Source organism: Microcoleus sp. D2_18a_D3, from assembly GCF_036702455.1.
Lineage (GTDB): Bacteria > Cyanobacteriota > Cyanobacteriia > Cyanobacteriales > Microcoleaceae > Microcoleus.
Genome location: NZ_JAUBTK010000026.1, coordinates 1 through 57671, shown reverse-complemented (window position 1 = coordinate 57671; position 57671 = coordinate 1). Strand labels below are relative to the sequence as shown.

Genomic DNA, 57671 nt, shown 5'->3' with positions numbered 1-57671 from the left:
GCCGCTAAGCAGCTTGTTGGGAGTGTAGTGTGAGGTATTGTTTTCAGGTTTGAATTTTGAATTTTAAGTTTTAAGTTGGAAGAGGGAATAATTTTCCCTCTTCCTTCTTGCTTCTTCCCTCTTCCTTCTTCCCTCTTCCTTCTTCCCTCTTCCCTCTTGCTTCTTCCCTCTTCCTTCTTCCCTCTTCCCTTTTCCTTCTTCCTGACATCCGTTACATCCGTTACATCCGTTACATCCGTTACAGAATCCGTTCCCGAACTTCCCTCTTCCCTTTTCCGTCTTCCTTCTATCCTTTACATCCGTTACATCCGTTACAGAATCCGTTGCCGAACTTCCTTCTTCCTTCTAAAACACAGTGCCGTCACTTTCAATCTGAATTGGCGGCCCTCCACCAGCCCTCAATTCGCCCGCAATTTTCCGCCCCGCCGCCCAAGTTCCTCCTTGCAAAATCTTCACCAGCGGCAATTCTGTCGCACTCAAATGCAGCTTTTCTCGAATAGCTGCGGCAATTTTATCTAAAAGATTGACAGTGAGCGATCGCCATTCTACTATAACTTCCGAACCCGGCAAGTAACTCTGCTCAAAAATAGCCGAATCTTTTGCCTGCAGCAGCCCGATATCCAAACACAAACCGCCGTTGCGGTACTCCGGCAATCCCGTTAACTCATCCAATCCGGCGACTTCTAAACCAAGTTCTTGCAGCGGTTCCAACAGCGAATAAGTCAACCACTGCGATAGTTTGTGAAACGGCACGAATTCATCTCCCAGATTTTCTCCTGTTAAAGCCGGATGCCGCCAAACATCGCCTAAATTAACGCCACCAATTGCATATCTTCCCGGCCAAATTTCCCCAAAACCTGTTAAAACAGCGCTCAACACTTCAGAAGCCTTCACAGTGTTGACTCCAGAAACCCGACTGTCGAACAAGTATTTTGCCAAATTGCCGGGACGCGGGTTTTCGCTGCCCAATAATAATGGATGCTGACAAATCGCCTTTCCCAAACGCTGCAATAATTCTAATCTGCCTGTTAAACCAACTAGCGGATTCTCTCGACTTACCTGAAATCCAGCAGCTAAGGTTTCAAGTTTTAATTGAGAAAGTCCCTGAGAATCAGCTTGCCAAGGAAAATCGGGATTGCTGGAAAAAACACCTTGACAAAACATCCGCAAGCTGGCTATTGCTAACCCTTCAGAACGGCGGTAAACCTGTCCGGTTTCTGGTTCACAATACTGCCAATCTGCACCAGCACCGGCATCGAGCAAAACGCTGACAATTGCTAAATCAAATTTGATCTTAGCTTGCTCTATGAGTGCAAATTCGGCTATTGCTGCATCCAATTCGGCGATTCGCGACTGGTTGCCGGCTTCAAAATGTCGCCAGCGACTGTGAAAGGGAATGTTAAAATCAGGATATTGTTGGCGCGTTGTGTCAATTACATAATTTGCTGCTTTGTCGAGTTGGGATAAATCGACGCGGAAGTAGCGGAGTTTGTCTAGGCGGGCTAAATCAAAAAGCCGATCGCACTTTTGGCGAATAGCAGCCGGTGTTCTTAGATATTCTACCGTCTCAAGTTCACTATTGTGCAACTTCATACTACCAAACATCGGTAAACATCGTTTTCTTGAAAAAAGTCAAACTGACTGTAATCTAAAAGATTATCTAAAATCGCATTTTTATCGATTTTGATCAGCTTATATTCCCACTTCGATCCGCTGACTTCGCGTTTTATGTGATCGGAAACTATCACCGAGTTTTTTTCTTTTCCCGGAGATACTATTTTACTTAAATCTTCCAGCCTATCGGCTATGTGAATATCTTTTCCGTAAGTGCAAGACCTAAATATATATAAATTTCCCTTAGCAACTCCCACCGACAAGCCACAAGGTATTTGATTGGCGTCAATAAAAAGTTTCCAATTCTCGCACAGACTTTCCATTGCTGCTAAGGCTGAGTGAGCTTCCGGGAAAGTCAACAAATGCGAATCCCCCACAATACTCCGAATTGTGCCGCCGTATTCTTCGCAAATTGTTTTTTCAAAAGTATCAAAGTTGGTGAGCAAATATTCCACATCTTTGATAGAATTAGATTCTTGATAAGCAATAAAACCTCTCAAATCTGCTTTAATTATTGCTTGATTCTTGATGATTCGCGTTTTGTAACTTTGGTCAACTTTGTAAACTTTTTCAGGTTCGCTCATCCCTTTCAAAGAAAACTCGTTGACAAAAGATGTTTGCACTTCTGCTTTGTTGAGCGCCAGCCATGCTGCTTGGGACAAATATATTTCATCCGGCGGAGTTACTGATTCTATGCGCGCTGTTAAATTCACGGTATCGCCAAAGATATCTTTATCTTGATGCAAGACATCTCCTAATGTAATCGATACGCGAATAGCCAATCGTTCGTCGTTCGCCTTGCTAGATTGTTGCGCTCTCAATTCTTGCTGCATTTCTATGGCTGCTACAGCCGCTGCTGTGACGCTGGGAAAAATTATCCAAAATGAATCACCTTCCCCTTTAATCACGCTGCCTTCATTTCTGGTGCTAATATCTGAAACAAAAGTTTTATGCTCGTTTAACAAACTACTTAAGTCCGACTGAGATAATTTTTTGACTCTGGCGGTATATCCGCAAATATCTGTTTTTACGATCACACTAGAACGCAAATTAGCCATAACCTACCCTGACTGATCAAAAACCAGCAATAAATTTTATTTAGCAAAGACGCGATTGTTCGCGTCCCACCGGTCGCGTCTTTGCCCTCTTAATCTCCTAAATCGCGTCCGATCGCTTCTGCAAGAATTGTAGCATCTGGCACAGGGTCAGGCGTGTAGTATCCGGCGGCTTTTTTGGCGACAATTTCGACTTGTGCATCTGCGGGAATCCAATCTTCAGGAATGGGGATGCGATCGACCACATGAATGCCAGAATTGATAATCGCATTGTATTTCATATCGCTCATAGAAACTAAACTGTCAATGCGAGAGATCCCCAACCAGTGCAGCACGTCTGGCATTAGTTCTTGAAACCGCATATCTTGAACTCCCGCCACGCATTCAGTGCGCGTAAAATAGGCATCAGCGCGATCGCCGCCTTCCTGCCGTTTTCTGGCATTGTACACCAAAAACTTAGTCACTTCCCCCAAAGCTCTCCCTTCCTTGCGGAAGTAAACTATTACCCCAGAACCGCCGGATTGTGCCGTTTGGATGCAAATTTCCATCCCGTGTACCAAATAAGGGCGACAAGTGCAGATATCGGAACTGAAGACATCAGAACCGTTGCATTCATCATGTACCCGTACCGCCAACTGTTTATCCGGGTCAGAAATATTCGCGACATCGCCAATAATATAAACCGTAGTTCCGCCTATGGGTGGCAAGAAAACGTGCAAGTCCGGCCGAGTCACTAAATCCGAGAACATTCCGCCTGTTTGCTCGAATAGCACACGGCGGAGAACGCTTTCTTGAGCCCCAATCCGCCGAGCAATTCCCGGCAAATACCAAACCGGATCGATCGCAATTTTAGTTACTGCTAAATTCCCACCTGCTTTGACTATTTTGCCATCAATTTGCACCCGCCCCTTAGCAATGGCATCTTGCAATTCCGGCATATTAATGTGAGCTTTAGTGACAGCAATTGTCGGTCGAATATCGTATCCCTGCTGTAAAAATGAAGTATAAATTTCGCTGACGAGACCTCCAAAGGGATCGAGAGAAACAATCAAATCGCGATCGCCCCAACTCGGGTGCGGCCCGATGTGTGCCGCCGGAGATGTGTTGGTAAAATCGGGGCGGTGATCTGCTTGGAGTGCGCCGGAAGCCACTGCTAGCGCGCGATAAACAGAGTAGGAACCCGAATGAGTGCCGATCGCATTCCGGTGAGACGATTTAGTGAGGCTGCCAATCACAGGCCCCCGTTTCAGGGGATCGATTTCTCCCCAGTGGATGGGATGAGGTTTTGTGCCGGATCTGTCGGGATGGGATGTTAAAACTATATGCTTGGGTTTTGACACAGTTTTTTTTTGCTCTTGCTATGGATGCTGCGGTTGGTTGAAAGTGAAATTGCTATTTGAAGCAGTGATTTATGATAGCAACAGGATTCAGGATCGGGAAGTATCCGGCATAGCAAAACTCGTGAAGCTGACTTGCGCGGTTTCTTCAAAAATATAAAATTTTTATATTTTTGCTTCAGCGATCGGGGCTGCACTACCAACAACAAAGCTACATATTTAATTCAAGTTTCTTTAGCGATTCTATTTCATTTGTGCATGAGATTTTTTTGAACTAACCACAGAGGGCGCAGAGGACGCAGAGTCTCTATAAAATATAGAAAGAGGAAAAGAGAGATGTTCACAATTCCTGCAAGGGTTGCTATAGTTACAACTGGTAGTGCTGAATTATCAAGAAAATACATACTAACTCACAAAATTAATGTTGCCAAGTACATCTAATTATTTGCTCAAAAATAGTCGCGTACCCGCGTCTCTTCTAGAGATGAAATCGATCGCCCCGTCAGCTTCTACTGTGGCGACAACGGGGAGTGAGAACAATTTTTGTTTGGTGGATTTGGAAATTGCGGCAGGGGCGATCGCCCAAATTATCCCAGCAGGTACAAAACCTGTCTCCTCCTCTGGAGATATCCCAGTTATAGATTTGCAGGGCGGCTTAATCTGGCCTTGTTTTGTGGATATGCACACGCATTTAGACAAAGGCCACATCTGGGAACGATCGCCCAATCCCGATGGAACTTTTGCCAGCGCGATCGAAGCAATAGGCGCTGATGCTCAAAAAAACTGGAATGCAGAGGATGTTTACCGGCGAATGGAGTTTGGCCTCAAGTGCAGCTACGCCCACGGAACCAAGGCTATCCGCACTCACATTGACAGCGCGGGGGAACAGGGAACCGTTAGTTTAGAAGTATTTGAAGCGCTGCAAGCCGAATGGGGCGATCGGCTGATCTTGCAAGCAGTTTCCCTGGTGTCCCTCGACTATTTTCTGACACCAGCCGGCGAAAAATTAGCCGATCGCATAGCCCAAACCGGCGGCATTCTCGGCGGCGTCGCCTATATCAACCCCGACTTAGACAAACAACTCGATCGAGTTTTTGCCTTAGCCAAAGAACGAAATTTAAACATCGACTTCCACACCGACGAAAACGACGATCCAGATTCAGTAACACTGCGGGAAGTCGCAAAAACCGCCACCCGTCATGAATTTGGGGGTCAAATAATCTGCGGACACTGCTGTAGTTTAGCCGTACAACCGTCAGATTTAGTAACAGAAACTCTGGAATTAGTCAAGGAAGCAAATATTGGCATTGTCAGCTTGCCGATGTGCAACCTTTACCTGCAAGATCGAGAATCTCAGCATACACCGCGCTGGCGGGGAGTGACACTCCTGCACGAACTCAAAGCAGCCGGAATTCCCGTTGCAGTTGCTAGCGATAATTGTCGCGATCCGTTTTACGGATTTGGCGACCATGATGTTTTGGAAGTCTTTAATATGGCAGTCCGCATCGCTCATTTAGATAGGCCTTATGGAGACTGGCCCTGTGCAGTTACAAAGACTCCAGCCGATTTAATGGGATTGCCGAATTTAGGACGAATTGCAGTGGGTTTACCTGCTGATTTGATTTTGTTTAAGGCGCGGAATTTCAGCGAATTGTTATCTAGAGCGCAGGGCGATCGTACAGTTTTGCGGCAGGGCATTAAAATTGATACAACTTTGCCCGATTACCGCGAACTAGATGATTTGTTACGAATTTAAATCTGACATTTTGCACCAATATCAAGAACAGGCAAGATGCCTGTTCCACAAAAGATGAAGTTTCTTTGTACTCGTTACTAGGCTCTGCCTGGTAACGTATATCTGGAGGATCTGCCTCCAATTTTCCTGGCCGTAATGCGAGGCAGAGCCTCTAAATCTCGGTTCCCAGGCAGAGCCTAGGAACCAGTTAAACAGGCACTATAAATTATCAACCAACGTCCCTTCTCTTTTCTTCCTTCGCGTCCTAGCGCTTACGCGCGGCTTCGCCTAACGCGTCTTCGCGTTTCGTTCAAAAAAATATCTTTCACCAAGCATTTAGCATGGCTATCTTGTCAACTTGCGACTAATTTGATATAAATATAAAAGCTAATTTTATTGAGGATATTTTAAGTGAAAGCAGTTATTTTATTGTCGGGAGGGCTGGATTCCTCAACAGTTTTGTATCAAGCCAAAGCCGACGGCTGCGAGTGTTACGCTATTTCCTTTGACTACAAGCAAAGACATCGGCGGGAGTTGGAATCAGCAAGGGCGATCGCACTTGCGGCAGCGGTTAAGGCACATCAGATAGTAAACTTTGACCTGACGCTTTGGGGCGGTTCAGCATTGACGGATAATGAGATGGAATTGCCGATCGATCGCACTCTGGGAGAAATGTCTCAAAACATCCCCACTACCTACGTTCCAGCTAGAAATACAATCTTTCTCAGCTTTGCCCTCGCCTACGCAGAAACCCTAGAAGCCGATCGCATTTACATCGGTGTCAACGCTTTAGATTATTCTGGATATCCCGACTGCCGCCTCGATTACATCCAAGCCATGCAGGAAGTATTTCGGTTAGGAACAAAGCAGGGCAGAGAAGGAAATGCTATTAATATTATCACACCTTTAATCGAACTTAAAAAGACAGAAATTATTCAATTAGGCAACCAATTAGGAGTACCTTGGGAGCAAACTTGGTCTTGCTACGCAGGCGGGGAAAATGCCTGCGGCGTTTGCGATTCTTGTCGGTTGCGGCTGGCGGCTTTTGAGGAATTGGGGCTGAAAGATCCGGTGCCTTATGCTTAAACAGTATTCCGACTCGGCGGTTGAAAGCGTTCCTCCATAAACTCTCGTCCCTCTCTAAGAGACTAAAGAATAAACGGGGTGGCTAACTCAGATTTGGTATAAAAAGTTGCGCTATTTCGATCGCCCTTTTCATCAAAATCTTAACTAGAAAATTTCGCCACACCACTCAACCCGCTATTCTTTCGCCCTTTTCCCACAACTTCCTCATCCGCTGCTGCAACTGCACTCAAAGCTCGATCGCCCGCAGCCCCTTCCAACAAGTGAATTTGAAGTTGATCCAACCGCGGCCCGGAGACAGAAACAACCGTAAGTTCCACATTTTCGCCCCGCCAAACTTCCCCAGCAGCCGGCATTCTTTGCAATTGATAGCTTAGAAAACCTCCGATTGTCTGATATTCGTCAGTTACTGGCAAATCCAAATTCAATATTTGATTCACATCATCTAAATTTAACTGCGCTTGCACTAAAAAAGTGCGATCGTCCAATACTTGCAAAGCAATTTCTTTGCTGTCGGGCGACTCGTAGCTGCGGCCGATAATTTCGGCAATCAAATCCCTCAGTGTTACTAACCCGGAAATGCCACCAAATTCATCAACTACGATCGCAATTTCTTCCGACGAACTCTGCATCAAAGGCAGCAGTTCCCCCAGCAGCATCATCTCCGGCACAAACCTCACCGAACGCATCCAAGGTACAATTGGCGTGTCGGGAGAGAGCAAACCTTCAGCTAGAGGTTTCGCAAGTTGTTTGAAGCCAATAATGCCGATAATGTCGTCTAAAGAATCTCCCGTCACGGGATAGCGGGAATGGTTGGAAATCGCCATTTCGTCGAGCAAATTTTGAAAGGTTGCCGTCTTCGGAAGTGCGACAATGCTAGGCCTCGGCACCATTACTTCTTGTACCCAAACTTCGCCAAATTCAAAGACGTTGTTGAGCAATTCTCGCTTTTCTGCTTCCAAGCCGCTGGATTCGCTGGAGGTAGCTATAATTAATTGCAGTTCTTCGGGCGTAACCGGCCGATGCCTTAGATCGTATTCGATGCCCGCAAACCGCAAAAGCGATCGAGTAGATTGATTGAGAAACGACACAAAAGGCTTGAACACACGGGCAATCAATAAACTCGGAGGCCCTAAAGTTCTGGCTAGCTGTTCGGAATACAGCAACGCTACTGATTTGGGAAAGAGTTCGCCCAGTACGATTTGCAGGTAAGCTAGCAACAAAAAAGTTACTATTGATATGCTAAAAGAATGGGCGATCGCCGACTTGATGTAAATTGGCAGTGGCAAATAGCCGATCGACATTCGGACTAGCACGGCGATCGTACTTTCCCCAATCCAGCCGAGAGCTAAACTAGAAAGAGTGATTCCCAACTGCATTGTCGAGAGCAATCGCTCAATACTTTGCTGCAAAGATTGCACAGTTAAAGCTGCAACGTCGCCAGATTCAACTAACTGATTGATGCGCGATCGGCGTACCGTCACCATCGAAAACTCAGCCGCCACAAAAAAAGCATTAATCGCAATCAGCAACAGCACTGACAGCAACCGCGACAGCACCTCTGTCAAACTCATCGCGGGTAAATCAGATATCTCCTGCACTCTCGCCCCTAAAAGTGACACAATGCTCCCTAAAAAAACTTTCTCGATCGAACCTGAGAATCCGTCTGCAGGTTTGGTCTTCTTTTATTTTACTTTGCCACTGGAATGCCAGATATTTGCAACTGAAGTTTTTGACCTGGATAATCTGTCAGCGTCAGCGAAACTTCCTTAGCATTTTCCAGCAAAGCTGTGGGAATACTCACCGTACCGTAAAACACCTGCCCGTTGGGGGGGAGTTCCGAGGGCAAATCCTCGGCTGTCGCGCTTAGGGCCCGGCCACGATCGTCAGTGACGTTCAAGAAGCTGTAGAGAAACCTCACAGCTTGGGAGCCCTCATTTTTCATACTCACGTCTAGCAGCATGGAATTGTTGCGCTGACTGGCCGCGCTCACTTCCAGGGTTATTCCCCCGTCGCGACTGTTCAGGGGAAACTTGGCGCTGGCATTTTGTGCAGCCGGTTTTTTGGCCGCGGCTGGTTTAGAGCTTGCCTTGTCTGTTTTAGTATTTGCTTGAGCCGTTGTTTTTTCTGGATCGCGACCTTCTACCCGTGCTTTGACGGTTGTGAGAATGTCTTTTTCTTTCAAAATGCTCACTTGGTCTTTACTAGCCGTCGTTCCAGGCTTGCCGCTGCCAGCATTGTTGCTGGGACGAACATCGGGTTGAGTCGTTCCTTGCAAGGCTTCGCGACCTATAGTAAATCCCCAAACAGAACTCGTCACGCCTGCTCCAAACATCAGAGCCAGCAGAATTAGAGTCAGCACTACCGTCGAATTCACTGCCATTGCCTATAAGAAGTTTATGCCGAGTCCTAGAAACTGCTTTGTCCGGTCGATCGGCTTGCCTAACATTGGCTAACAGGCGATCGGGACTCAGCAGATCTAAAGATTTTGATTTTTGTTCTCTAGTTCTAGCACGGACTGAGAAATTATGTTATAATTCATTTTGAGTTAGATCGAAGAAATCGATTTAACGGCAGTTGGCCGAGCGGTTTAGGCAGCGAACTCATAATTCGCCCCAGGCAGGTTCAACTCCTGCACTGCCGATTTAAAATCAATCACGACGCTCCCCCCCGTGAACCCAAAACCGGGTTTCTTCCCTCGACGCATGGGAGGCGAGAAACCGGGTTTCTACGAATTTTTACGTTGAGTAACGATAAATATACGTAGAAACCAGGTTTCTGAGGTCGCAAATGCGATCGCTGCAAACTAGACATTCGATCGATCGACTCCTTGCTGAGATATCTTGGCTCCACGCGCGTCGATCGCACTTGCGACCTCAGAAAATTATGATTCCGATGCCAACGGAAACGATAAGTAGATCCACCTAATTAAACGAAAAATACGGATCGCGCTCAAGCTTGCTGTGTAAGTCTTCTTCCTTCTTCCTTCTTCCTTCTTCCTTCTTCCTTCTTCCTTCTTCCTTCTTCCTTCTTCCTTCTTCCTTCTTCCTTCTACTTATCAACCCTTAATTAACTCCACTCCGTCGCGCCCGTCGAGTTCTTGAACGTAAACCTTAACTTGTTCTTCCTTTGCAGTCGGCAACTTTTTACCCGTAAAATCCGGCTGAATCGGTACTTCTCGGTGGCCGCGATCGACTAATACCGCTAACCAAATTTTCTCCGGCCGCCCGTAATCATTTACCGCATTCAAAGCCGCTCGACTCGTTCTGCCTTTATATATAACGTCATCTACCAACACCACAGTTTTGCCCGTCAAATCGAAAGGAATTTCTGTTTTAGCCGGTGTCCGCATCGCAACTCGATCCAAGTCATCTCGGTAAAAGGTAATATCCAAAGCGCCCACGGGTACTTTGACTTGTTCGAGAACTTCAATTTGATCGGCCAAAATTTGAGCTAAAGGCACTCCTCTACTATGAATGCCCAACAGCACTAACTCCGAGGGGTTCCCTGATTTTTCGACAATCTGGGAAGCGACGCGGGTGAGAGTGCGCCTCACTTCATCAGGCGATAAAATTTGGATAATTTTAGTCATTGGTTGCTGCGAGCTAATTGTTGGCTGTTGGCATATCGAACAATTTGAGATTTGAGATTTGAGATTTGAGATTGACTTGACAGATGAATCTGGGGGTTTGAACAAAGGTCAAAACTTTTTTTGCTGCTGTCGGTGGCGGATCTCTGTCTTCTGCAGGACTTACCCCGAACGGATGAAAAGCAGATGCTGCGATTGCTTAGCCGAGGACGAACAATCACAGAAATACGTTATTTATGCCTGCTGGACTGTTCTAGTGAGGTCATAAGTTAGTGGCTCAAACCTAATAAGGTATAAAAAAGCAATGATAGTCCCAACCAAATCAGAAAGCAATACCGAGTTAATTGCAATGCTTGGCAAATTAGCGGCGCTGCGATCGGGTGAATCGGCTCGCCTAACAGCGGTTTGTGTTTGATAACTCCGCGATAGGAATTGGTACCTCCTAGTTGTACTCCCAAGATGGCGGCGTAAACGCACTCGCTCCAACCGGAATTGGGGCTGGCATCTTTAACAGCATCTCTCTGACAAATCTGCCAAATGTAAATCGGTTTGCCAGATATAAGGGCTAAAGTAATCACTGTTAGCCGGCAAGGAATCCACGTCAGCACGTCTTCTAGTTTGGCGCTAAACCATCCTAAATCTGTGTATGGCGCTTCTTTGTAGCCGATCGTAGAATCTAATGTGCTGGCTGCTTTGTAAGCGATCGCCAAGGGGACTATAGCACTCGCCCACATCGAGTTAGGATCGATCGGCGAACCCGTAACACTTAATAATAGATGCGGCAGAGCGAACCCAAGTAAGGCATAAAATAGCGGTGCTGTCACGCCATCGACTGCATTCTCTGTTACAGTTTCTAACACTGCTCGCAGAATTTCCGGCTCGGATAAGTTTTCGGTATCCCGGCCGACGTAAAGGCTCAACCTTTCTCGCGCCTTGACTAAATCTCCAACATTTAAAGGTGCTAGCACATCCTCTGCTGCGGCCCTTAAACTGCGACCTGCAAAACAGCTTGCCAGCAAAATGGTCTGTATGGCAATACCTAAAAGAGGATGCACCCAACTAGCAGCTTGGACGATCGACCAACTGACAGTATAACTGCCTACAATCAGCCCGATCGCTAGTATTGTGCCAGCACCTCGTAGCAGCAGTTTGTGCTGAGTGCCAGCGGGACGATCCTCTGCTTCAGGCATTTTGCCTGCGGGATTCTTCCATATATTAAAGACAAGTCGAGTATAGCGGTCGATCGCCCAACCCATCGCCTGTACGGGATGCGGCCAACCCCAAGGATCGCCGATCGAATAATCCAACACCGCAGCTAAAATCAAAACAGGAAATTCATCCGGCATCATTATATATTGTGTCAAACTTGATAGTCCGTCAATCGATTTTAGATTTTAGATTTTAGATTTTAGATTAAAGAATTGAAGAAAGCGACCCCACCGATCAATCCGCGAGCTGGCGATGGGGAGCGAGGAGCTTTTTTCTCGCTCCGTCCTGAGTCTGCGAAGGAATGAATCCGGGGGCCCGAACCATCTTCCTTGAGTGTCAGAGCAGGAGCGATCGCCCGATAGAGCAGATTTTAACTCCTGCTACCCTTGCGGACTTTGATTTTTTGAGGGGCGATTTTATAGTAGAAGGAAGAAGGAAGAAGCAATAAAGACAAGGGTTTGAGCAATTCAAAACCTCATCATCATCAGGCCTGGTTGCTATAACTGCTGAGATTACTTTAGTCGCGGAGCAAGTGTACGTTCTCCTCCCAATTAACACCGTCAAAGGGTAGAATCTCAAAGTGTTTGATGGCATCGTCGTCAAGACAGCGGACGTTGACATCGAATTGATCGGGATGCGAGCGGGGGCGATAGAACGAGTGAATGCCGCAAATTCCGCAGAAAGTATGTTGAGCAGTTCCTGTATTAAATGTATAGGTGGTCAAAACATCTTGGCCACTGAGCAAGGTAAAACGTTCCGGCGGCACAATGAGGTGCAAAAATCCCTTCTTTTTGCAGATAGAGCAGTTGCAATCAGATGCTTCGTGTTTGTCAACGGCGACACGGAAGCGGACAGCTCCGCAGTGACAGCCACCAAAGTAAGTAACAAGTGTTGCGTCCATGTGTGCTTGCTGGCGATCGAATGAATGAACTTACCATTTAAATGATAAAGCTAGTTTCTTCCCCAAGAGCCGCTTGCCAACTGCGGACATCATAGTATAAGTCTTCGAGGGAAATACTGTACAGCGCTTCGGCAAGTTTTTTGTGCAATCGGTTCCACAAACTGAATGTTACCCAGTCCTCTGCTTGCGTCGCGTCGGGAAAATGTCGAGGTAAAGGTTCAATAGTTTCACCTACAGCCTCTAAGATTTGTCCTAAAGAGATTTGAGCTGGCTGGCGGGCTAATTGATATCCTCCTTGGGAACCCCGAACAGATTGGACTAAACCGGCTCGTCGCATTTCAATCAGCAATTTTTCTAGATACGGAGCAGGTAACTCCTGTCGCTTCGCTATCGATTTCACCGATGTCGGGCCATAGCGAGGTTGCAAACTTAGATCCAGTAATGCTTTGACACTGTAGTGTCCGCGTGTGGTTAACTTCATGGGATTTTAAGAGCGGGGCAAATATTCAGCTAGCTGATAGCTGATAGCTTATGCTACCGAGTTTAGAGATTACTCGCACCGGCTGCAGCTACTCCTCAAGAAAGACTGCAGGTTGTTAAAAATATTTAGATAATAGTGGTTAACAATTGAGCCGATCGGTGTAATATGGTTTTACGACCAGCTATAAAGCTAAAGTTTCTTGGTCAAACCAAAAACCCACCGAGAAAAAATCCGTACACCAGTTGAATATTTCAGGACTCAGTAAATGGCTAAAAAGAAAAATATCGAACCCCTTGAAGGCGAAGATCTGATCAAAAAGGTCAAAGACCTAGAGAACCTTACCAAGGAAGAAAAAGCTAGAGCCTGTGGCTACTACACCGTTACCAAGAACGGCGTAGAACGGGTCAACATGATGAAATTCCTGAATGCGCTGATTGATGCAGAAGGCATTCAGCTAGACGGGAAGCAAAACGGCAATGGACGCGGCGGACGCTCTGCCAGCTATCGGATTAGCGTTCAATCTAACGGCAACTTACTGATTGGAGCCGCCTACACGAAACAGATGGAACTCCAGCCAGGAGATGAATTTGAAATCTCTCTGGGACGCAAGCACATTCACCTGCGCCAAATCGATCGAGAAGAAGAAGAATCCTAGGCTTTTACGACTTGCTTTGACTTCTTGCTTGAACAGGTTGGTTTGACTTCAAGCATTGACTGCAAGCAGAGAGTTGGCTCTGAAATCTTTCTGTGAGCCTAAAAAAGTATGGCTTCTATAGATGGCAATGGCTCGACAAAAGCCACTGCCACCACTTTATATTTTCCGAGAATACCTATTCTCGCCCCTCGCTATATCCGTTTGGACAAGCGGGGGATTTTCCGCGTACCTGTTGAAGAGAAGTTCGGCAAGGGATTGTGCACCGGATGTAACGGATGTAACGCATGGATGTTCACCAAGGGATTGTATAGCGGATTTAACGGGTGAATGTTGAGTTTCGATGGTCGAGGTTCGAGGCAAGGGGAGCATCTCATATTTGTAAAAACACTCTTCTGGCTCCTTCCTTCTTCCTTCTGACTCTTTTCTCCTGACTCCTGACTCCTAACTCCAATTTCTAGCGGAGGGCTGCTTTCATTGAGATGCTCCCCCAGGCAAGAAGCAGGTTAGGTTGAGCTACGAAACCGAACAAAGCAAGAAAATAGCGGAGGTATTCTCACGAGCTTCCTCATTTATCCCCAATTATTTAATCTAAAATCTAAAATCTAAAATCTAAAATTGTATAAGTCTCGTGCTTGCTCCTGATTGGTGTCTGTGTGGGAGGTGTTTTGAGGGCAAGGAAACACCTCGATCGCCCGTAAGTGAAATTACAGGCTCCAACAGTTAAAGTGTTAGGGAGCAATTAGTCACCAGCCTATGCCGTTGCCCCGATTCGCGAGTAAAACTTTTCAACACCAAACAAAAATCTCCCTGCGTCGCCTTCTAGTGGCCTCTTTTGTGCTGCAAATCGTCGCAGCAGTTGGGATTGTCGGGTATCTGTCCTTTCGCAACGGAGACAAAGCAGTCGAAGAGCACGCCGAGAAATTGATCGCCCAGACGGGAAAGAGAGTTGAAGAAAAGCTGATTTCTTTTGTCGAACCTACCCAGTGGGTAAATCAACTTAACGCCTCGGCGATCGAGCGCGGTGAATTAAACTTACAGTTAGAAAAGCCGCAGCCTCGGGGAGAGAAGTTCCGGGAGCATCTCAATGAAAGCAGCCCTCCGCTAGAAATTGGAGTTTTGAGGCAGGAGTTTTGAGGCAGGAGGCAGGAGGAAAGAGGCAGGAGGAAATAGGAAGAACGAAGGAGCCAGAAGAAGTGTTTTTACAAATATGAGATGCTGCCGAAGTTCCTCTGGCAGCAAATGCGATCTTTTAAAAGCATTCAATGGATATCCTTCGGTGCTGAAAAATCAGGAGAATATCTCGGCATTTGGCGCAACCACATCGACAACAGCTTGCCAATTGTCGCAGCTAACAAGTCTACCAACTCTCACAACATATACTAAGCTACAGACAGCCGAGGCACTCGCACCGCTAAATTAAAGGCAGAACCCGGAACCTACGATGCCCGTCTCCGCCCCTGGTACAAAGAAGCTGTCGCAGCTAATAAACCGATTTGGACGAGTATAAAGTTGTTGTAGGGAGCATCTCATATCAATTCCGGTAACACTCATACATGATGGGGAGTGGGGAGTGCTCCGTGGGGAGTGGGGGAATGTGGAATTATTGACCTTGACTTTATCATTCCCACCCAACCGGAAACGATATCAGCAGAGATGCTCCCCGAACCAGGGCTGTTTCATTCTCACCAAAAACGTGAATTTTGACTCTTGTAGTGCCTTTCTTTGCCTACCCCCGACCTAGACGATTCGTTCGGCAGACTAAGAGGGCCGGCACTCTTGGCACGGCCCCTAGGTCGAATCAAACAGCCCTGCTCCCCGAACAGTTATGTTAGCGGCTGCCACAATAGTCATGAGATGGCATAAAATCCTCGTTCAAAGGTCTCTACACTCTGATAATTATCATGCTTGATTTTGCTGCTAATAATTGAGTGTTGGACTTGACTTTTTTGCAGCTAGAGTTAACCCCCCCGATCGCCCTTTTGGTAAGGGGAAATCGAGGGGGTTAACTATTATTTGTCAAGTATCTGAGGCTATTAAGCAGGGTTCGCTTCCGCTCGTCTTTGTAGCAGGCGGGCAATTTCAGCTTTTTCTACAAGTCCGACTAGGACACCGTTTTCGCGAATGACGGGGAGTTCTTGTACTTTGAGTTGTTCTAGGAGGGTGACGACTTCGAGGAGGGATAATTCCGGTTTGACGGTTGTGGAAAATTCGATCGGCTTCAGGAGTTCTTTGACGAAAACTTGGGGCCAAGTTCCGGTAGGAATAGTTTTGAGGTCGTCAAGGTCGATCGCCCCTACCAATTGTCCGGCATCATCTGTTGCCAGGAACCTGCGCCAGGTTTGAGTGCTACCGATCACGTAGTTGTTGGCAAATTCTCTGAGGGACAAGTCTTGGGAGACGATCGGACTTTCGGGAGTCACAGCATCTGCGGCTGTCAGGCCTGCCAGTTGATTTTGGACTGTGGCATATTGGGCAGATTGACCGGCATTTTGCAGTAAGAACCAACCGATTACTAGATTCCAAATATTGCCGAATACGCCTGTAGCAATGGCAATCCAACCAATTATTTGACCGACGCGGCTAGCAAAAATTACACCTTTGTAAGGGTTGCCAGTAATTTTCCAGACGATCGCTTTGAGGATGTTGCCACCGTCGAGGGGCAAACCGGGAATTAAGTTAAATAAGGCTAAAGCTAAGTTGATCGAAGCTAAAAGTCCGACGATGGCGGCTGCGGGGCCTGTGAGACCAGCACCGATGCCTATTGCTGTTAACAAACCGGATAACAATAAGCTGACCAACGGGCCTGCAATGGCTACCCAAAATGCTTCGGCTGGGGTTTTAGATTCTCTTTCTAAATTAGCCAGTCCGCCAAACAGAAATAGCGAAATTGATTTCACGCCAATTCCCTGTTTAATGGCTACCCAACTGTGTCCTAATTCGTGGGCTAAGACGGAAGCAAATAACAGTAAGGCTGTGAATAATCCCAGCATCCAGGGCGCTACGGGGCCCAATGTGGGAAACAGGGCAGCTAGTGCACCGCCGTACTGCCAGGTTACTAAACCCAGAACTAAAAACCAAGATGCGTTGACAAAGAAGGGAATCCCAAACAGGTTGCCGACGCGAAATGTACCGTTCATAATGGCTACCTCTGATTTTACGAATGAGAGGTTTTTCTCTCTGTCTCCTTATCGTAACGAAACGTAACGGCGATGTTAATGCTTCAATTAGGGTGTTATCCGTCTGTCGAGGTTCGGTTTGCGGAATAATCACCGCCGACTGCGGTTTGGCCCGCCAGGGGTTAAAAATCCCTATCTCAAAACGGAAGTTCTCGCTATGAGGGCTCAGGAGTATATCTGTTTTAGTTTTCAGTTTTAGCTAAAGCGCCGAAATCCCCACACTATACCTGTAATTAGGTTAGTGTGGGATGAATAGGCGGGTCAACGTAGGTACGGAGTTGACCAATTAATTTTCTTCGTCACAGATCAATTTATCAACAAATTCTCTGAGACGTTCAGGCCAGTCGGGAACAGCCTTAAGTTTCTCTTTTTGTCCTTCGTAACCTTTGAATCCGATCGTTTCCTTGTCTAGAGGGCGTTTGAGCCGTTTCTTGGCGCCGAATGTATTATTTTTCTGGAATGGCATTGACACGCTTGTTGACAGTAAGTTAACTTACATATAGCATGATCAACAAGGTCTATGGATGAGAACCTCTTACCAGTATCGATTACGTCCAACAAAGTTACAAGCCATTGAGATGGACAGATGGCTGTCAATGATGTGTAGCCAGTATAACTATTTGTTGGCGGATAGGTTTAACTGGTATGAGCAAAACCGTTCTCCCATCAATGCCTGTCCTCTGGTTTGCTACTTACCTCAACTGCGGGACAATCCAGATTACTACAGTCAGAAAAAGACGTTACCTCAACTCAAAAAAACTCATCCTTGGTATGCCGAGATTTACTCCCAAGTCCTCCAAGATGTAGTTAAGCGAGTTAAGGTAACTTTTGATCGTTTCCTCAAAGGTGATAGCAGCGGAAAGCGTAGCGGTAGACCTCGATTTAAACCACGCAGTCGTTACCGCACGTTTACTTATCCTCAAGTTAAAGACGGGTGCTTACAAAATAACTTAATCAACTTACCGATGCTCGGAAAAGTTAAAGTTGTTTTACACCGTGACCTACCTGATGGATTCAAAATCAAAACCGTTTCTCTCACCAAAAAAGCTGATGGGTACTATCTTACGCTCTCCCTAGAAGATTCAACATTCCCTGAAATCAAGGCAGATTTTAATCCAAACAAGATTACTGGAATTGATGTTGGGCTGAAGGAATTTTTGACAACCTCAGAGGGCGAGACTGTTGCAATCCCTCAACATTACCGCAAAACCCAAAAACGCCTACGAACTATCCAGAAGCGAGTCTCACGCCGCAAAAAAGGCAGCAACCGGAGGCAGAAAGCAGTTAAGCAATTGGGGAAGTGTCACAAAAAAATAGCGGACAAGCGTAAAGACTTTCATTTCAAGACTGCTAACGCTCTCTTGAAGAAATATGATGTTGTTGCAGTTGAAGACTTGAATGTCAAGGGACTTGCCCGCACAAAATTGGCTAAATCTGTGTTGGATGCTGGGTGGTCAAACTTCCTGTCGATATTAACAAATAAAGCCGTAAATGCTGGTTTGTTGGTAGTCCCAGTAAGTGCCTATAACACTTCACAAGATTGTTCGAGTTGCGGCGAAAAAGTACCGAAAAAGCTGCATGAAAGATGGCACGATTGCTGCCATTGCGGGTGTAGTCTTGACCGCGATCGTAATGCAGCAATAAATATAAAGAATAGAGCGGTGGGTCATCCCGTTCTTAAAGCTCAGTTAATGTCCGAAGCAATAGCTGGAGTCTCTGAGAAGCCTACACCATACTGTACTCAGTTGGTGTAGGAGTATGTCACCTATAATGACTTACCCTAATAATAGTTTTGGTGCTAATAATTATGCCAGAATCTTTTTTGCTCGGCCGGCTGCTGCTGCAATTCAACAGCGAAGCCGCTGATATTATTACAGACTTATCCGCTGTTGCTTTAACTCCCGATGGCAATTTGTGGGTGGGTTCCGATGAAACGACTTCCCTCGAGCGTTTGTCGCCTGTCGGGCCTCATATTTTTGGAAAACATCAAAGATTTGCGATCGCAGATTTTATCGATCTACCTGGAAAATCCGAAATCGATATCGAAGGAATGGATTTCAGCAGCGATTATCTTTGGCTGGTCGGTTCTCACAGCACAAAACGCAACAAAACTAAAGGCAAAAACGCCGACAAAGACATTGAAAGATTAGCAGAAATCGAGACAGATGTCAACCGTTATTTGCTGGCGCGCATTCCTATGAAAGACGGGATTTTGTGCGAGTCAATTTCCCATTCAGACAATCAAAGGGAACAGAAAGTGGGATGCCTTCAGCGGACAAAAACGGGCAATTTTCTGACAGACGCGCTCAAAGATGACAGCCACCTGGGTCTATATTTATCTGTGCCGATTCCGAGTAAAGAAAATGGCTTTGATATTGAAGGGTTGGCGGTGCGCGGAAATCGAATTTTTATTGGTTTGCGGGGGCCTGTACTGCGGGGGTGGGCGATAATTTTAGAAATAGAAGTTGAAGAGGCAGAACCGGGAGTTTTAAGGCTTAAGGAAATTGGGAAACGAGGGAAATTGTACAACAAACATTTTGTTGATTTGAACGGTTTGGGCGTGCGAGAATTGTGCTGGAACGGGAAAGATTTAATTGTTTTAGCCGGGCCGACGATGACTTTATCTGGGGCGACGAGGGTTTTTCGGTTAAAGGGGATTTTAGGGCGATCGGGCGACAGTATTACTGGGCAAGATGGGGGAGATTTGGAGGTATTGTTTGACTTGCCTTTTAAAGTGGGTACGGACAATGCTGAAGGGTTGAGCCTGTTTCCGTATTTGGGGGAGCAGAATTCGCTGTTAGTTGTTTACGATTCGCCGGATGCGGGGAGAATGGTGGAGAAAAATGCTATTCTTGCTGATGTTTTTAAATTAGGTTAGTAGTAGTAGGGTGCGTCATAACGGGAGATATTTGGGATAATTAATCAGCCATAAACTGACGCACCATGCGATTAGGAAGGTGCGTCTGATGGAATTTTTCCGACAATTAATTAGACATTAACTGACGCACCCTAGAAATTAAGTTAATTGTCGATCGCATCCGTTCGCCGCTGGCTGTAGCGTTTCAATTCATCAATTAAGTGAGTATCGTTAGAAGCTGTTCTCGCGCCCGCTTCCGCCGCCCAGCGCTTCAAATCTTCAATTTGCGATCGCGCGATCGCAGCTAAAGGTACTGTATCCTCGATCGACCTCAAAATATCCTCGGTCATCAAATCCCGGCGCTGTCCGTTGACAAAAGTGCCAAAGGCTCGATACAATCCATCAATTACTACTTGCTCGATTTCTGCACCGCTAAAATTCTCAGCGCGTTTGGCCAAAACTCCCAAATCAAACTCGCGCAATCTAGTCGGCCGCAATCGCTGCAAATGCACTTTAAAAATATCTTGCCGTTCCGATTCTGAGGGCAAATTCAAAAAGAAAATTTCATCAAACCTGCCCTTTCTCAGCAACTCTGCGGGCAAAATCCTGACGTTATTTGCAGTTGCGACGATAAACACCGGACTGGTTTTTTCCTGCATCCAAGTAATCAAACTGCCGAATACCCGGCGCGAAGTTCCCGAATCGCCGTCGCTACCGCTAATAATGTTGCCGAAGGCTTTATCTATTTCATCGATCCACAATACGCAAGGTGCGATCGCCTCTGCTAATTGTATCATTTGCCTGACGCGGCTTTCGCTTTCCCCGACCACGCCGCCAAACAATCTCCCAGTATCCAACCGCAACAGCGGCAAACGCCATTCTGAGGCTATTGTTTTCGCAGATAAAGATTTGCCCGTTCCTTGAATTCCTACTAACAAAACTCCTTTAGGATTCGGTATGCCGTAGCGACGCGCTTCGTCAGTAAAAGCATCTTGCCGCATTTTTACCCACTGTTTCAAATTCTCCAAGCCGCCCACACTTTTTAGGGATTCTCTGGAGTTAAAAAACTCCAAAATTCCCGTTTGGCGAATTGCTTGCTGTTTTTCCTCCAAAACTCCGTCAATATCTGACTCGTTAATTTGCTGTTTGGCGGCCAAAGCTTTAGCCAAAACCCGCCCGATTCTAGCGCGGCTCAAACCCTGACAAGCTTTAACCAACTGTTCCCTTGCTAAACCGCTAACTTGCAACTGTTGTGGCTTTTCCACAACGTGGGAAATTAAACTGTCGATTTCTTGCACGTTGGGCAAAGGAAAATCAATTACTGTTACTTCTTCTTTCAATTCCTCCGGCAATTCCAGCGTGTGAGAAGTAAGAACTATAGTTTTTTTGCTGCGCTTCAATTCCCGCGTTAAATTCCGCAATTCTCGCACTACCGGCGCATTTTTATCGCTGTATGGATATTTCAAAACAGGGTGCAAATCCCGCAGAACAAATATGGTATATTCTTCAACAGCAGTTTTGCTGACGCGATCGAGCGCCGCCATTACCGAACCTTTCCCAGAACCGTTATCCTCCCAGCCACGCACGAGATCCCAGAACAACACCCGGCGCGGGGGAGTTACTTGCAGCGCTACTTGGGCAATTACGGCTTCGACCGGTTCCTCCTCCGCGCCGACAATGTACAGCAGCGAATAGCGGGCGCGAATCATCAAATCTAGTCGCTTTACCAGTGCCTCGAAATGGTTATTTTTACTGCCATCGACGGCATCATTTTTTCGGGCTTTAGGGTAATTTTCTGTCATTTTATTTGATATCTTAGATATATATTCAACTTTATTATTAAATATTTTGTTTGCAGTCAGGACTTTAGTCCTTAAAAAGGATTTAACCGCACTAAAGGTTGGTAGTAAGGACTTTAGTCCTTAACAAGTATTTAGCCGCACTAAAGTCCGTACTGCCAACGTTAAAATTATAACAGAATAGTACGCAATTGGCTATTTAGGCACTTTTCGAGCTTGTTTCACCATTTCAATGAGAGTGTGGTGAGCATCTTCGGCGTCTTTTAAAGTGCGATCGAAATTTACTCTAACAGGCACTGTTTCGTCGTTGACTTTAGCGGTTAAATCCATGCCATTTGCATCAATAGCGAGCATTTGAGCTTCCGTTGCCTGCGGTTGGTCGCCAAATGCTTGAGCGTACAGCACTACAGCACTAGCGTGGTCTTCGTTCATGTGAGTGCAGATGCGATCGCTAATCTCAGTAGAAAACGGTTCTGACATGGGGAGATTCCTCAGATGCAATATCGATCGATTGTACTGCGATCGGTACAAAGATTTCAACCGCTATGAATTGCATCAAGAGTTATGAGTGAGAGAAAAGGAGGAAGAAGCAAGAACCCGAAGACAATAACATCGAGTCCTTCAGTAATTCATCAATTCCTAATTAAACCTAATTAGCGAGATAATTAGTAAGATTAATTCCACCCTTGCCACGGGTTAACTTCAAGCACCCCAGAGGGTTTGAACACTACCTTAAATTGACTAAAAAGCTTTGGTTTACGATCAGCTTTACGACTGGAAGGAAGAGAAGTTTCTTGGAGAAAATCAACCGCTTCTTGGTTCAGTGGCTGATAATCTATAATTCCCCCTTCTTCATCCACGGCAACCCGATAAACTAATGAAGTGTTGAAGGTGGGAGTCGAGCGCCAACTATTGTCAATTTGGTCGTAAACTTTCCGGTTCAACTGTGCAATTTCACCGGGCGAGATAATGTCAGAAGATGTTGCCTCTACCTCTGGCGCAGGAGAGTTAACCTGAGTCGCAAGCGGGACAGGTACAGGCCAAAGCTTAATAGTTTCATCTGCGCTACCGCTGGCTAAAACAGGATTTTGAGAACTAAAAGCGACAGACCAAACAGGCTTAGAATGAGCCGCAAAATTTGTCATCAGTTCGCCTGTTTTCAATTCCCACAGCTTGATAGTTTTGTCGTAGCTGCCACTAGCTAAAGCCTGTCCATCCTGGCTAAAAGCAACTGACTGCACCGGGCCGGAATGCCCTGTTAATGTATGCAGAACTTTGCCATTTGTAAACTGCCACAGCTTAACAGTTTTATCCCCACTGCCACTCGCTAAAGTTTTGCCGTCAGGACTAAAAGCAACTGATTCCACAGACCCGGAATGCCCCGTCAGCGTGTAATTGCCGCCATCCTCAAGCCACAAAATCTTGATAGTTCCATTCTCGCTGCCGGTTGCTAAAATTTTACTGTCCGCGCTAAAAGCGACAGATTGAATCCAGTCTGTATCGGGAAGTGTGCCCAGTAGTTTCCCATCGGGAAAACTCCACACTTTTACAGTTTTGTCGGTACTTCCAGAAGCGAGTAACCTTCCATCAGGACTGATACTTATTGCCTTGACATCATCCGCATGACCTTTCAAGGTATTGATGAGTATGCCAGTGTTGAGATTCCACAATTTAATCCGGTTATCCCAACTCCCGCTAGCGAGAAGATTGCCATCAGGACTAATGGCGAGGGATTCAATTGCATCGGTATGTGCTTTTAAGGTGTAAAGTAATTCGCCGGTTTGCAAGTTCCAGATTTTGATAATGCCGCCATAACTCCCGCTGGCTAAAGTTTTGCCGTCTGGACTGAGTGCGATCGCGTAAATCCACCCTGAATTATCTTTAAAACTGCGAGAATATTGAGTGAACAGCCCCGATTTAAACTGCGATACAGTTGTTTTCAATTCCGGAAGCGACCTAGACCAGCCGATGCCCGCCGCAGTTACAACTGCTGTTAGTGTCCAGGCTGCTGAAGCTTTCCATTTAATTGCTTTTGATATCATAAATATGGCCTCCACCACTCACTTTATGTAAAATAAATTTCCAGATTTCCAGCCCAGAAATTGATAGAAGAAGATTTTTATGCTGCATTCTACCTTTGAGAAATGCTATCCAATACTCTTGTTATCACTGTTACTTTGCCTTCTGTTGGCTGAGGTTTTTGTTGTTTAGATTGGCGCTCAATCAAGACTCGACCGAGGAATAAAACTATTGTGGCGGTTATAGCTGCAATTCCAACAGGCGTTAAATATGTCCAGTGACCGGCCATTTTATCCCAGATATGCCAGGTTACTAAAAACATAGCAAGGTAAGTGAGACTCTGCAATTTTTTCCAATTTTTCTTGAGCCTTTTCACACTCCAATCATTAGACGTGATAGCCAAAAGAGTAAAAATAATGAATGTGGCTACTCCCTGGAAGTAAACAAAATAAGTTTTGATATCTTTGATATCAAAGTTTCTTTGTTTGAAAAATATGAATCCGTGAGCTACAGCTAAAAAGAAAGAGATCAGACCAATGAAACGGCGATTTTTCAGCAGCCATTGGGGAAAGCCAGTTTTTTTTGTGAGAGGGAAAACAATTCTCAAATTTGTGGGAAGCAGTGTCAGAATATAGCCTGCTAAGGCCGCGAATCCCAGGAGACTCGCCTGAGAAAAGGTATCTAAATCCATCGTTGAAAGTTGCATAACTTACTCTAATTGCTAAGGAAGTAAACTCCAAATATGCCGGACTCTTCCGTACTTAGTGTGCCAAATTATTAGTTTTCTGGTGTCCTACACCATAGCTGGCTAGGATTTCAAGGCAATCGCCCCGAGTTGAGCAAGTTGCCCGCAAGCGGATGTAAATAATCTCAAAGCGTTACCTAGCAAAGCCTTGAGGCTAAAGTGGAAATTATTTACCACACTAAGGACGAAATAGCAATATGCCGAGAGTAGCATTTTAAAATCGACCTGTCAATTAAGTTTGAAGTTTAGAAAAAGTCTTCGCCAAAATAGCTGGTTAAAAGTTGAGTTTTTAGCTATAAAAAAAGGCCAGAATTAGCTGACCTTGGGTTGAGGAGATTACCTGAACTTTTGGCTAGGTATCGCGCCCAACTACAAACTGGTTATACCCCCTTTCGATAACAGAGGACTGATGTTCTCGCTACAAACTGCACAGCCTAACTAAAAGAGCCAGGGTCAAACGGCAATTCATCAAACCGCGAATCAATATCAGCCTCAGAATTCGCCACAGGGGAATTAGCGCGAGATGCCGGCGGCTTTGCTGAATGCACGTTTGCTACTGATAACTTGGCCGCAGGTTCCGATTTCTGTAAATTAACTAACGGTAACTCCCCGCCATTTTCTCCATTTTTGCTCGTTTGATTCCACATCATCATTCCCAACAAACCATCAACCAAACCGCCACCGCTACCGTTGCCTGTTACCGCAACATCCGGCACAACTCGCACGTTGCGATCGCCTATAATTTGCATTAACTGCAAAGCCGTATAACCCGAACCTCCCAAAGCCACAACACCCGCGCGATAAGCTTCAGCTTGAGCATTTCCCTTCACCCGAATCGACTCAGCTTCGCCTTGAGCTTGTTTAACCTGAGAATTCGCTTTCAACTCAGAAATCTTCACGCCTTGTTCCGATTTCACCATCTCTTGTTGAATCTCAGCCAGCGCCGTTTCCCGCACCAATTGTTGCCGCTGAGTTTGTGCTAATTGCTGCACCTCATAAGTCTTGCACTGTTCCTCAGCAATTTTGCGATCTGTTTGAGTTTGCATCAACTCTGCCGGCGGCAAAATATCCCCGATTAAAGTATCAATTGCCTGCACGTCGTAGGTACGCAAAGCTGCTTTGATATACTCGGCGGCTTCCGCTTGCCTGCCGCTTCTTGCCGAGAGAAAATCTAATACAGAATAAGCTTGAGCCGAATTGCGGAAATAATTGCCAATTGTCGGCTGCAAAACGTGGTCTACTAAATTCTGCATCGAACCGACGCGAGAGATAACTTTCGGAGCATCCAAAGCGCCGACGTGAATAATCTGAGCTACTTCTAAATCAAAGGCAAAGCCGTCTTGAGAACGCACGGTTAAAGACGAAAGTTTAGAATCGTAACTGTGCCTTTCTGTTTTGCCAGACCAATTCAATACTATATTAGTAGTCGGCACTAACTCTACTTTCAAAATGCGAGTATTCAGCGGATGTTTCCCCGGATAAAGGGGAGTTACCCAAACGCCTTTATTGCCGACATTTACTAAATTTCCGTGGGTGAAAGCAGCGCCGCTGACATCTTCTGAGGTTTTGCCGACATAAGAAATAACCGCGCCGACATAGCCGATCGGGATTTCGGTCATCGGCACTTGTTCCACCCCGACAAACCAAGGATTTAAATTCCAAGAACCGGAAAGCAAAACCTGTTCCTGCAAACCGCGCCGCCCGCCGCCGCTGATAAATTTCTGCGCGTTTTGGAAGTTGTCGTGATTGGGAATAATCGGCCCTGCAATTTCGCCATCTTGGATCGGAACGCCGTCATAAGTTGTCACAACTCCCACTTTATCGGGAGCAATTTTGTACAGTTTCAACTGTTCCGCTGTCATCCCGTGTTTGGGAGCATTAGCTGCTGTAATTACCGTAAATAATGCCGTATTTATCCGATAGCTGCCGCCCGTCAGAATGCCGAGTTGGCGACCTTTTTCGCCACCGCTTTTAAGAAATTTGCGAGCATCTTGAAAATTGTCGCATTCTGTGATTTTGCCGAGGATGCGCTGCGGCGGAATCGACTCGCCTGCGGCGGCGATAATTAAAGCAATTTCACCTTGGGGAACTACAGTCAGAGACTCTTTGCGAACGTTGTACTGCAAAGGCCAATAACCCCAGTGCCAACCGGGGGGCAAAGTATCAGCTTGATATCCAGCTTCTCCGTTTAAGGCAATTAAATCTCCGGGCGGTAAAGATTTGCCGCCGAAGCTAAACTTTTTACTGACAATGCCAACTTCACGATCGCCAATTACCACCAATCCGCCAAAAAATAGTGGCAGCACCAGAATAATTATCATACCGCCGATCGCGATCGGGATAAATCCCCCCGGATCGAGCTGCATTGTCTGCACCGGAAGAGTGCTGCGTAACTGCCCTAGCTGCAAGCTAGAATCAGGTTTTGCGGCTAGCTGAGTCGAGGTTTGATTTGCGGGGGGGATATTGCTAGCGGCTAATACCGGCGAGGGTTTCAAACTGGTTATTGCACTGAGGGCTAAAGACGCCGAAACAGCCGCTGCAAACTGTTTTAAAATGCGGACTTTGACTTGAGACTTGGACAAAAATGAATAAAGCATTTTTTTGATGAGGGCTAATTTGTCCTAGGAATTCCAGCTTAGCCTTACTAAAAAGTTTTTACATAAAACTTAAGGTCTTATTTATCATTATTTGCCGTCATAATAGTCATATTTATCAGTAACAAAAATACCCCTCATTAAACTACAGGCTGACAATCCCCCGTTTTAATGCGGAAATCGCGGCCTGCGTGCGATCGCTAACTCCCATTTTGCTCAAAATATTGTTGATGTGAAACTTGACGGTGCTTTCGCTGATGTGCAAAACCTCACTAATCTCGCTGTTGCTTTTACCCGCGACTATGAGGCGGATGACTTCTAATTCGCGATCGCTCAATTCAGGGCCACTCAGGCGATCGGCTAACTTAACACCCACTGCCAGCGGAATGTACTTTTTACCCTCAAAAACTGCCCGAATTCCTGCTAAAAGCTCCTCTGGTTCCGCATCCTTCAGCAGATAGCCCTTAGCGCCTGCTTGCAATCCGCGATAGATGTTTTCATCGCCGTCATAAGTCGTCAGCACCACAATCCGGGCGCTGGGAAACTCCGCACAAATCGCAGCAATGGCGGCGACTCCATCCATCACCGGCATCCGCCAATCCATCAGCGTTACATCGGGCTGATGTTGGCGAAACATTGTCACAGCTTCTTCGCCGTTGCTTGCTTGCGCTACAACTTTAATATCTGATTCCTGCTCCAGCAGCGCCACTAAACCTTGCCGCACAATATAATGATCGTCGGCAATTAAAACGCGAATAATATTTGATTGGTTAATCATGTTTACCCTGTTAATTTTATCAAAAAAAACTGAAGCTCTCACTACAAACTTACTATGTATGGTGCGAAATGTGCACCTTACTTTACTGGCAATTAACTGAAACTATAACTTCTGTTCCGTTTCCGGGGCTGCTGTTTACAATTAGCTGCGCGTTAATGCGATCGGCGCGTTCTCTCATTCCCAATAAACCAAAGCCATTCCTAAAACCTATACTTTCCGTATCAAAGCCCTGTCCGTTGTCTTGCACCCGCAAAATAAACTTGGATATTTCGTAAACCAACTCAATTTTTATCGCCGTAGCTTTGGCATATTTGAAAGCATTTGTTAATGCTTCCTGCCCGATACGCAACAGATTATTTTCTACCTCTAATGGTAGGGAATATGCCGTGCCAACCACTTCCAAAATAGTGCGCGTATCAGTATCTGATGACATTTGTTTAGCAATTTGGTTGAGAGCGCTATACAAATCGCCATCTTCTAACAGTTGCGGGCGCAAAGATTCTACGGAGCGCCGCGCTTCACCAAGGCCACATCGAGCCAGTTCGCAGACTGTTTTCATGTGTACTTGTGCTTGTTCTGGATTGGCTACTATTACCCGTTCTGCAGCTCCCAAATGTATGATAATGCCTGCAAAAGTTTGCGCTAAAGTGTCGTGAATCTCCCGCGCCAGGCGGTTGCGCTCTTCGAGAATATTTTGGTCTATGAGTTGTTTAGACATCCTTCTCAGACGCAATTGATTTTCGACGCGAACTAAAACTTCTTGTTGTTGAAAAGGTTTGGTAATGTAGTCTATTCCGCCCACAGAAAATGCTTTTACTTTATCAAAAATTTCTTGCAAAGCGCTGATAAAAATTATTGGGATATTTTGAGTTTTCGGAGTAGATTTGAGCTGCTCGCAGACTTCGTAGCCATCCATGTGAGGCATCATAATATCCAGTAAAATTAAGTCTGGTAAGTTGGCATTGATAAAGTTAAGAGCTAATTTCCCACTGGGAGCCAGGTGAACTTTATACCCAGCCGCCGATAGTATCCCGCTTAAAAGTTTTAAGTTCTCAGGACAATCATCAATAACTAAAATACTTTCTTGGCAGGTAAAACTGAGGTTTTTGTTCATGTCTCATCCCTCAATGTGTGTATTAAATTTAGCAACTGTTCGTACTGAAAATTTTTAATGCAAGCTGCGCTCGCCCTAGCTAAGGGCTGATTGATTTCGCGAATTTGACTGATGACTGTTTGCATCTGTTCCAAATCGAGGTTGCTAATGGCTTGCTGGAGATTGGCTACTAACTCCGGAGGCAATTCAGAAAAAGCGGTTTTTGTCAATACATCTACTTCATTTTCTGTGAAACTGGGTGCAGCATTTAGTTCTTCAAAAACGAATTGTACCCCGATATGTTTGTGTAGAGCATCAAATATGTTTGCTTCTCTAAATGGTTTGCGAATAAAATCATCGCACCCGGTAGAAAGGATAACGGCTTTCTCTTCCTCAAAACTACTTGCTGTTATAGCAATAATTGCTGTCTGGGGTAGGCACGGGGGCACTACCCCTACAAAATCCTCGTTTTCCGTAGGGGCAATCCCCCTGTGGTTGCCCTCTTTAATTTGTTTGGTTGCTTCATACCCATCCATCACCGGCATCCGCATATCCATAAAGATTAAGTGCGGTGAATATTGCTCCCACTTTTCTATTGCTTCTCTCCCATTTTTGGCTTCGTAGACTTCAAAACCGATCGCGGAAAGCAGTTTAAGTAGCAGTTGACGGCTCTCAAAAGCGTCGTCTGCAATGAGAATTCGATAGCGGGGTTGATTCGGTGCGATCGCAATAACTCGTCGGGTTGGCTGTTCCCGTTGGCGATCGGCACTTTCAACTGCATTAACTTTAATGTCAAATTTGAAGATAGTACCGCCTCCCGCACGAGAACTGACTGTCATTTCACCTCCCATTAACTGTACAAAAGAACGTGCGATCGTTAAACCTAATCCTGTTCCTTGTTGCGATTCTTCTCCCGTTTTGGTTTGCACAAAAGCTTCAAAAAGCTTGTCTAATTCACTAACATCAATTCCCGCTCCCGTGTCTTCAACCTCAAAGCAGATTTGCTGAGCAAAATCCTGATTTTTAATTTTCACATAAATGCCGCCTTTGGAGGTAAATTTAATCGCGTTAGAAAGCAGGTTAATCAAAATTTGCCGCAATTTAATTTCATCACTTCGGACATATTGGGGAACGTCTGACATCCGCTCTACTAATAACTGCAATCCCTTATTTTCGGCCGGAAGTTGGAACATATTTTCGATGTCATCCAGCAGGCGGTGGAGGTCAAAGTTTGTCTGGTTGAGCGTCGCGCGTCCAGCTTCTATTTTGGACAAATCTAATACTTGGTTAATCAGTTCGAGCAAATGTTCTCCGCTGCGGGTGATAATACCGAGGTGTTCTTGCTGTTCCTGCAATAGGTTAGAAGAACGATTCAACAGTTGGGAAAAACCCAGAATTGCATTGAGGGGAGTCCGCAATTCGTGGCTCATATTTGCGAGGAATGTGCTTTTTGCTCGGTTGGCTTCTTGTGCGGCGTCTTCGGCTCGTTGTCGCTCGATGATTTCTCGCTGGAGTTCGAGAGTGCGATCGCTCACTTGCTGTTCTAAAGTGCGGTTGTAGTCGGCTAAAACTTTTTCGGCTTGTTTGCGATCGGTGATATCTTGAAATGTGGCGATCGCATAATTAATTTTACCCGTTTCATCCACAATTGGAGTGCTGGAAACTTCCAAGGAAACAATCTTATCAGGCAGGTGAAAATCCATATCATCTAGTTTAACAGTTTCACCCGCCAGAGAACGCACGATTGGCATTTGTGCGGTGGGATATAACTCGTTAGTTCCCGCGAGATAAAGTTGATAAGTTTCTGCTAATTTCTCAGTATTTGCTTCGGGTATTGTGGGAATGGCACTTAGTTGATGTGCTGTCTGATTTGCGTAGGTAATTTGTCCGGTGGTGTCATGCACTGTTACCCCGATCGGCATAGCGTCGATAAATTGAGTCAGTCGGTTTTCGCGTTCTTTGACTTCCGCGTAGAGTTTAGCATTGGTAAGTGCGATCGCCGCTTGTCCCGATAGCAATTGCAAAACTTCCAGGCGATCGGGAGTAAAAGCTTGTGTCGTGAGGTTATTTTCGAGATAAACAATAGCACTGAGTTGACCTTGATTCATCAAAGCCGAACACAAAATAGACTTGGGCTGACGTGCTTTGATGTAAGAATCATTCGTAAAGTTCCCTTCACGAGTGGCATCATTTAACACCACATTTTCTTTGGTTCGGGCGACATAATTGATAATTGTTTCTGAAAGTTCCTGGCAATTTTCAACTGGTTCAGATTGCAACACAGTTATGCGTTCGTCATAGATGGCGCCTTTAGCTTCAATCAGCAATTTTCTCTGGGTTTCTAAAATTAAGTACCCTTTTTGAGCGCCGACATTTTCCATCAAAATCTTCATCAATTTGGACAGTAATTTATCCTCTACAATTTCCCCAGCAATTGCCTCGGAAGCTTTCATGACTGTAGCGATATCCAAGGAAGAACTAGAACGGCTACCCGTAGTTGATGTAGTGGTTGAGATTTCTTGATTTTTCTGCTGATTTATCACAAATAACTGGGGATATCGCGTTTCTAAATCTTTAACTTTAGCCGCCGCACCCCAGAGTTGATAGCAGTAACGAGCTTCCTGCATATAAGCTTTGGCTGTTAGTTCTTTTCCCCTAAATAAATAGAACTTGGCAGCGAGTTCGTAAGCGAGGGCGGCTTCATGAATGTATTCGTGTTCTTTGGCGAGGGAAATGGCGCGATCGTAGTAATCCATTGCTTCCAGAAATTGACCTAAAACTCGCGCTTTTTCAGCTTCAACTAAATAAAATTTATGCCAATAATTCATTGGGGCGTGATGCGCCCAGTTACGCATTTTTTCTTGGTTGAGAGTCACTCGATCTAGCCAATTATTTTTATCCTCAATCGGTGTTCGATCGCTCGCTAATTTTAAATAAACTAAAGAATCATAAAAGTGAAATATCGGAACAGCAACTATTCCTGTTTCCCCGCTTATATACTGTTGTGCCAGGTCTGCATTATCGATCGCTACATAATTATTTTCAAATAAAAAACCTAAAATCAGTTTGTTGAAACAAAGCAAAAACAACCCGTGTTTGTCATTATTTAAGAGATATACATCCCGCGATTCTTCTTCATTGTAAGCATCTCCTATCAACTGAATAGTATTGTTTGACTTAGCTTGTAAATTGCGAACCACCTCTAAAACCATAGAAAGATAATTTAAGCAACTTGTTAGTCGAAATTTGCTAATAATTTCCCTGTTACTTACGATTTCCTGCTCTAGTTTTCCCAGTTCAAAGCCCATTGCATAAGAATTAAAAGGTCGCTCGAATAAAACATGGCCAATAAATTCTACATCTCCCGTTTCAACCGCCGTCTGATAAGCTTCTAATAGCATCGCTCTAGTTTCTTTTAAATGCTTTTTCCAAGGGAGAATGTGATGGGCGATAGCATCTAAAACTTTAGCCTTGACTTCCTGGGCATTAAAGCGTTCTACTAACTTTAATGCCAATTGGGAAAACTGATAACCCAACTCAATATCTACAACAATCCCACACAAGACAACGCCGTATGTCGCATAAGCAAAAGCCGACAAAATAGAATTTCCATATTCGACCGATAAATTGACATTAGTTAAAACCATTAATATCATTAAGTTGGGATTAGCTATATAGGTAGTCCCCATTAGTCTTGATAAAATCAATAAAGCTGCCAGAGGTTCAGGTTGTGTCATATCGGGCAAGTCAAGCAATTCCTCTATTTTCCGGCCAGCCAAAATAGATTTTGTTTCTTCAAATCCTTTTTCAACATCCCTCATGTCTGGGTTGTCTGGTAAATTTATACCCAATAAGTGTAGAAAATACAAACCGATTCTTATGCCTTCTTGAAAGTTGCTTTGAGACAGCGCTGCTTGAATTTTAATAGCGTAAACTTTGGCTCCATCGACCGCGATTTTAGCATTTTCCAGCACAAGGGTAGCTAAACTTTCCATCCGCTCGAAATCCCCAAAAAAATAAGCTGCCTCTGTGGCTTCTTGATGGAGTTGCAAACTTAGGTTATATTGCATCATCCAACCGTTTTCTGCCAACAAGTTTATCCCTGTTTGCAGATAGTTAAAAGCTGGCTGATAAGCAGTTGATGCTTTAGCCTTTTGACCTGCTATCAGGTTTAATTCCGCCAGTCTATATTTTTCTTGCTGATGAACAATCAACTCTAAGCCGAAATTTAATTGATTAACAATATCAAATATTTTTTCGTCTCGCTTGTCGAGCGGAGTATTTTGCAGCAGCAGTTGTCCTATTTGTTTGTGGACGATCGGCTTATCCTGTTCATCAATCAGCGAATAAGCCGCTTGCTGAATTCTGTCATGGACAAATTTGTATTCTACGGATTGGCTACTGGGTAATTTCCCTGCAATTTCTAATTCCACATCTCCCATATTCCCCAGCAACACGACTAAATTTTCTGCTACGGCTGCGTACAAATCATCCGCTGTTTCGGTCACTGATTTTTGTCGAATTGAGGCGAGGGTTTTTAGTTCAAATTGATTGCCAATGCAGGCTGCTATCTTTAATGTTTCCTGCGTCTTCTCTGACAGTTGTTGAATTTTGCCAGCCATCAACTCGACAACATTATCAGTGAATCCCCTCGCTTGAATTTGGTCTAAATCCCATTCCCAACTGAAAACGAGCGAATCAAAGTGTAACAGGCCTTCTGTATACACCGATTTGAGAAATTCATTAATAAAGAAAGGATTGCCGCCTGTTTTGAAAAGCACTAATTCGGCAAGGGAGTTGACTCTTGCTTCCGGGCAATTCAGGGCATCGGAAATCAGTTGAGTAACAGAGGCCAAATCCAAAGGTGACAGGAAAATGCGATCGACCTTGGCGCCAGTTTCGACAATCTCTGCAATCGTTAGCATTAACGGATGAGCCGCAGAAACTTCGTTATCTCGATACGCCCCAATTAAAAACAGTCCCGTTGAAGAAGCGCTCATCAGCAGTTGCATCAGTTTCAGAGATGCCCCGTCAGCCCACTGCAAATCATCGATAAATATCGTGAGAGGATGTTCCGGTTTGGTAAAGACTTTAATGAAGTTTTGAAACACAAAATTAAAGCGATTTTCCGCTTCAGTCGCACCTAATTCTGGCGGCGCAGGTTGCTTGCCGATAATTAATTCAATTTCAGGAATTACATCAATCATGACTTGACCGTTGATTCCCAATGCGTCTAATAATTTTTCCCGCCATTTTTTGAGATTTGCTTCGCTTTCTGCTAACAGTTGTTTGGCTAAATCCTGAAAAGCATTGACAATTGCGCTGTAGGGAATGTTGCGCTGGTATTGGTCAAATTTGCCGGAGATAAAATAACCGCGCTGTTGAGTAATCGGTTTGTATAATTCTTGCACCAAAGCTGATTTGCCGATACCGGAATATCCCGAAATAAGCATCAGTGAACTTGTGGCACAGGCATCTTGCTCTTGTCCGCCGACTCGTTCAAAAGCTGTCAGCAAGCTATCAATTTCTCGCTCTCTGCCGTAAAGTTTTTGTGGAATTTGAAAACGGCTAGAAATATCTTGACTCCCTAGGGTAAAAACTGATATATTGTTATCGCTGTGTAGTTGATTTAAACATTCTTCTAGATCGGCTTTTATTCCGATCGCACTTTGATACCGCTCCTCCGCATTTTTCCCCATCAACTTCATGACAATATCGGAAATAATTTGCGGAATTTCGGCATTCACGTCACAGGGAGATAAGGGCTGTTTAGCGAGATGACTGTGTACTAATTCCAGCACATCACTGGTGTCAAAAGGCAATTTGTTTGTCAGCAGTTCGTAAAAGGTAGCGCCCAGGGAATAAAAATCTGTGCGGTAATCTAAACTTCGATTCATTCTGCCGGTTTGTTCCGGCGACATATAAGCAAGAGTTCCCTCTAAAATGTTGGGATTTTTTAGGGTGTAATTCTCCCGCGTCAACTGCGTGGAAATGCCAAAATCGATGATTTTGAGTTCGCCGCTAGCTGGATTGAAGACAATATTTGAAGGGTTAATGTCTTTGTGAATGATGTGGGCGCTGTGAATTTGTTGTAAACTTTCTGTGGTGGCGATCGCAATTCGCAAGAATTCTGCAATACTAAATTTTTGCTGCTGCATCCAAATTTTCAAGGATTCGCCGCCAAAATCCTCGACAAACATCACCAGCGTGTTTTGATAGGGCTGCAAATCATAGGCTTTTATACAGCCACTCAGATTCAGAGATTGTGTAATTTTATACTCTGTGCGATAGCGGGCGAGTTCTTGGGGTGTCGGATAATTTTGTTTAAGGACTTTGAGGATGACGGGAAGACTGTCGAGTTGTCGGGATGCTCGGTAAACCAGGGAGTTTGCGCTTTCGTAGATGAGCTCTGTGATTTCAACGCCCGGAAGAGTCAGCATATTCATACCGCTGTCAACTGTGGCGTAGAACATAGCATAAATTTGCTCCTCACACCAGAGGTGCGTGAGCCATCAGTCGCTTTTAGATTTTAGATTTTAGATTTTAGATTTGACTCCACATCTGAGATTTGAGATTTTAGAAGCCAAGACAGGCTTCCCAGTCAACACAACCTGTTCGATAATATCTGCGGCGCGCTTGACTCCGCCCGATCGCCCGATCGCCCGATCGCACTGTATTCAGAATAGTCCGCTAATTAATTTTGAGCTTCCGACTTATTCAAGACACTTATAGCAGAAACAAATACAAGGGTAATAACACCATAAAGTAGTGAATGGCTCAGAAAGCTTTCCCCTCCGAAAAGTGTATCTAAAACCCCTCTAATACCACTCAACCTTACAGCAAATATAGTTAACAAGGTAACAACAAAACCGACTAATAGTTTGAGTTTTCCTTTGACCAGCCAACTGCAATAAATGCCAACGAAAAGTGCTCCTAAAAATGTAGCCAAAGGAAAAAAGGGATTTCCATTAGGGCATCCAGAAGCAAAAGCACAAAGAGATGTACTCAAGACAAAAGTACATAAACCTATAGCGGTACCGACAAAAAAGCTAGTCTTGTTAGGATAGAGTTTCAAAAATTCAAACATAATTGCCCCTAATTTCAGGATTTATTGAGAGTAAAGGGTGGCGATTTCCCCCCCTCGCTACAGCTTGCTGAGGAGAGGAAGTTTTGGGGCGTTCCTCGATCGGCTTTACAACCAGACTGAGTAAGCGATCGCCCAACTACACTAACTAATAGGTTAGGTTGCCATCGTTATTATCAATTCCTAGTAATGTGACAGAAGATGGCTGATTTCCACCGCGGCAATTGGCAGACAGTTCGTCTCCCTTTATGCTGATGCCTGTGCAAGTTCGGTTGAACGTACTTTGTTCCTTAAGATTACCTTGCACGAGTTGTCCATTTTGATTATGAACGCCTTTAATGGTAATGGAAGTGCGCTGAGTCGTACCATTTTTTTTGTTACAAGTTGCAGATAATTGAGCGCCATTGATTGAAATGTCCGTGCAACTGGTAGCAAAGGTACTTGCTTTTTGAGCATGGCTCGGCTGCTGAAAGATGGATAACGATAGTACGATTGAAGCCGATAATCCCGACAATTTAATTAAGTTCATGGTCTTTTTTCTGGTTGGTTTACTATTTTCAGCGTAAGATAATAACCCTAAAAACTTTCTAGCTTTTAGTTGAGTATGAACTTAGCAAAATAGTCAGCTTGCGACTCAGCCTCTGTGAGGGAAAATCCTAAACTTTTGGCTAGGTGTCGCCCTAAAATATAGGCTGTTATTGCTTAGACAAGACTTACGGAGGAATGGGACGCAGGCTTTAGTCATTGCAAGAGAGTGTTACCAGTATATATTTGTATGCGATCTGGGATACCTAGCCAAAAGTTCAGGTAATCTCCTCAACTAAAGGTGAGTTAAAGCTCTGTTGTTTTTATAGGTTCAAAACTAAACTTGGAGCTAGCTACTTTAGCCGGGGAATTTCATAAACTAAATTTACGCATAGGCCAGCCATAGCCTAGCTGGAAAAAAACAAATAAGGAGTTACTTCCTTAACAATTAAATCAGGAGCAAATCTCATGTCTTTTGAATTTGAAGGCGTCAATCAGTTTTCCGCAGAAGTTGAGCAAGATTCTGCGGTGCAACAGCCACAGTCGCCTGCCAATTCTGTTGCTGAAGAATTGAACGATACGGAATTAGATGCGATCGCGGGCGGTTATTATATGTACACACCCCTCAATGGATTCTATCCGCAATGAAGTTACTGCTTACGATATTTGAGCGGTAAAAAGGTTAGATAGCAGCCAATTTTGCTAGGAGTTGCTGCGATCGCTTTTGGAAGCAAATTTCACTAATTATCGAAGGAGAAAACATCTGATGGAAAGTAACAATCGATTTTTGCAAGAAGTACCCTCCGAGTCGTCCGCAATCACAGCAGCCGCACCGGAAAACTCAACTAATCAACAATTGAGCGACTTGGAACTCGATGCGCTCGCAGGTGGCTGTTCCGATATGGCCGATAGCGCTCGCGCTGCCGGTATCCCTGTTCTTACAATCAGCGGCCAACCGCCCAAATTTCGGGGCCCGTCCATGAACTTAATAGAAGCAGCGACGCGCGCTTTCGGAGGGCAAAACTGAGACGATTGTAACTGGAAGCGATTCGGTAGAAAATGTCGGAAAAATCAGCAAATAATTGACATTGGAGGAAAGTAAAATGGCGGCAATCCAAGCAGTATTAGAGCGTGTCTGGAGTGACGAACAGCTCAAAAATAACCTGTTTAACAATCCCAAGGATGTTCTGGCAGAGTTTGGGATGAAACTTCCAGATTCAGTGGCGGTGGAAGTTCACGAAAATACTTCCAATTTGATGAACTACGTTCTGCCGAACTTTGATGAAATTCCCGCAGGAGTGGATCTAGAAAAGGTAGATCCTGTAGCGGGTAAAATCATGAAAAAGGCTCTGACAGAAGCAGCTTTTAAGACCCAGTTGCTTGCAGATCCAAAGAGTGCGATCGCATCAGCAGCCGATATTCAACTGCCTGATTCTGTGGATATCCGAGTTTACGAAGATACTCCCACCGTCAAGCACTTGGTTGTTCCTGCTAACCCTGCCGATGCTGAATTGAATGATTTGGAATTGGAGGCGATCGCAGGCGGCGCAGGTAAGGGTGGTAGTGATAAGGTTCAGGTTAGCGGCGGCAGCGTGCTTCCGGGAGTCTATGACCTAGAATTTCTCGAAGGTATGTAACCTTTGATTTTAGTGACAAATGTAGGTTGGGTTGAGTTCACGAAACCCAACCTACGAATCTTTCTCTGATATTGAATATGCTTGCATTGAATCGCATCGATAATCATTTAACAGGATTTGCTTATCAAGCATTTACCTTTCCGCGATTTCGCTACCGCTTGCAAGTCTTAAAACCAGAAGGCTCTACTGTTGCGATCGCGGCTTCTGATGCAAACGAGCCAGTGGGTTTAGCCTTAGCTGACATTTTACCCGACGGTAAAGCTGCGGAGGTACTATCTATTTTTGTGGAGAAGAAATACCGGAATCGAGGAATTGGCACATCTCTCCTTACTTGTTTGGAGGAAGAGTTATTATCGCGAGGTTGCGCCATAGTTAATATAGTTTATACAACAGGACAGCCAACAACATTAGCTTTAGAAAATCTGCTGCAAAAGTGCAATTGGAAACCTCCACAGCCTCGGATGATTGTGTGTAAATCGACAACAGATAAAATCGCAAATGCACCTTGGATGCAGAAAGCAACGCTACCGGCTGCATACGAAATCTTTCCGTGGGTTGAAATTACGGCGGAGGAACGTATTTTTATTAAACAGCAGCAAGCCGCAGAACCTTGGATTCCACCGCAGTTGATTCCTTTTGAAAACGAGGAAAATTTTGAACCTTTAAACAGTGTAGGTTTGCGTTACCGAGGACAAGTAGTAGGATGGGTAATCACCCATCGAATTGCACCCGACACCATCCGCTACACTTGCAGTTTTGTCAGACAAGACCTGCAAAAAATGGGTCGGATTATTCCCCTCTACGTTCGAGCCATTAAAATTCAAGAACAAGCAGGGATTCCCAAAGGGATTTGGACAGTTCCGTTCGTCTATATCTCAATGGTTAGTTTCGTCAAAAAACGCATGGCACCTTACATGATTTCTATTGATGAAAGCAGGGGTTCTTTTAAATCATTAGGAGATGGGGGGACGAATGTCTTCCTTGAAGGAATGACGGGTTTGATATCGTTTCCGGTTGCACCGGAATGATACCGAGGACACGGCACTGCCGTGTCCCTACCCAGATTAATTGTAGGGACACGGCAGTGCCGTGTCCTGACTCTGGGTAATATTAATTCCGATGCTACCGGAGTTGATATGACAGGCTAGTCGGAGAAATTTTTCTATGTTACAAGCACTATACCTCATGCAGCAAGCCCCGGATCTGGGTAACACTACAATATTTAGCGTTGGCTTAGTTATCGCCTGCTTGCTATTGCTAATTTTGTTGTGGTTGCCCGATTTGCTAACCAAAGAATAAGCAGTTCGCCAACGAGCAATGTACGGGATGTAACGGATGTAACTGAGATGTTGCACCATTTTTAATAAGGCTTTTATGAACGGGATATCCGGCCCGTTCCACAAGAAATTAACTCTTTGTGGAACGGGCCGGAGAGCCCGTTCTTGAAAATGGTTTTACCTTGAATCTCTACTCTATCTGCCTCGCCACTAATCGAGCAAATAATCCTCCCTGTTTTACCAATTCCTCAAACGAACCGAATTCTACTAAACGGCCTGCTTCAATAACATAAATGCGATCGGCATTGCGAATCGTACTCAGGCGGTGGGCGATGACAACTCGCGTCACATTCAACTTATCCAAACTCTCAGTAACGATCGCCTGCGTGCGGTTGTCCAAAGCACTCGTAGCTTCATCCATCAGGATAACCTTTGGTTTGACAACCATCGCGCGCGCAATTAACAATCTCTGCCGCTGTCCTCCCGAAAGATTCGTGCCACCCTCGCTGACAACCGTGTGCATTCCCATCGGCATTTGTTCGATATCGGCGGCTAAACCGGCCATTTGCGCGGCTTCCCAAGCTTCCTCCTGCGTTACCATCGCCCCGCAGGTAATATTGTCAAACATCGAACCAGCATTAATTCTGCCGTTTTGCAGCACTACTCCTAACTGCCGGCGCACAGCTTGAACGTCGAGGCCTGCTAAATCTTGATTGTCGTAATAAACAGTGCCGCTTTGTGCTATTTCAAATCCCAATAACAGCCGAAATAATGTTGATTTGCCGCTACCCGACGGCCCGACGATCGCGATAAATTCCCCCGGTTGAATATTGATGCTGACATCATCTAAAATTGGGGGGCCGTCTTCACGGTAGCGGAAAGTCGCGCGATCGATCGTAATTTGACCTTTCAAGCGGCCGGGATCGGCTTTTGTCGGGTCAGATTCCGGGATTCCCTGGACGATCGGTTTGGCTCGCTCCCACAGCGGTACAATTCCTAAAATATCAGTTAGGGTATTGCTCAAATCTGTGACGCCGGAAAGAAAGGTTCCGAAGGCGGAATTAAAAGCGAGAAACGTCCCCATATTCAGTCCGCCGCCTTCTGTTTGAGAGGTTTGCATGAACATAATTGCAAACCAAAACATCAGAATAGAACTTACTAACGGCAGCGCTTCGTTAAATACAGAAACGCTGTCGTCAATTCGTTTAATTCCCGTTCTTAGTTTAATTTGTTGGCTGTATTTTTTCGCCCAAGCTGCAAAGGCTCGCCCTTCAGCGGCTGCTACCCGCAACTTTGATACTCCGTTAATCAGTTCTACTGTCAGCCCGTTAATGTCGCCTTCTCCTGTTTCCATCTGCCGCTCTTTTGGGATTAAGAGTAAGCTGGATGTGACTGTTACTATAACCGCCAGAAAAGTTAAACCAATTCCGACTAAAGTCAGCGGCAGGCTGTAAACAAACATCAGCCCCAAATTCAACAGGGAAAATATGGCGCTCAAAAGTGTCCGCTGCGTCGCGCCGCTGAGTTGGGCGCGAATTTGATTAACTGCTAATAAGCGAGTTAGCAAGTCCCCAGATGAATAGCTGCGAAAAAATGCCGGTTTTAATCTCAGCAATCGATCCCAAACTGCCGGCTGGAGAGTGCCGCTGGCAGCATTTTCGATCCGCAGCGTCAGAATTGTTTGGGCCATGCTAAATACAGCCCGTCCGATCGCCGCAACTAACAATACCAGCCCTAACTGCCACAGTAACAAACGATCGCTGTCAGGAATAGCATCATTGACCAAAATCGAGGTAGCTTGCGGCGTCACCATCCCCAGCAGCGTTCCCAATATCCCCAGCCCGAAAGCAGCGATCATGTCTTTTTCGTAGCCCTTCGTCCCGAAGCGAAACAGTTCCGCAGCGTTGTGAACTAATAGCGGCAGCGGCCGGTAAAACATGAGAGTTTCTGACGACAACTCTTGGGCTATTGCTTTAGTTACCCGTTTGCGAGTGCGATCGATCGGATCGAACAAAGTATAGCGAGATCCCTTACCGGGCAGCAAAGCTACAGGACGGTTGTCGCACTTTGTATAAGCCAACAGCGGGCCGCAGTTCTGCCGCCACCAATCTCCTACCAGCAACACGCGGCGGGTGCGAAATTGGGACGATCGCGCGATCGCCTCGATCGGATCTTTAACCCGGCTGAAATCTTCGGAACCCGCCGGGGGATTGACTGTTATCCCTTGTGCCTTACCTACAGCCCCAGCAGCGATTAACAGCGGCGTTCCTTCCTCAGACAACGCAGTTTTCCGGGGATGCAAAACCTCGGTTAACTCTCCCAAAGCTGTCTGAGTTACTTGGCGGTTTAGCTGTTCGCGTTCCTGAAAGCGGCGGAATTCCTCTGCTTTTTGCTGGGAAACCAGCAAGTTCAAGTAGCAGCAAAAATACTCGTGCAGCAAAGCTAAACTCGCGGGCAGCCAGTCGGCATTTTCCACCTCTGCTGTTGAGAAAATTTGCACCTCAACTTCCCCGGATGCCACCAGCAGCATATTCCCAGCCAAAGGAAACGCTGGGGAAGCGGAATTTAACTTCAATTCCCCGACACTCGCATCGCCCGACTGGACGCGCACCCAGACAACTGTTCCCGGCGGCGATCGCAGCATTTGACCTTTTTGCAGCGATATCTGCTGCGAGGCTGCTAAAACAACAGTTTCTGGCGCAACTTTTTCCTCCGGCGCGTGAAGCGGATCTATCCCGTAGGGAATCGCCCGTTCTCCCAAATGCTGTATCCACTCTTCCACAAGCGATCGCGTTTTGCTGTCACCAGCAGCCACTAAAGCGGCACAATCTGCGATCGCGATCGGTTCCAGTTCCGTTTCGGCGATCGCTATCGCCAGAAGTCCCCAACCTGGTTTTAAATTTTCTCCCCCCCTTGTAGGGGCGGTGCCCCCGTGCCCGCCCTGGCTGGGGGGGGTAGCTGCGCCGAACAAAGCCTCGCGGGAACTGACGCTGAACAGATAATAGCGGTTTCCGACAGGCTTCTCACTTTGTATCTTTGCTGCAAAAACTGCGATCGCGCCCGACTTAACAATCCATACCTGATGCGGGTCATTCAGCAGCAGCGGTTCATTTCCTTTAATTCGGTGCAGTTTCTTAACAGGATTTAGATCGAGCATAGCTAGTAATTGGCGATTAGTAATATCAAGTCGGGCAGGGGTGTAAAGCCCTGCGTCAAAGAAGACAGTCGGATCGAATCGATCGGGTTAATCCACAGATCCGCCGGGGATTAAAATCCCCGTCTCATAGCTAAAGTCGGTTAAAACCGACTCAATAGCTAATAACAATTTAATCGGTCGTTGCACATATTTCGCTCCCCCTAAATCCCCCTTATTAAGGAGGACGAAATATCGGATTATTGTCCCCCCCTTATTAAGGGGGGTTAGGGGGGATCGTATTCTATACAGCCTCATAAAAAATTGGTATAAGACTGAATAGCCAAATCAAACCATCCCTCATTTCAGTCCTCTGAAGAGGACTTTAGCTATTAGACAGGGAATTCATTCCCAGGCGGAATGTCGGGCTGGCTACTGTATTTCTGCTATTTATTCTTCATTCCCAACCAAAAGAGCATAAGCTCCTCCCAGCTTTTGCAACTCCTCATGAGTGCCTCTTTGAACTACTTTTCCCCCTGCTAGCATAATAATTTCATCGCAATCTCGAATCGTGCTCAAACGGTGAGCAACCACAATACAAGAAGTACCGCGACGCCTCAAATTGCGATCGATAATTAACTCTGTTTCAGCATCCAGAGCACTCGTTGCTTCATCCAGCACCAACACCGCTGGATTCCTCACTAATGCCCTGGCAATTTCCAAGCGCTGTCGCTGTCCGCCGCTCATATTTGTCCCCCCTTCATTGAGTTGAGCATCGTATCCTCCCGGCATATTCAAGATCAGTTCGTGAATTGCCGCATCAATGCACGCTTGCACTAAATCTGCTTCCGGTACTGTGGGGTCCCAAAGCGTGAGATTTTCCCGAACAGTGCCGGCAAATAGAAATATCTCTTGTTCGACCATTGCCAGCGAATTTGCTAGGATAGAACGCGGAATCAAATTGCGGGGAACTCCGTCAAATAAAATTTCGCCATTCATTGGTTCGTAAAGGCCTGTCACAAGTTTGGCAATAGTAGATTTGCCAGAACCGCTGCCCCCCACTAACGCTACCCGCTGACCAGGTTTTACGCTTAAGTTCAAGTTGTCAATTAGCGGCGCTTCCAAGCGGCTGTAGCCAAAACTGACACTCCGCAATTCAATGCTTCCTTGCAGGTGAAAGGAATCTGGTGCAAGGGCGCTGCGGCCGTTTTGACTCTGAAAAGAATCGCGGTCTGCTTCTGGATCGATCGGGTTTTGTAAAACGTCATCAAGTCGGCTTAAATCGGCTTCTAATTCTTGCAGAGTGCTGCCAAAATTGACTAGATTGTTGACGGGTCGGAGGAATTGCTGAGTGAGACTTTGATAGGCAATTAACATCCCGATACTCAAACCGCCGTTCATCACCCGCAAGCCCCCGACAACTAAGATAGCAGTTGCCGCTAATGCCGTTAAAAATGCTGGTAATATTGACAATATTTGAGTGGGCAAAGCCAATTCTTGCTGGGCGTTGCTCATTTTGGCATAGTACCCGGCAAACTTAGAAAATAAATCGAATTCTAAACCGCTAGCTTTGACAGTTTCTATAGATTGAATGCCTGCAATTGCAGCACCGCCAACCTTACCTGTTTCCTGAGCTAATCTGGTGTTAGCATCGACGCGGCTGCGGGATAAAGATTGCAGTGCCAAAAAGTTTAAGGCTGCAAAAACAGCCGCAACACTGGTCAATACCCAGTCGTACATCACCATAATTATTGCATAGAAAACCATCATTACCGCGTCGATCGCAGTTGCAGCAAGTTTCCCCGATAAAATTTCAGCAACCTTGTCATTAACTTGGCAGCGGCTGCTAATTTCACCTGCAAACCGCTGGGCGTAAAATCCCACAGGCAAGCGCAAAGTATGCCAGAGAAACTGTCCCGACATCGAAATCGCCAGCTTGTTTGCCAGCCGCCGCAAATAGAAAAGCCGCATCCGCGCTAGCAGCCCTTGAACGGCCGCCGCCAACAGCATTCCCAATATTAAAGGCCGCAGCCACTCGTGACGGTTTTCGACGAGAATTTCATCTACAAAAATTTGGGTAAATGCCGCGCCAGCCAAACGGGGAACAGTCAGTAATAAACCAGCAATTAAACAAAATGCGATCGCCCAACGGGAATTTTGCAATCGGGAATCTAAAGCACTGGCAATACTCGGTTTTTTCCCACCCTTTTTAAACTCCGGCCCAGGCTCAAAAGTCAAAACAACGCCTGTATAAGCAAACTTAAATTCTTCTAGAGAAACAGTCCTCGGCCCCGATGCGGGGTCGTTGAGATAAACGCGCTTTTTCTTCATCCCCTCAACCACCAAAAAGTGATTGAAATTCCAAAATACAATAAAAGGTGGCGGTACAGTTTTTAACTCTTCAACAGTTTTTTTAAATCCTTTAGCATCTAAGCCGTAAATTCGGGCTGCTTTGAGGATATTAGAAGCTTTACTGCCATCGCGAGAAACGCCGCACTCGCTCCGCAATTGAGCTAAAGGTACTGGGTGTTGGCAGTAACTCAAAATAATTCCTAAAGCAGCAGCACCGCATTCTACTGCTTCCATTTGTAACAGGGTGGGAGTACGAACTCGCCTTAATTTGCGCGGCGTAAAAAACTTGTCAATCCAGGGAATTTTCATCGGCTATTAATGGGTAAAATGACTGATGAATGCTGACTAATACTCTTGTTAACTCTCGTTCCTAGGCAGAGCCTGGGAACGCATGGTGCGAGGCTCTGCCTCGCGGGAGGAGCGAGGCAGAGCCTCTCGGTCGGCATTCCCAGGCTCTGCCTGGGAAGGAGAAAGCGAGCGTGACCGCTGTCAACTGTCAACTGTCAACTGTCAACTGTCAACTGTCAACTGTTAATAAACCCCAGTCAAAGACCTAAAAATAGGAATCACGTAAGAAATCGGCGCTAACTGCCCGATTTGAACCCGAACTAGCGCCGTAGTACCGGGGGAAATCTTGAGAGGAGGCCCGTTCGAGGAAGACCATTTGTAACCGCTGATAGTGTTCGGATCTTGTTGCAATTCGACAAAAACTTGCACGGGAGCACCGCCGCCAGCGATGCTTTTGGCGATGCTGTCAGCCAAATTTTCATTGCCGATAATTGCCGACATATCTTGATTAGTAACCGGAAAAGGAGAAACTTGGGTTACTTTGCCAACAATGCCGCCGTAGCGTTCTCGCTTGACGACGCTAGGGGTAACTTGTACGGTCATTCCCGGTTTAATTTGGTTGCCGTCTCTGTCAGCAAAATAGACAACACTGACCATTTTTTCGCGAGAATTTTTAGATTCAACTGTCCCGATCCTTGTACCGATGTTCAGCATTTGACCTGCAACGGCGCTAACTTCTAAAACGCGGCCGTCGTATTGGCTGGTAATTTTGCTGTCGGCCGTCAACTGATTCTGCAAGTGGGCAATCTTGCGTTTAACTTCCTGAATTTGATTTGTTTGGGCGATCGACTTCTCTAAATCTTGTTGAGCTAGTTTGACCGCTTGGGTTTCCATGTCTTTAATCTTAGTTTTGATTTCGTCAATTTTATTCAGGTTTTGCAGGTACTCCCGTTCGGTGTTACTTTTCTGAACTTTAAGTTCTTGGAGATTGTTTTTAATTTCGTTAAGGCGGTTGAGATTTTGCAGGTACTCCCGTTCGGTATTGGTAGCTTCTACCTTGAGTTGCTGTCGGCTGTTTTTGAGGTCGTCAATTTTATTGAGATTTTGCAGGAATTCGCGATCGCTATTGGTTTTCTGAACGTCGAGTTCCTTTAACTGCGTTTCAATATCCGCCAATTGCATCTGAGAGTCCGCGAATTCCTGTCTCGCTTGCAGCATTACATCCTCGCTGATCGCCCTCTCTTGTTCGTAAAGAACGCGGCGAGTTTCAAACCGCTGCTGCAAAGTTTCCACCAAAGAAGTGATGTGCTGCTTTCGCTGCAAAAGACTGTCCTGTTTTTTGGCGATCGCGGCCAGAGTTTGCTGCCGCAATATCGGTGCAACTTGTTCTCGCCGCAAACTTTCTTCCAAACTTTGGCGTTTTTCTGCTAAGGCTGTCAGAGTTTGCTGCCGCAGTACCGGCGCAATTTGTTCTCGACGCAAACTTTCTTCCAAACTTTGCCGTTTTTGCTCTAATGCCGCCATACTTTGCTGGTGCAGTATCGGTGCAACTGACTCCCTATTCAAGCTTTCTTGAAGGTCTTTTTGCTGCTGTTCTAGCGTTTTTAATTCCAGGGCAATCTGCTGTTTTTGCAGCTTATTAGTATCTTGCTTTTGCCCTTGTAGTTCAGCTAATTTCGCTTTCTCTTGCTCTAGCTGCTGCTTGAGGTCTAGTTTATCAATTCTACCGATTTCCTGACCCCGTTTAACAACATCTCCAGGCTTGATATTTAGCTTTACCAATTGACCGGAACTAGCAGCTTGAAATTGCACGACTCGGCGGGGCAGAAGCAACACGCCTTGACCGGAAACAGTCAGCGGAATTCGCCCGATCGCACTCCAAACCCCCGCAGCAGCAACTAAACAGCCAATTGCAGTTAGTGGCAGCCACGATCGAGGACTAACCACCTGCATCATTTCGTCGAGGCGTTCCGGTGAAGATAAGCGATCGATCGCTTCAGTAGTGAAAAGTTTGTTTTGTTTTACCTGCATCAGCTATTCCTTTCGAGAGTGCGATCGCGCTGTCAGCAGGGGTGTATTTGAAGGGGAAATTCCTTGCAAGTCAATTGAGGCACAAACAATTTCCCAACAAACGTTCAAAGCTTCCGTGCAATTACTTGAATCTTCTCACTCCTGTTTGCAGCTTGCCTGTAAAATCACTTTACGACAATTAACCCTCGTAAGACCTAACTAACAGTAGAGTTTTCCGCTAACAAAAAGACCAGCTTGCAGCTAGTCTTCAGACGGGGGAATGACCCGAACTTTCGGCTAGGTATCGCCCGCAGCCAGTGTCTACACATTGGTCATCAGTTAAGTTAAAAACACTTTTGTCAATGAGCAGAATTACTCTAAGGTATCGAAGTAGCAACTTAAAATGTGCTGCTAAGGATTGCTATATAGTTTGATTTTTGATAAGTTCATTAAACCAACCCCAGTGCAACAAAAGGCTCTAGATTTGCTTGGTGTTTCTCTAATTTATACGCAGTAAACCGCGCGCCCAAATCTTTCTTTAAAAAGCTTACTCTACACTGAATATGCCTTTTCTCAGTTGGGGAATCTCAGTGTAATTAGTGATTGGTAATGGTATGTTGGGTAGAACGAAGAGAAACCCCACCTACAATTACTATTAAGAGTCAAAGTCAAAAGTCATTAGTCAACAGTCAACAGTCAACAGTCAACAGTCAACAGTCAACAGTCAACAGTCAGCAGTCAACAGTCAGCAGTCAACAGTCAACAGTCAACAGTCAAAAGTTAACAGTCAACAGTTAATTGTTAACCGTTGACTGTTAAACTGAATGCGTGTGCCGAACTCGCTATAAACTGCCGGAATGGCTGTTCATTCTTTGGATTTAGAACTTTTGGAAAGCTTACCCTCAAAAGGTTGAACTCCACTATTTGGATAGTTGTCATCGCTGGGGCTAAAAATCCGCACCGCTGCTTCCGAAACGTAACGCATCGCGTTTGCCAAAGATTTAGAAAGATTCATAGAATCTGCCTCTCTTGTCTGAGTTCTGATACTTTTAATATTACTATGATTTTTGGGCTGTGGATGAGTTTAGCAATATTTATTTGAATTACTTATTGGTCTGCAACAATGAAACAAGCTGAAGGTTTCAGAAATTACGCATTTTTGGACGATCGACCTTTTGCTGGTAGATTTTTCCTTGCTCAACTCAAGCAGTCGCGATCGCCCTCCGACGCTCAGAAACCGCGTTGTCTAACTCTATTCAAAGGCTGCAACGAAATATTTTCGCAAAAAACCCGCAACGCTTGAGTGTTTCTGCTTAATTCCTGAGTTTGTTAAATTAAGTATTTATATTGATTTTACCATAATATTAATCTACCACTTAACCGAAATCCGCTATTAAAGGGCATAATCAGCGAATTTTTCCGACAAATATCTGCAATCTTTATCAAAAATTTACAAAAAGATATGGTGTTTGTCACTATAATTAAGAAAAAGAAGTTTGTCCGGGGTTTTTCTTATGAAAACTACCACAGAAAGCCTGCAGCTCACAGGTTTTGACGAAATCTTAGAAGACCGGGAACTGACGGTTTCTTCAGCAGATTACAGCCTTTTGACCGATCTCTACCAGCTAACGATGGCCGCTTGTTACGTCGGGGAAGGGCTCGACGGGCGGGGCGCGAGTTTTGAGTTGTTCGCGCGCAGGCTGCCAGAGGGTTTTGGCTACGCGATCGCGATGGGTTTGGCTCAAGTTATCGATTATTTGGAAAAATTTCGGTTTTCGCCGGCGCAAATTCAGGCTTTGCAGTCCACTGGGATTTTTGCCGGCGCCCTGGAGCAATTTTGGACTTTACTCGCCACAGCCCGCTTTACTGGGGATGTTTGGGCGGTGCCGGAGGGGACGGCGGTGTTTGCCAACGAGCCTCTGCTGCGAATTGAGGCTCCTCTGTGGCAGGCTCAGTTGGTGGAAACTTATTTATTGAATGCCATAAATTATCAAACTTTGATTGCGACGCGGGCAGCGCGGCTGCGCGATGTGGCGGGCCCAGAGGCTAAGTTGCTGGAATTCGGGACGCGCAGGGCTTTTGGGCCTCAAGCTGCTGTTTGGGCGGCTAGGGCTGCCTTGGCTGCGGGATTCGACGGAACTTCTAATGTTTTGGCTGCTTTGAAGTTGGGCCGCAAGCCTGTCGGTACTATGGCTCATGCTTTGGTAATGGCTGTTGCCGCCCTCGAAGGCAGCGAGAATCAGGCGTTTGCAGCTTTTCACCGCTATTTTCCGGGGGCGCCGCTGCTGATCGATACTTATGATACTGTGGCGGCGGCGCGGATGTTGGCCGATCGAGTAAACAGCGGTGAAATGCTGTTGGAAGGCGTGCGGCTGGATTCGGGCGATTTGGCGGTGCTGTCTCGGGAAGTTCGATCGATCCTTCCGGGTGTTCCAATTTTTGCTAGTGGCGATTTGGACGATCGAGAAATTGCTAAATTAAAAAGTAGCGGTGCTTGCATTGACGGTTACGGTTTGGGAACCAAGTTGGTCAGCGGTTCCCCTGTGAACGGTGTTTATAAGTTGGTGGAAATTGATGGAATTCCGGTGATGAAAGAGGCAAGCGGCAAGGTAACATATCCAGGAAGAAAGCAAATTTTTAGACATATTGAAAATGGACACATTCTCGGAGATTGTTTGGGATTGTCAGGAGAAACTATTCACAATTGCGATTCTTACTTACCATTAATGGAGTTGGTTGTCAAGGATGGCAAACGAGTGCAGAACCACGAAAGTTTGGAGGATATCGCCAAACGAACTGCTGCTTCTGTCGCCAGTCTTCGACCCGAAACTCGCCAACTTGACAACCCGATTTCGCCGCCTGTGGAAATTTCTACAGATTTGCAGAGTCTCACCCAAAAAACCAAAAAGAGTCAGTAGTCAGTAGTCATTAGTCATTAGTCATTAGTCATTAGTCAGTAGTCATTAGTGAACAGTCAACAGTCAACAGTCAACAGTCAACAGTCAACAGTCAACAGTCATTAGTCAACAATTCCCCATTAACTATTAACGATATTACCGATTACCTATGCAGAAGATTGCTCTTTTTGGAACCAGTGCCGATCCACCCACAGCAGGACACAAAACAATTCTGAGTTGGCTTTCCCAACATTTTGATTGGGTAGCAGTTTGGGCGTCGGACAATCCTTTTAAGTCGCACCAAACTTCTCTAGAACACCGATCGGCAATGCTGCTGTTAATGATTCAAGAAATTAATTCGCCCAGACACAATCTTTGCTTGCATCCAGAACTCAGCAGTCCGAGGACGGTGGAAACTGTGGAACAAGCAAGATTGCTGTGGCCGAATGCAGATTTGACGCTGGTAATAGGTTCGGACTTGGTGGGGCAACTGTCTCGCTGGTACAAATTTGAACAATTGTTAAAACAAGTGGACTTGCTGATAGTACCGCGACCGGGTTATCCGTCAGAACAATTAGATTTGTGGCAGTTGAGGCGCATGGGTGCAGAGGTGGCGATCGCATCTTTGAATGGTCCCAATGTTTCTTCTACCTTCTATCGGGAAACAGGAGACACCCAAGCCCTGACTCCGACCATCGAAGATTACATCAATAGGGAGCATTTGTACGCATGGCACGAGGCACGAAAAAGAGCGAAGGTTGCTCATTAGCTGACTTTAAAGTAGGAGTAGATAATGTGATTTTTTCCGTCGATGCCGTGCAGAACCGCTTGTTGGTACTGTTGGTAATGCGGCAAGACGAACCGTTTATGGATTCTTGGAGTCTTCCTGGTACTTTGGTGCGGGACGGAGAGTCTCTTGAAAATGCGGCTTACCGGATTTTGTCTGAGAAAATTCGGGTAAAAAATTTGTATCTGGAGCAATTGTATACTTTCGGAGAACCGGGGCGCGATCCTCGGGAAGTTACCAGGGGCGATCGCTATCTTTCGGTGAGTTATTTTGCTTTGGTTCGCTTTGAGGAAGCTGAGTTAATTGCTGGGAGTGTAGTGGCGGGTGTGGGCCACCGCGTCGGCGGCATTGCTTGGTATCCCGTGCAACAAGTTCCTAAGCTGGCCTTCGATCACAATCAAATTCTCGAATACGGATACCGGCGACTGCGTAACAAACTTGAATACAGTCCGGTAGCTTTTGAAGTTTTGCCGGATGTTTTTACTTTGAGCGATTTGTATCAGCTTTATACAACTATTTTGGGGGAAAGTTTTTCTGATTATTCTAATTTTAGATCTCGATTGTTAAAATTGGGTTTTTTGTGCGATACCGGTGTTAAGGTTTCGCGGGGGGCTGGCCGCCCTGCTAGTTTGTACCGCTTTGATGCGGCCGCTTTTGCTCCTTTAAAAAATAAGCCGTTGGTTTTTATTTAGCTGTTACTTAGATGACATTCTGGGATCAATTTAGTAACATTAGAATAGAAGCTATTAAGGAGTGCAGACGATGAAAGACCCTGATGAATGCGCTAATATTCACGAAGTTCGGGAGGAAATTGATATCATCGATCGAGAAGTGATCGAGGCTTTGAGCAAGAGATTTCAATACGTCATCGCGGCAGCAAGGTTCAAAACGAGTGAAGCTAGCGTTAAATCGTTCGATCGCTTTCACGATATGTTACAGAAGCGGCGCGAGTGGGCTCAAGAATCGGGTTTGAATCCTGATGTGGTTGAAAATATTTACCGGGATTTGGTAAATTATTATATTGAGGAAGAGTTGAAACATTACAAATCCAAGTAATCTTTCGCTACATTCAAATCTAGGACTATAGGAAAGTGAGTCCGCGCGGGCGGACTGTTAGCAATATTTATTAGGTGATTTGGTGAGATGAAAATTGCGATCGCACAACTTAACCCTACTATTGGTGATATCTTTGGCAACTCCCACCTAATTCTGGAGGCTGCGAAAAAAGCTGAGATTGAGGGCGCAAACTTATTGCTAACACCGGAACTTTCCCTGATCGGTTATCCGCCGCGCGATTTGTTAATCAATCCGAGTTTCATTGCAGATGCAGGTGCACAGTTGCTGCAACTGGCGCAAGCTTTGCCACCGGAGTTGGCAGTCATAGCAGGCACTGCCTTACCTAATGCTAATGCTGTTCAACTAGGCGGAAAATCATTGTTTAATAGCGCTGTTTTGTTGCAAAATGGCGTGGTCAAACAAGTTTTTCATAAACGCTTGTTGCCTACTTATGATGTATTTGATGAAGACAGATATTTTGCACCGGGAGAAAACAGCAATTATTTTACTATTGGCGAAGTCAAAATCGGCGTGACAATTTGTGAAGATTTGTGGAACAATGAGGAGTTTTGGGGTAAACGCAGTTACGCGGGCGATCCGGTTTCCGATTTGGCAAAATTGGGTGTAGATTTAGTGGTGAATTTGTCGGCATCGCCTTATTCTGCGGGAAAGCGGGGAGTGCGATCGGCGATGTTGCAGCACAGCGTCATCCGCTGCGGGAAACCGATTATTTACGCTAATCAGGTAGGGGGAAATGACGATATTATTTTTGACGGCAGCAGTTTTGCTGTGAATCGAAAGGGTGATTTGATTGAGGTATTAGCTTCTTTTGAAACTGATTTTGCGGTGCTGGAATATGACCAAGCTAAACAAGATTTAGTGGGCAGCAATCAGCAAAGTGCAGCAGGAATTGAGGCGGCGCCGTTGAGTTTTTATCCGGCGGTTGGAGATGCAGAAATTTGGGCTGCTTTGGTTTTGGGAGTGCGAGATTATGTCCGCAAGTGCGGTTTTTCTAAGGTTGTACTCGGTTTGAGCGGTGGGATAGATTCGGCTTTGGTGGCGGCGATCGCCACTTGCGCGATCGGGCACGAAAATGTTCTAGGGGTGTTGATGCCTTCTCCTTACAGTTCGGATCATTCGGTTAATGATGCTGTGGAATTAGCCCGAAATCTGGGCATCGCGATCGAACAATTGCCGATCGGCGATTTGATGGAAACTTACGATCGCACTCTCGCCAATTTGTTTGTCAATACAACTTTCGGGATTGCTGAGGAAAATATTCAATCGCGGATTCGAGGCAATCTGTTGATGGCAATTTCTAACAAGTTCGGACATTTGCTGCTTTCGACGGGCAATAAGTCGGAAATGGCGGTGGGTTACTGCACTCTCTACGGCGATATGAATGGGGGATTGGCGGTGATTTCCGATGTGCCGAAAACTCGCGTTTATTCGCTTTGTAGGTGGCTGAATTCTGAGTTCGAGCAGGGGAAAGATGATGCTCTGTGGGGAAAAAAAGAAATCATTCCGGTTAATATTATTAATAAAGCGCCGAGTGCTGAACTGAAACCTGGCCAAATTGACCAAGATTCTTTGCCGGATTACGATGTTTTGGATGACATCTTGTATCGGTTGATAGAACATCACGAATCTGCCCAAAAAATGGTCGCTGCCGGACACGATGAAGCCGTGGTTAAACGGGTAGTAAAATTAGTGAGGCAAGCGGAGTTTAAACGGCGGCAAGCAGCCCCGGGTTTGAAAATTAGCGATCGAGCTTTTGGTACCGGTTGGCGGATGCCGATCGCCAAATCTTCATTCTATTAAACGCATCATTAAACGCACAATGGTTAACATCGACGGTACTTTCGGCTTCGATTTTCTCGCGGGAACTCTCAGCAACGATACGATGAGAGGATTTGCGGGTAATGATACTATTCAAGGTTTGGGGGGAAATGACCGAATTTTTGGCGATCGGGACAATGATTTGCTAGCAGGAAATGAAGGCGCTGATACGCTGTCTGGGGGTCAGGGAAGCGATACAATCTATGGAGGACAAGAGTCGGATTGGATGTTTGGCGATCGGGGTAACGATTTGCTAATAGGCGGCGAAGGCGGGGATATCTTAACAGGAGGGGCGGGGGATGATTTATTTGTGATTGAAAGAACCTCCGCCGCATTTACTATTACTGAAGCCGATATAATTACAGATTTTGGCAACGGCAATGATAAAATTGTCTTGACAGAAGGCATGAAGTTTAGCGATTTAGATATTTCTGTTTCCGATAACCAAACTATTATGAAAGACAAAAACTCTGGTAATTATTTAGGAGTTGTTTCGGGAAATTCTAATCTGACTGAATCCAACTTTATGTCGCTGTTTGGGGGGATAGATATGGGTCAGCTTTTGCCAATTTCGGTTAACACGATTATAGCCGATCGCGCGATCGGACTAGAAGTGGCGCAAACTCCCCAAGAACAAGCCACAGGTTTAATGTTTCGGACAGAATTGCCAGATGACAGGGGAATGCTTTTCCCCATCGAACCAGCGCGAAACGTGCGTTTTTGGATGAAAAACGTGTTTATTGAGCTCGATATGGTTTTTCTGCGGGAAGGCGTAGTGCAGGCAATAATTCCTAATGTACCGCCGTGTTTGACCGAAACCTGCCCCAACTATGGCCCGGATGTTCCCGTTGACGGAGTGATCGAACTAAGAGGCGGAAGGGCGGCCCAATTGGGACTCAAAGTTGGCGATCGGATTCCCAATTTACCCTAAAAAGGTAGATGATATCATGTCTGTTTGATTCGGACTTGTATGATATTAAATTTTGTAGGGGCGGGTTCACAAACAAGAATTGCCCATAATCTACAATATAATAAACCCGCCCCCGCCCATACTACCGGACATGATATGATTTTATCGCAGCATTCAACATTTGTGCATCCCATGAATCCTATTGAATTAAAAATAATCCCCAACCAAACTCAAGACGGTTTAGCTTACCAACATTTGCGCTTGCGAATTACAACTCAAGACGGTATCATCACACCAGATGATTTACAAGGTTTGAAACTTCCTCAAGACGTTCAATTAAGCCAAGGAATTGTCATTGAAGGTAGAGGAGCAATTTGGCTGTACGGGTATTTAGTGCACGAATGTCATCCTGCAGCTTGGGTGGGATGTTACGATCCGCGATTAGAAGGTGCGGTGGTAGTAGCGACGCACAAGCACGAGGTATCTGTTGGACAGGTATTAAAATTGAGTTTACCAAGCGATTAAGACTCTCCTGAGTTTTAGGTGATAATAAATAAAAATAAAACTTCCCGTGGTGGGGGCATATTACCTGCGTTAGCGACACGCTAACTACTGTTTCCACCACAAATCCAGGAGAGTGGCGATTAAATTAGAGCGTGTTAAGTGAATGGTCCGAACTATTGTGCACCAGAATATCCAGCTATGAATGCCGCTCCAGAAAAGCAAGTCTTGAACAGGCAGGATGCCTGTGCCACAATAATATAATTTTTGGAGAAGTCTATTCAGAAACATTAGTCGATCGCCACACACCCGCGCGAATCTTTTTTGTCAGAAGCTTCGGGCGATCGACAAAACACTCCTAAATTTAGCAAATTTGCAATTTTAGTGTGAGGACTTATGACCATTACTCGCGTCTCTGTTGACTCAGCAGGCAATCAGGCGAACGGCTTCTCCAACGCTTACTCCATCTCAGCCAACGGGCGGTTTGTGGCGTTTCAATCTCAGGCATTCAACCTCGTGCCGGGAGACACCAACAATAAAAACGACATCTTCGTGCGGGACTTGTCAACCAATACTACCACCCGCATCTCTGTAGATTCAGCAGGCATTCAGGGAAACAACGACTCCTCCCATCCCTCAATCTCAGCCGACGGGCGGTTTGTGGCGTTTGCATCTTTTTCCAACCTAGTGCCGGAGGATACTAACAATACCAGCGACATCTTCGTGCGGGACTTGTTAACCAATACCACCACCCGCGTCTCTGTAGACTCAGCAGGCATTCAGGGGAACAGGGACTCCAACAATTCCGCCATCTCAGCCGACGGGCGGTTTGTGGCGTTTACTTCTTTTGCCTCCAACCTAGTGCCGGGAGACACGAACAATCGGTTCGACATCTTCGTGCGGGACTTGTCAACCAATACCACCACCCGCGCCTCTGTAGACTCAGCAGGCAATCAGGGTAACAGCGACTCCCTCACCCCCTCCATCTCAGCCGACGGGCGGTTTGTGGCGTTTACTTCTTTTGCCTCCAACCGATTGGGAGAGACGAACAATCGCGACGACATCTTCGTGCGGGACTTGTTAACCAATACCACCACCCGCGTCTCTGTAGACTCAGCAGGCAATCCGGGGAACAGCGACTCCTCCAGTCCCTCCATCTCAGCCGACGGGCGGTTTGTGGCGTTTGAATCTCAGGCATCCAACCTAGTGCCGGGAGACACTAACAATTTTTTTAACCAAGCTAAAATCTTCGTGCGGGACTTGTCAACTAATACTACCACCCGCGTCTCTGTAAACTCAGCAGGCATTCAGGGGGACGAAAACTCCTTCAACCCCTCCATCTCCGCCGACGGGCGGTTTGTGGCGTTTACTTCTCGTTCCTCCAACCTCGTGCCGGGAGACACTAACAATAAACAGGACATCTTCGTGCGGGACTTGTCAACCAATACTATCACCCGCGTCTCTGTAGATTCAGCAGGCGATCGGGGGCAGCATGACGACGCGTTATTTGGGCCCTTAATATCAGCCGACGGGCGGTTTGTGGCGTTTGCATCTGGTGCATCCAACCTCGTGCCGGGGGATACCAACAATACCACCGACATCTTTGTTTCTGACATCGGCAACAATAACTCTGCAAACGTCATCAACGGCACTCCCGGCAACGACGTGCTCACTGGCACTCCCGGCAACGACACCATCAACGGTTTGGCAGGCGATGACGTGCTGACTGGTTTGCGGGGCAACGATATCATCAATGGTGGCGACGGCAGCGATAACCTGTCTGGGGGAAAAGGTTTTGACACCCTCAACGGCGGTTTGGGCAACGATATTCTAGTCGGTGGCGTGGGCAACGATGTATTTGTTTTAGGTGCGGGATTGGGAGTTGATACCATCTCTGATTTCGCCAACTCTCAAGATACCATTCAATTAATCAACGGCTTGACCTTCGGACAGCTATCAATTTCTCCTGGAACTAACAGCACATTAATTAGAGTAGCCAGCAGCGGTGAAGTTTTAGCTGCTTTGACAGGCGTTGCTCCCAATTTCATTGGCCCAGAAGATTTCGTGTCTGTTTAGATACAGCATATTCCATGTATATATGATACACTGTATTTAGTACATAAGCGAAAAAAATGAAACCTTATTCGATCGAGTTGCGTGAGAAAATAGTTAAAATTTATGAACAAGGTGATACCTCGATTAGAAAAGTAGCCGCCAGATTTGATGTGAGTAAAGGGTTTGTTCAAAAAATCTTAAAACAAAAACAAACCATTGGTCATGTTCAACCCAGAAAACAAGGTGGAAGTCTTAAAAGTGTCTTAAACTCGCGCACAACTGAATTGATCCAGATGGTAGAAAAATATCCGGATAGCACGTTGTCAGAATATTGTGAATATTGGCTTATGAACTACAAGGAAGCTGTCAGCCCTAGCATGATGTGTCGTGAATTACAAAAACAAAATTTAACGCTAAAAAAAAGACCATACGCAGTAGTCAGGCTGCCACTGAAAGAGTGCAAATTCTGAGGTGTGAATATTGGGAAAAAGTGAAAAATATTGACCCTGACAACCTCGTTTTTTTGGATGAAATGGGCGTTTTATTAGGGTTAACACGAACCCATGCACGTTCAATATGTGGTAGTAGAGTCTACGATTT

General features: G+C 45.7%; 54 protein-coding genes and 1 tRNA gene (1 of these 55 running past the window's edge). 27 read left to right on the top strand and 28 right to left on the bottom strand.

What is annotated here, in order from left to right:
- Window positions 1–8, top strand: the end of a protein-coding gene (locus QUB06_RS14605; protein WP_333435853.1) for a DUF4360 domain-containing protein. 565 nt of this gene lie to the left of the window's left edge; the window shows 8 of its 573 coding nt (coding positions 566–573); its start codon lies off the left edge, out of view; it ends in the stop codon at window positions 6–8.
- A gap of 62 nt (window positions 9–70) precedes the next feature.
- Here QUB06_RS14605 and QUB06_RS14600 read toward each other — a convergent pair whose 3' ends face one another.
- The 4 genes from QUB06_RS14600 to QUB06_RS14585 form a co-directional block, all read right to left on the bottom strand.
- On the bottom strand, window positions 71–208 hold the full coding sequence (locus tag QUB06_RS14600) for a hypothetical protein (protein WP_333435852.1): 138 nt from the start codon (window positions 206–208) through the stop codon (window positions 71–73).
- 137 nt (window positions 209–345) lie between these two features.
- Window positions 346–1593, bottom strand: a complete 1248-nt coding sequence (locus QUB06_RS14595; protein WP_333435851.1) for a URC4/urg3 family protein — start codon at window positions 1591–1593, stop codon at window positions 346–348.
- Window positions 1590–2672 (bottom strand): adenylate/guanylate cyclase domain-containing protein, encoded by a 1083-nt coding sequence (locus tag QUB06_RS14590; RefSeq protein WP_333435850.1) that lies wholly within the window; start codon window positions 2670–2672, stop codon window positions 1590–1592. Before QUB06_RS14590 ends, QUB06_RS14595 begins: the two co-directional genes overlap by 4 nt.
- A gap of 89 nt (window positions 2673–2761) precedes the next feature.
- Window positions 2762–4009: a GTP cyclohydrolase II gene (locus tag QUB06_RS14585; protein WP_333435849.1), complete on the bottom strand. Its 1248-nt coding sequence runs from the start codon at window positions 4007–4009 to the stop codon at window positions 2762–2764.
- Between the two features lie 418 nt (window positions 4010–4427).
- Here QUB06_RS14585 and QUB06_RS14580 point away from each other — a divergent pair, with 418 nt between their 5' ends.
- Together QUB06_RS14580 and queC are read left to right on the top strand one after the other, a co-directional pair.
- Entirely contained in the window at window positions 4428–5762 is a 1335-nt protein-coding gene (locus tag QUB06_RS14580; RefSeq protein WP_333435848.1) for a cytosine deaminase, read from the top strand.
- 390 nt (window positions 5763–6152) lie between these two features.
- Window positions 6153–6827 carry a 7-cyano-7-deazaguanine synthase QueC gene (queC, locus tag QUB06_RS14575; RefSeq protein WP_333435847.1) on the top strand — a complete coding sequence of 225 codons (675 nt, stop codon included), beginning with the start codon at window positions 6153–6155 and terminating at the stop codon, window positions 6825–6827.
- A gap of 140 nt (window positions 6828–6967) precedes the next feature.
- On the opposite strand, the gene QUB06_RS14570 is transcribed toward queC, so the two are convergent.
- Window positions 6968–8446, bottom strand: coding sequence for a hemolysin family protein (locus QUB06_RS14570; RefSeq protein ID WP_333435846.1), 1479 nt, complete (start codon window positions 8444–8446; stop codon window positions 6968–6970).
- A gap of 68 nt (window positions 8447–8514) precedes the next feature.
- Entirely contained in the window at window positions 8515–9207 is a 693-nt protein-coding gene (locus QUB06_RS14565) for a hypothetical protein (protein ID WP_333435845.1), read from the bottom strand.
- Window positions 9208–9395: 188 nt separating this feature from the next.
- Between QUB06_RS14565 and QUB06_RS14560 the strand changes: the two genes are divergently transcribed.
- A tRNA-Ile gene (locus QUB06_RS14560) sits at window positions 9396–9468 on the top strand.
- An 11-nt stretch (window positions 9469–9479) separates the two neighbouring features.
- Here QUB06_RS14560 and QUB06_RS14555 read toward each other — a convergent pair.
- The 4 genes from QUB06_RS14555 to cbiB form a co-directional block, all read right to left on the bottom strand.
- Window positions 9480–9692, bottom strand: a complete 213-nt coding sequence (locus QUB06_RS14555) for a hypothetical protein (protein ID WP_333435844.1) — start codon at window positions 9690–9692, stop codon at window positions 9480–9482.
- Window positions 9693–9748: 56 nt separating this feature from the next.
- Window positions 9749–9886, bottom strand: a complete 138-nt coding sequence (locus tag QUB06_RS14550; protein WP_333435843.1) for a hypothetical protein — start codon at window positions 9884–9886, stop codon at window positions 9749–9751.
- Window positions 9883–10416: a bifunctional pyr operon transcriptional regulator/uracil phosphoribosyltransferase PyrR gene (pyrR, locus tag QUB06_RS14545; protein WP_333068480.1), complete on the bottom strand. Its 534-nt coding sequence runs from the start codon at window positions 10414–10416 to the stop codon at window positions 9883–9885. Before pyrR ends, QUB06_RS14550 begins: the two co-directional genes overlap by 4 nt.
- Window positions 10417–10682: 266 nt before the next feature.
- The gene (gene cbiB, locus QUB06_RS14540; protein ID WP_333435874.1) at window positions 10683–11762 is read right to left on the bottom strand and encodes an adenosylcobinamide-phosphate synthase CbiB; all 1080 of its coding nucleotides are present in this window, start codon (window positions 11760–11762) and stop codon (window positions 10683–10685) included.
- 161 nt (window positions 11763–11923) lie between these two features.
- On the opposite strand from cbiB, the gene QUB06_RS14535 reads away from it, so the two are divergent.
- Window positions 11924–12070 (top strand): hypothetical protein, encoded by a 147-nt coding sequence (locus QUB06_RS14535; RefSeq protein WP_333435842.1) that lies wholly within the window; start codon window positions 11924–11926, stop codon window positions 12068–12070.
- Window positions 12071–12139: 69 nt separating this feature from the next.
- Here QUB06_RS14535 and QUB06_RS14530 read toward each other — a convergent pair whose 3' ends face one another.
- The gene (locus QUB06_RS14530; RefSeq protein ID WP_333435841.1) at window positions 12140–12523 is read right to left on the bottom strand and encodes a GFA family protein; all 384 of its coding nucleotides are present in this window, start codon (window positions 12521–12523) and stop codon (window positions 12140–12142) included.
- A 37-nt stretch (window positions 12524–12560) separates the two neighbouring features.
- Window positions 12561–13004 (bottom strand): Rrf2 family transcriptional regulator, encoded by a 444-nt coding sequence (locus QUB06_RS14525; RefSeq protein WP_333077293.1) that lies wholly within the window; start codon window positions 13002–13004, stop codon window positions 12561–12563.
- A 265-nt stretch (window positions 13005–13269) separates the two neighbouring features.
- On the opposite strand from QUB06_RS14525, the gene QUB06_RS14520 reads away from it, so the two are divergent.
- The 4 genes from QUB06_RS14520 (at window position 13270) to QUB06_RS14505 (ending at window position 15042) form a co-directional block, all read left to right on the top strand.
- Window positions 13270–13659 carry an AbrB family transcriptional regulator gene (locus tag QUB06_RS14520; RefSeq protein WP_015179394.1) on the top strand — a complete coding sequence of 130 codons (390 nt, stop codon included), beginning with the start codon at window positions 13270–13272 and terminating at the stop codon, window positions 13657–13659.
- 108 nt (window positions 13660–13767) lie between these two features.
- On the top strand, window positions 13768–13986 hold the full coding sequence (locus tag QUB06_RS14515; RefSeq protein ID WP_333435840.1) for a hypothetical protein: 219 nt from the start codon (window positions 13768–13770) through the stop codon (window positions 13984–13986).
- 426 nt (window positions 13987–14412) lie between these two features.
- Window positions 14413–14793, top strand: coding sequence for a hypothetical protein (locus QUB06_RS14510; protein ID WP_333435839.1), 381 nt, complete (start codon window positions 14413–14415; stop codon window positions 14791–14793).
- Between the two features lie 105 nt (window positions 14794–14898).
- Window positions 14899–15042 (top strand): hypothetical protein, encoded by a 144-nt coding sequence (locus tag QUB06_RS14505; RefSeq protein WP_333435838.1) that lies wholly within the window; start codon window positions 14899–14901, stop codon window positions 15040–15042.
- A gap of 650 nt (window positions 15043–15692) precedes the next feature.
- Here the strand turns inward: QUB06_RS14505 and QUB06_RS14500 are convergent.
- Together QUB06_RS14500 and QUB06_RS14495 are read right to left on the bottom strand one after the other, a co-directional pair.
- Complete coding sequence (locus QUB06_RS14500; protein ID WP_333435837.1) at window positions 15693–16796, bottom strand: site-2 protease family protein; 1104 nt, start codon at window positions 16794–16796, stop codon at window positions 15693–15695.
- 325 nt (window positions 16797–17121) lie between these two features.
- Window positions 17122–17301, bottom strand: coding sequence for a hypothetical protein (locus tag QUB06_RS14495; RefSeq protein WP_333109038.1), 180 nt, complete (start codon window positions 17299–17301; stop codon window positions 17122–17124).
- Between the two features lie 58 nt (window positions 17302–17359).
- Here QUB06_RS14495 and QUB06_RS14490 point away from each other — a divergent pair, with 58 nt between their 5' ends.
- Both QUB06_RS14490 and QUB06_RS14485 read left to right on the top strand, forming a co-directional pair.
- Window positions 17360–18589, top strand: a complete 1230-nt coding sequence (locus QUB06_RS14490; RefSeq protein WP_333435836.1) for a transposase — start codon at window positions 17360–17362, stop codon at window positions 18587–18589.
- A 53-nt stretch (window positions 18590–18642) separates the two neighbouring features.
- Window positions 18643–19713: a DUF3616 domain-containing protein gene (locus QUB06_RS14485; RefSeq protein WP_333435835.1), complete on the top strand. Its 1071-nt coding sequence runs from the start codon at window positions 18643–18645 to the stop codon at window positions 19711–19713.
- A gap of 143 nt (window positions 19714–19856) precedes the next feature.
- On the opposite strand, the gene QUB06_RS14480 is transcribed toward QUB06_RS14485, so the two are convergent.
- The 10 genes from QUB06_RS14480 to QUB06_RS14435 form a co-directional block, all read right to left on the bottom strand.
- Window positions 19857–21494, bottom strand: coding sequence for an AAA family ATPase (locus QUB06_RS14480; RefSeq protein WP_333435834.1), 1638 nt, complete (start codon window positions 21492–21494; stop codon window positions 19857–19859).
- A 192-nt stretch (window positions 21495–21686) separates the two neighbouring features.
- Window positions 21687–21971: a DUF2470 domain-containing protein gene (locus QUB06_RS14475; protein WP_333435833.1), complete on the bottom strand. Its 285-nt coding sequence runs from the start codon at window positions 21969–21971 to the stop codon at window positions 21687–21689.
- 194 nt (window positions 21972–22165) lie between these two features.
- Window positions 22166–23533 (bottom strand): WD40 repeat domain-containing protein, encoded by a 1368-nt coding sequence (locus QUB06_RS14470; protein ID WP_333435832.1) that lies wholly within the window; start codon window positions 23531–23533, stop codon window positions 22166–22168.
- A gap of 89 nt (window positions 23534–23622) precedes the next feature.
- On the bottom strand, window positions 23623–24201 hold the full coding sequence (locus QUB06_RS14465) for a ferric reductase-like transmembrane domain-containing protein (protein ID WP_333435831.1): 579 nt from the start codon (window positions 24199–24201) through the stop codon (window positions 23623–23625).
- 488 nt (window positions 24202–24689) lie between these two features.
- On the bottom strand, window positions 24690–26852 hold the full coding sequence (locus tag QUB06_RS14460) for a flotillin family protein (RefSeq protein WP_333435830.1): 2163 nt from the start codon (window positions 26850–26852) through the stop codon (window positions 24690–24692).
- Between the two features lie 142 nt (window positions 26853–26994).
- Window positions 26995–27624 (bottom strand): response regulator transcription factor, encoded by a 630-nt coding sequence (locus QUB06_RS14455; RefSeq protein WP_333182309.1) that lies wholly within the window; start codon window positions 27622–27624, stop codon window positions 26995–26997.
- 85 nt (window positions 27625–27709) lie between these two features.
- Window positions 27710–28741: a response regulator gene (locus tag QUB06_RS14450; protein ID WP_333435829.1), complete on the bottom strand. Its 1032-nt coding sequence runs from the start codon at window positions 28739–28741 to the stop codon at window positions 27710–27712.
- Complete coding sequence (locus tag QUB06_RS14445) at window positions 28738–35193, bottom strand: AAA family ATPase (protein WP_333435828.1); 6456 nt, start codon at window positions 35191–35193, stop codon at window positions 28738–28740. The genes QUB06_RS14450 and QUB06_RS14445 overlap by 4 nt, the downstream gene beginning before the upstream one ends.
- A 221-nt stretch (window positions 35194–35414) precedes the next feature.
- Window positions 35415–35807, bottom strand: a complete 393-nt coding sequence (locus tag QUB06_RS14440; protein ID WP_333435827.1) for a hypothetical protein — start codon at window positions 35805–35807, stop codon at window positions 35415–35417.
- A 145-nt stretch (window positions 35808–35952) separates the two neighbouring features.
- Window positions 35953–36333 carry a CVNH domain-containing protein gene (locus QUB06_RS14435; RefSeq protein WP_333435826.1) on the bottom strand — a complete coding sequence of 127 codons (381 nt, stop codon included), beginning with the start codon at window positions 36331–36333 and terminating at the stop codon, window positions 35953–35955.
- A gap of 464 nt (window positions 36334–36797) precedes the next feature.
- Between QUB06_RS14435 and QUB06_RS14430 the strand changes: the two genes are divergently transcribed.
- From QUB06_RS14430 to QUB06_RS14410, 5 genes are all read left to right on the top strand, one after another.
- A complete protein-coding gene (locus QUB06_RS14430; protein WP_333435825.1) occupies window positions 36798–36977 on the top strand; it encodes a hypothetical protein in 180 nt (59 codons plus the stop codon).
- 118 nt (window positions 36978–37095) lie between these two features.
- Window positions 37096–37356 (top strand): hypothetical protein, encoded by a 261-nt coding sequence (locus QUB06_RS14425; protein WP_333435824.1) that lies wholly within the window; start codon window positions 37096–37098, stop codon window positions 37354–37356.
- Between the two features lie 76 nt (window positions 37357–37432).
- Entirely contained in the window at window positions 37433–37966 is a 534-nt protein-coding gene (locus QUB06_RS14420; protein ID WP_333435823.1) for an NHLP leader peptide family RiPP precursor, read from the top strand.
- Window positions 37967–38043: 77 nt separating this feature from the next.
- Window positions 38044–38994, top strand: coding sequence for a GNAT family N-acetyltransferase (locus QUB06_RS14415; protein WP_333435822.1), 951 nt, complete (start codon window positions 38044–38046; stop codon window positions 38992–38994).
- Window positions 38995–39130: 136 nt separating this feature from the next.
- Complete coding sequence (locus QUB06_RS14410) at window positions 39131–39265, top strand: hypothetical protein (RefSeq protein WP_333337017.1); 135 nt, start codon at window positions 39131–39133, stop codon at window positions 39263–39265.
- A gap of 168 nt (window positions 39266–39433) precedes the next feature.
- Here the strand turns inward: QUB06_RS14410 and QUB06_RS14405 are convergent, their stop codons facing one another.
- From QUB06_RS14405 to QUB06_RS14395, 3 genes are all read right to left on the bottom strand, one after another.
- On the bottom strand, window positions 39434–42400 hold the full coding sequence (locus QUB06_RS14405) for an NHLP bacteriocin export ABC transporter permease/ATPase subunit (RefSeq protein ID WP_333435821.1): 2967 nt from the start codon (window positions 42398–42400) through the stop codon (window positions 39434–39436).
- Window positions 42401–42826: 426 nt separating this feature from the next.
- Complete coding sequence (locus QUB06_RS14400; RefSeq protein WP_333435820.1) at window positions 42827–45037, bottom strand: NHLP family bacteriocin export ABC transporter peptidase/permease/ATPase subunit; 2211 nt, start codon at window positions 45035–45037, stop codon at window positions 42827–42829.
- A gap of 222 nt (window positions 45038–45259) precedes the next feature.
- Window positions 45260–47047, bottom strand: coding sequence for an NHLP bacteriocin system secretion protein (locus tag QUB06_RS14395; protein WP_333435819.1), 1788 nt, complete (start codon window positions 47045–47047; stop codon window positions 45260–45262).
- Between the two features lie 588 nt (window positions 47048–47635).
- Here QUB06_RS14395 and QUB06_RS14390 point away from each other — a divergent pair.
- Window positions 47636–47824 (top strand): hypothetical protein, encoded by a 189-nt coding sequence (locus QUB06_RS14390; protein ID WP_333435818.1) that lies wholly within the window; start codon window positions 47636–47638, stop codon window positions 47822–47824.
- Window positions 47825–47891: 67 nt separating this feature from the next.
- Here QUB06_RS14390 and QUB06_RS14385 read toward each other — a convergent pair whose 3' ends face one another.
- Entirely contained in the window at window positions 47892–48041 is a 150-nt protein-coding gene (locus QUB06_RS14385) for an isochorismate synthase (protein ID WP_333143642.1), read from the bottom strand.
- 108 nt (window positions 48042–48149) lie between these two features.
- Here QUB06_RS14385 and QUB06_RS14380 point away from each other — a divergent pair, with 108 nt between their 5' ends.
- The 10 genes from QUB06_RS14380 to QUB06_RS14335 all read left to right on the top strand — a co-directional run bounded on the left by QUB06_RS14380 (window position 48150) and on the right by QUB06_RS14335 (window position 57541).
- A complete protein-coding gene (locus tag QUB06_RS14380; protein ID WP_333435817.1) occupies window positions 48150–48329 on the top strand; it encodes a hypothetical protein in 180 nt (59 codons plus the stop codon).
- A 211-nt stretch (window positions 48330–48540) separates the two neighbouring features.
- On the top strand, window positions 48541–49944 hold the full coding sequence (locus QUB06_RS14375) for a nicotinate phosphoribosyltransferase (protein ID WP_333435816.1): 1404 nt from the start codon (window positions 48541–48543) through the stop codon (window positions 49942–49944).
- A gap of 148 nt (window positions 49945–50092) precedes the next feature.
- Window positions 50093–50692 carry a nicotinate-nucleotide adenylyltransferase gene (locus QUB06_RS14370; RefSeq protein WP_333286505.1) on the top strand — a complete coding sequence of 200 codons (600 nt, stop codon included), beginning with the start codon at window positions 50093–50095 and terminating at the stop codon, window positions 50690–50692.
- A complete protein-coding gene (locus QUB06_RS14365; protein ID WP_333435815.1) occupies window positions 50653–51402 on the top strand; it encodes an NrtR DNA-binding winged helix domain-containing protein in 750 nt (249 codons plus the stop codon). The genes QUB06_RS14370 and QUB06_RS14365 overlap by 40 nt, the downstream gene beginning before the upstream one ends.
- A 70-nt stretch (window positions 51403–51472) precedes the next feature.
- Window positions 51473–51766: an isochorismate lyase gene (locus QUB06_RS14360; protein WP_333435814.1), complete on the top strand. Its 294-nt coding sequence runs from the start codon at window positions 51473–51475 to the stop codon at window positions 51764–51766.
- An 87-nt stretch (window positions 51767–51853) separates the two neighbouring features.
- Window positions 51854–53587 (top strand): NAD+ synthase, encoded by a 1734-nt coding sequence (locus QUB06_RS14355; RefSeq protein WP_333435813.1) that lies wholly within the window; start codon window positions 51854–51856, stop codon window positions 53585–53587.
- 19 nt (window positions 53588–53606) lie between these two features.
- Complete coding sequence (locus tag QUB06_RS14350; RefSeq protein ID WP_333435812.1) at window positions 53607–54536, top strand: DUF192 domain-containing protein; 930 nt, start codon at window positions 53607–53609, stop codon at window positions 54534–54536.
- A 171-nt stretch (window positions 54537–54707) separates the two neighbouring features.
- The gene (gene crn3 / locus QUB06_RS14345; RefSeq protein WP_190741266.1) at window positions 54708–55040 is read left to right on the top strand and encodes a CRISPR-associated ring nuclease Crn3/Csx3; all 333 of its coding nucleotides are present in this window, start codon (window positions 54708–54710) and stop codon (window positions 55038–55040) included.
- Window positions 55041–55412: 372 nt separating this feature from the next.
- On the top strand, window positions 55413–57092 hold the full coding sequence (locus QUB06_RS14340) for a calcium-binding protein (protein ID WP_333435811.1): 1680 nt from the start codon (window positions 55413–55415) through the stop codon (window positions 57090–57092).
- Between the two features lie 56 nt (window positions 57093–57148).
- Window positions 57149–57541 carry a transposase gene (locus QUB06_RS14335; RefSeq protein ID WP_333435810.1) on the top strand — a complete coding sequence of 131 codons (393 nt, stop codon included), beginning with the start codon at window positions 57149–57151 and terminating at the stop codon, window positions 57539–57541.
- Window positions 57542–57671: the final 130 nt, after the last annotated feature.

Bases quoted from the DNA above. Each gene is read 5' to 3' on its own strand.
- QUB06_RS14580 (WP_333435848.1), top strand. From the start codon at position 4,428: ATGTTGCCAAGTACATCTAATTATTTGCTCAAAAATAGTCGCGTACCC.
- pyrR (WP_333068480.1), bottom strand. From the start codon at position 10,416: ATGACTAAAATTATCCAAATTTTATCGCCTGATGAAGTGAGGCGCACT.
- QUB06_RS14600 (WP_333435852.1), bottom strand. From the start codon at position 208: ATGTCAGGAAGAAGGAAAAGGGAAGAGGGAAGAAGGAAGAGGGAAGAA.
- QUB06_RS14515 (WP_333435840.1), top strand. From the start codon at position 13,768: ATGGCTTCTATAGATGGCAATGGCTCGACAAAAGCCACTGCCACCACT.
- QUB06_RS14420 (WP_333435823.1), top strand. From the start codon at position 37,433: ATGGCGGCAATCCAAGCAGTATTAGAGCGTGTCTGGAGTGACGAACAG.
- QUB06_RS14475 (WP_333435833.1), bottom strand. From the start codon at position 21,971: ATGTCAGAACCGTTTTCTACTGAGATTAGCGATCGCATCTGCACTCAC.
- QUB06_RS14390 (WP_333435818.1), top strand. From the start codon at position 47,636: ATGGTATGTTGGGTAGAACGAAGAGAAACCCCACCTACAATTACTATT.
- QUB06_RS14340 (WP_333435811.1), top strand. From the start codon at position 55,413: ATGACCATTACTCGCGTCTCTGTTGACTCAGCAGGCAATCAGGCGAAC.
- QUB06_RS14435 (WP_333435826.1), bottom strand. From the start codon at position 36,333: ATGAACTTAATTAAATTGTCGGGATTATCGGCTTCAATCGTACTATCG.
- QUB06_RS14430 (WP_333435825.1), top strand. From the start codon at position 36,798: ATGTCTTTTGAATTTGAAGGCGTCAATCAGTTTTCCGCAGAAGTTGAG.
- QUB06_RS14370 (WP_333286505.1), top strand. From the start codon at position 50,093: ATGCAGAAGATTGCTCTTTTTGGAACCAGTGCCGATCCACCCACAGCA.
- crn3 (WP_190741266.1), top strand. From the start codon at position 54,708: ATGAATCCTATTGAATTAAAAATAATCCCCAACCAAACTCAAGACGGT.
- QUB06_RS14425 (WP_333435824.1), top strand. From the start codon at position 37,096: ATGGAAAGTAACAATCGATTTTTGCAAGAAGTACCCTCCGAGTCGTCC.
- QUB06_RS14490 (WP_333435836.1), top strand. From the start codon at position 17,360: ATGAGAACCTCTTACCAGTATCGATTACGTCCAACAAAGTTACAAGCC.
- QUB06_RS14590 (WP_333435850.1), bottom strand. From the start codon at position 2,672: ATGGCTAATTTGCGTTCTAGTGTGATCGTAAAAACAGATATTTGCGGA.
- QUB06_RS14365 (WP_333435815.1), top strand. From the start codon at position 50,653: ATGGCACGAGGCACGAAAAAGAGCGAAGGTTGCTCATTAGCTGACTTT.
- QUB06_RS14500 (WP_333435837.1), bottom strand. From the start codon at position 16,796: ATGAACGGTACATTTCGCGTCGGCAACCTGTTTGGGATTCCCTTCTTT.
- QUB06_RS14410 (WP_333337017.1), top strand. From the start codon at position 39,131: ATGTTACAAGCACTATACCTCATGCAGCAAGCCCCGGATCTGGGTAAC.
- QUB06_RS14525 (WP_333077293.1), bottom strand. From the start codon at position 13,004: ATGAAGTTAACCACACGCGGACACTACAGTGTCAAAGCATTACTGGAT.
- QUB06_RS14505 (WP_333435838.1), top strand. From the start codon at position 14,899: ATGCGATCTTTTAAAAGCATTCAATGGATATCCTTCGGTGCTGAAAAA.
- QUB06_RS14520 (WP_015179394.1), top strand. From the start codon at position 13,270: ATGGCTAAAAAGAAAAATATCGAACCCCTTGAAGGCGAAGATCTGATC.
- QUB06_RS14595 (WP_333435851.1), bottom strand. From the start codon at position 1,593: ATGAAGTTGCACAATAGTGAACTTGAGACGGTAGAATATCTAAGAACA.
- cbiB (WP_333435874.1), bottom strand. From the start codon at position 11,762: ATGATGCCGGATGAATTTCCTGTTTTGATTTTAGCTGCGGTGTTGGAT.
- QUB06_RS14465 (WP_333435831.1), bottom strand. From the start codon at position 24,201: ATGGATTTAGATACCTTTTCTCAGGCGAGTCTCCTGGGATTCGCGGCC.
- QUB06_RS14535 (WP_333435842.1), top strand. From the start codon at position 11,924: ATGAATCCGGGGGCCCGAACCATCTTCCTTGAGTGTCAGAGCAGGAGC.
- QUB06_RS14385 (WP_333143642.1), bottom strand. From the start codon at position 48,041: ATGAATCTTTCTAAATCTTTGGCAAACGCGATGCGTTACGTTTCGGAA.
- QUB06_RS14415 (WP_333435822.1), top strand. From the start codon at position 38,044: ATGCTTGCATTGAATCGCATCGATAATCATTTAACAGGATTTGCTTAT.
- QUB06_RS14450 (WP_333435829.1), bottom strand. From the start codon at position 28,741: ATGAACAAAAACCTCAGTTTTACCTGCCAAGAAAGTATTTTAGTTATT.
- QUB06_RS14445 (WP_333435828.1), bottom strand. From the start codon at position 35,193: ATGTTCTACGCCACAGTTGACAGCGGTATGAATATGCTGACTCTTCCG.
- QUB06_RS14565 (WP_333435845.1), bottom strand. From the start codon at position 9,207: ATGGCAGTGAATTCGACGGTAGTGCTGACTCTAATTCTGCTGGCTCTG.
- QUB06_RS14375 (WP_333435816.1), top strand. From the start codon at position 48,541: ATGAAAACTACCACAGAAAGCCTGCAGCTCACAGGTTTTGACGAAATC.
- QUB06_RS14480 (WP_333435834.1), bottom strand. From the start codon at position 21,494: ATGACAGAAAATTACCCTAAAGCCCGAAAAAATGATGCCGTCGATGGC.
- QUB06_RS14495 (WP_333109038.1), bottom strand. From the start codon at position 17,301: ATGCCATTCCAGAAAAATAATACATTCGGCGCCAAGAAACGGCTCAAA.
- QUB06_RS14530 (WP_333435841.1), bottom strand. From the start codon at position 12,523: ATGGACGCAACACTTGTTACTTACTTTGGTGGCTGTCACTGCGGAGCT.
- QUB06_RS14380 (WP_333435817.1), top strand. From the start codon at position 48,150: ATGAAACAAGCTGAAGGTTTCAGAAATTACGCATTTTTGGACGATCGA.
- QUB06_RS14335 (WP_333435810.1), top strand. From the start codon at position 57,149: ATGAAACCTTATTCGATCGAGTTGCGTGAGAAAATAGTTAAAATTTAT.
- QUB06_RS14440 (WP_333435827.1), bottom strand. From the start codon at position 35,807: ATGTTTGAATTTTTGAAACTCTATCCTAACAAGACTAGCTTTTTTGTC.
- QUB06_RS14470 (WP_333435832.1), bottom strand. From the start codon at position 23,533: ATGATATCAAAAGCAATTAAATGGAAAGCTTCAGCAGCCTGGACACTA.
- QUB06_RS14395 (WP_333435819.1), bottom strand. From the start codon at position 47,047: ATGCAGGTAAAACAAAACAAACTTTTCACTACTGAAGCGATCGATCGC.
- QUB06_RS14400 (WP_333435820.1), bottom strand. From the start codon at position 45,037: ATGAAAATTCCCTGGATTGACAAGTTTTTTACGCCGCGCAAATTAAGG.
- QUB06_RS14460 (WP_333435830.1), bottom strand. From the start codon at position 26,852: ATGCTTTATTCATTTTTGTCCAAGTCTCAAGTCAAAGTCCGCATTTTA.
- QUB06_RS14485 (WP_333435835.1), top strand. From the start codon at position 18,643: ATGCCAGAATCTTTTTTGCTCGGCCGGCTGCTGCTGCAATTCAACAGC.
- QUB06_RS14510 (WP_333435839.1), top strand. From the start codon at position 14,413: ATGCCGTTGCCCCGATTCGCGAGTAAAACTTTTCAACACCAAACAAAA.
- QUB06_RS14355 (WP_333435813.1), top strand. From the start codon at position 51,854: ATGAAAATTGCGATCGCACAACTTAACCCTACTATTGGTGATATCTTT.
- QUB06_RS14350 (WP_333435812.1), top strand. From the start codon at position 53,607: ATGGTTAACATCGACGGTACTTTCGGCTTCGATTTTCTCGCGGGAACT.
- QUB06_RS14405 (WP_333435821.1), bottom strand. From the start codon at position 42,400: ATGCTCGATCTAAATCCTGTTAAGAAACTGCACCGAATTAAAGGAAAT.
- QUB06_RS14360 (WP_333435814.1), top strand. From the start codon at position 51,473: ATGAAAGACCCTGATGAATGCGCTAATATTCACGAAGTTCGGGAGGAA.